Below are 52,569 nucleotides of genomic sequence, written 5' to 3'. Positions count from 1 at the left end.
GCACCAACGAGAACACCAACCGGCTCCTGAGGTTCTGGTTCGAAAAGGGCACCGACCTTTCCGTCCACACCCCGAAAGACCTCCGCCGAGTCGCCGCCACACTCAACCGCCGGCCCCGGCCCACCCTGAACCTGCAAACCCCAGCCAACCGGCTCAACGAACTGCTGCTGGCAGCCTAAACCCCAGCGTTGCCCCGACTACTTGACTCCGCCCGCTCATAACGACAACAACTGCGAGTCAGTTGGGTGGGGCGGGGCAGGCAGGTGAGCTCGGGCAGGCAGGTGAGCTCGGGCAGGCAGGTGAGCGCGGGGGCGCCGCTCGGCCAAGCGCGGGCTAAAGCCCCGAGTACGAATGCAAGCCGTTGAAGAACTGGTTCACGATGGTGAAGTTGAAGATCACGCACAGGTAGCCCACGATCGACAGCCAGGCCGCACGCGTTCCTGTCCAGCCACGGGTTGCGCGGGCGTGCAGGTAGCCCGCGTAGACCACCCAGATCACGAACGTCCAGACTTCCTTCGTGTCCCAGCCCCAGAAGCGGCCCCAGGCCTTCTCGGCCCAGATAGCGCCGAACATGAGGGTGAAAGTCCAGCCCACGAAAGCGATGGCGTTGATGCGGTAGGACAAGTTCTCCAGGCTCAGCGCATTCGGCACCAGGCGCATGAAGCCGAGCTTGTCCTCGCCCCCCGCTGCCAGGGTCTTTTGCCGGTGCGCCTGCACCAACTGCAGCGCTGACATCGCGAAGGTCAGCGTGAACAGCGCCGAGGATAGCACCGCGATGGAGACGTGGATAATGAGCCAGTAGCTCTGCAGTGCCGGCACGAGGTGGCCCACGGGCGTCCAGTAGGCAACGGAGGCCGCTACCAGCATGATGACCGCCAGCCCGATGACGAACGTGCCCAGGAAGCGCAGGTCCCGGCGGATGAGCGCCAGCAGGAAGACGACGACGGCCACGAACGCACCGGTGGTCAGGAACTCGTACATGTTGCCCCACGGCACCCGCCCTGCACCGAAGGCGCGGGTGAGCACACCTGCTGCGTGGATGCCCGCACCCAGGACCGTCAGGGCCACGGCGACGCGGGCTGGAACGCGACGTTCCGCCGCATAGCGCATCTCGCCGTCGGCGGTGCCGCCCACTGCGGCGTTCGACGACGACGGGCGGGCAGCACGGTAAGCCGGCCCACCGGCGTCGGGCGCTGCGGCCTTCGACGCACTGCCTGCCACCGCATCCGCAGCCACCGAACCCGCAGCCACTGGCTGCTTGGCTTCCACTGATGCGGCCTGCGCCGCCTTCTGGTCCACAGCCTGCAGCGTCTTGCTGCTCTTGGCGAGGTCCCAGGCGAAGGCGATGAACGCCACCGTGTAGGTGCCGGCAGCCAGCAGCATGAAGAGCTCGCTGTACTGGCCCAGGGTTTCGTTGATGGGGAACATTACTGGTCCTTCTTACTGGAGGAAGAGACGGTTTCGGCAGCCGATGCGGCAGGATCGCCGTCCTGCCATTCGTTGCTGAGCAGTTCGCGGATGGTCGCAGCTTCACCGGCGAGTCTGTGGTCCTCGCCGCGGGCCAGGAGGCCGTACTCCACCATGGTCCGCCCGTCGTCATGCCTGCCGGTCCGGACCCAGACCCTGCGGCGGTTCACGTAGAGCGACACGACGAGTCCGGCCACGGCGAGCAGCGCGAACACGAGGGCGTACACCTGCCCCGGGTTGTGGTGGATGTCGACGCCGATGTACCGCTTCACGCCGTCGAAGCTGATGGTGCCCTTACCGTCGGGCAGAGTGTAGGTGCCGCCCGGGGCCAGGGTGATGCCGCCCGCGGGCAGGTCCCGGCCGTTGAGTTGCTTGAGGTCCTTGACGTCGAGTTCGAAGACGTTCTGCGGAACGCCCTTGTCCAGGCCAAGATCGCCATAATAGGAGTTCAGGCTGAGTTGCGGGTTGAACAGCTCGGGATCGGCGCTGAACGAGATGCCCTGCTCGGTGAGGTAGGCCGTGGGCAGGAAGAAGCCCACAAAGCCCAACTGCTCCGGCTTGGCATCCGGAACCTTGATCACCACCGACGAGTAGTAGTTGTCCCCCTGCAGCTTGGCGACCACCGGACCTTGCAGCGCCACGTTGCCTTCACCGTCGCGGACGGTGACCACGGGCGCGTAGCCGTTGCCCGTGAGGTAGATGCTGGTGCCACCCAGGCTGACAGGGTCATTGACCTTCAGCTTCTGTTCCTGGGCCTGCGCGTCCGGGGACTCCTTGGTGGTGACCGAGGCCGTAAAGTCGATCGGCTGGCCGAAGTGCTTGGGAGATTCGCGGTCGAACTGGATGTCGAACTTGTCCAGCTGGATGGAATACGGCTGGAGCTGGCTGCTCTGGAAGTTGGTGCCCGGGGTGAACTGGTCGTAGCCCACCAGCGTGTTCACAAAGGTGTCGCCCTCTACCAGGATGCGCTGGCCGCTGTAGCCGAACAGCCCGCCGACGGCGACGGACACCAGCACGCCGATCAGCGAGGTGTGAAAGACGAGGTTGCCCACTTCCTTGAGGAAGCCGCGCTCGGCTCCGAGGGAAGGCATGGCGCCGTCGACGTCCCGGACGTCCACGCGGTAGCCGCGTCGCTTGAGCAGCTCTGCGGCATCAGTGATAGCGCGCGACGCCGGGATCCCGGCGTCGGCGGGCAGCACCATGGTGCCGTACTCGGGAAGCCTGGAAAGGCGCTTTGGCGTCCGTGGCGGCTGGGAGCGCATCGCCTTGTAGTGCACGATTGCGCGAGGCACCACGCAGCCGATGAGGGAAATGAACAGCAGGATGTAGATCGCCGAGAACCACACCGAGGAATAGACGTCGTAGAGCTGCAGGGCGTCCAGGATCTTGCCGTAATCCGGGTGGTCCTTGATGTACTGCGTCACCACGGAAGGGTTGACTGGGCGCTGCGGGAACAGGGAGCCGGGGACGGCCGCCACCGCAAGGAGCAGGAGGAGGAACAGCGCGGTCCGCATGCTGGTGAGCTGCGTCCAGGACCAGCGCAGCATCCCCTTGAAGCCGAGGGAAGGGACAGCGGCGTCGGCCTTCGCCTGATCGAGGGCGTCCTCGGAACGGTTGTGGTTGGCTTTCACTCGCTCGCTCATCAGATCGGCAACTTTACGTCGGTTTGGAACCAGTACTGCAGCTCGGTCACCCAGGCACCCCAGACCCCGGTGGCCATCAGCACGCCCAGGAGGATCAGGATGCCTCCGCCGATTCGCTGGATGGCGAGGCGATGCTTGCGGAAGAACGCCATGACGCCCATGCCCCTGCGGACGGCGAGGGCGATCAGGAGGAACGGGATCCCGAGGCCCAGGCTGTAGACGAAGGCCAGGAACGCGCCCTTGGCCGCCGACGATCCGCCCGAGAGACTCAGGAGCTGCACCGCCGAATAGGTGGGGCCGATGCAGGGCGCCCAGCCAAGACCGAAGGTGATACCCAGCAGGGGCGCGCCCCACAGGCCGGCCGGGGGTTTGGCATGGATTTTCGCGTCGCGCTGCAGGAAGCCGAAGCCGCCCAGGAACACGATTCCCATGATGATGACCAGGATGCCCAGCAACTGGGTGATCCACGCGTTCTGCGGCCCCGTCATCAATGTGCCGAGCTGGCCGAAGGCGCCGCCGAGGAGGACGAAGATGGCCGCGAAGCCGAGGACGAACAGGCCGATCCCGGCGAGCATCCGCCCGCGCTTCTGCCGCTGGAGATCGACGCCGGTGAGTCCCGTAACGTACCCGAGGTAGCCCGGGACAAGCGGCAGGACACAAGGCGACAGGAAGGAAACGAGTCCTGCGAGCAGAGCCACGGGGATGGCGAGCAGGAGGGACCCGTTAAGGATGGTCTCGGCGAAGGGGCTGTTCACAGGTATTCGGCCGCCTACTCGGCTACCGTGGACGCGATGAGGGCCTTCAGCGTGCCCTTCTGGATTTCGCCCAGGACCCGGGACGCGACCCGACCCTGCTTGTCCAGGATCAGGGTAGTGGGCACGGCTCCCGGAGGAACGATGCCGGAGACGGACAGCAGTACCGCGCCGTCCTTGTCATTGAAGCTGGGGTACGTGAGGTTGAACGTCTTTTCGAAGGCCTCGGCCGTTGCCTTCTCGTCACGCAGGTTGACGCCGTAGAAGCTGACGCCCTGTTCCTTGAACTCCTGGTGGAGGCCTTCGAGCACGGGAGCCTCTACCCGGCAGGGTGCGCAGGCAGCAAACCAGAAGTTCAGGACGGTGACCTTGCCGAGGAAGTCCTGGGGTTGCACGGTTGTGCCGTCAAAGAGCGTTCCCTTGATGGCGACCGGCGCTTTGCGATCCGCCACTGCAAACTCAGTGACGGAGCCATCGCCCGCCACATAGTTCTTGTTGTCGCCGGCTTTCGCCTGCTTGGCGAGGGCGTCTTCCTGGGCGCAGGCGGACAGGCCAATGGTGAGGGCGGTAAGCGCCACTCCGCCGGCAGCAAGAACACTGCGGCGTGAGGCTTGGGTACCTCCGGAAAGGCTGCGAGCCATGGGCTATGCCCCCGGGGTGCTGGCAGCACCAGGAAGGAGGGCCGCAGCGGGCTCTGTATACTCCACGCGAAGGATGCGGCCGTCGTCGTCGAATACCAGCGACGTCAAGGACGTCAGCGTGCACTCACGCTTGCGGGGGTCGTGCCACAGCGGGCGTCCTTCGACACTGAGCCGGGTTGCCCAAATAGGGAGCTGGTGGCTGACCATGATTGCCTCCGCACGGTCGCCACCGAGTTCGATGGCCCGGAGCCGTGCATCATTCGCTGCCGCCAAGACCCTGGCCGCCTGGTCCCGATAGGGCTCTCCCCAGGAAGGGCGCAGCGGATTGCGAAGGTGCGCCCAGTGCCTGGGCTTGAGGAGCTCGTACCTATTGACCTTCAGGCCCTCGAAGTGGTTGCCTGCCTCAATGATGCGTTCCTCGGTGTGGATCTCCAGGTTCAGGGCATGCGCAGTTGGCATGGCCGTTTCCTGGGCGCGGGTCAGCGGAGAGGCAACCAGATACGCGATCTTTGCGCCCGTCCGTGCGCGCGCGGTGAAGTATTCAGCAAGAACCTCCGCCATTCGCTGCCCACGTTCGGACAGATGGAATTCGGGCAGCCTGCCATACAGGACGCCTGCGGGATTGTGGACCTCGCCATGGCGGAGCAGATGGACAGTTGCTTGGGGCATGTTTACCAGTTTCTCAAAGATGGCGGGCGATCTGAAATCTTCTACCGAAAGTAGAACCCAAGAATTCAGGGAAATGTTCCCAATGAGGGAATAAAGCATGCAAACGCATGTTTATACTGGATGAAGAGTTTACTTGAAACTACAACGAAGATGGACCCGGGATCTCCGGGAACCCTCACCCAAGACCAAAGGAGCAACATCATGACCCTCCCCGCCAACGTCACCACCGGTGTCTGGACCCTCGACAACTCCCACAGCGAAATTTCCTTCACTGTCCGCCACGCCGGGATCAGCAAGGTCCGGGGCGTGTTCAAGGATGCCGAAGCAACGCTGGAAGTCGGCGAGTCGCTGGCGTCCTCCAAGGTCAACGCGAAGATTCGGACCGCCAGCTTCGACTCCGGCGACCCCAATCGTGATGCGCATGTCAAGGGGGAGGACTTCTTCGACGTCGAGAAGTACCCGGAGATCACCTTTGTTTCGCGCCACATTCGCGCCAATGGTGAGAGCTTCGACCTGGTGGGCGACCTCACCATCAAGGGCGTCACCAAGGAGGTCACCATCGAGACCGAATTCAATGGCGTCGCCGTCGATCCTTTCGGCAACACCCGTGCAGGCATTTCCGGTGAGACCACGATCAGCCGCAAGGACTTTGGCCTGACCTGGAACGCCGTTCTTGAAGCCGGCGGCGTGCTGGTCAGCGACAAGGTAGTCATCAACCTCGAACTGGCCTTCATCGCCCCCTCGGCCTAAATTCGATCGGCCTATCGGCGAAGCCTGGCCTGGACCCCAGCCTTAACGGCGCTTCCCCGACCGAGTCCTTCATAATCCGCTTGTGCACGACGGCGGCCAGTGAGGGATTCGGGAGGGTGGAGGCGCCGTTTCGTATTGAGCGATGTAACCCGGCAATTGTTCGGCACGTACCCCATAGGTCCCGTCGAATTGGCTCAAAATTTCCTATGATTCCGCCAATCGCGGGTCTACAGTGAGAGCCATGAGTAACCCAAACGAAGTACCTCCGCCTCAAGAGCCAGGTGCACAACCGCAGCCTGGCAATGTTCCTCCTGCGGGATATCAGACTCCGCAGGGTTACCAGCAGCCTCAGGGCTATCAACAGCCGGCCTATCAGCAGCCCGCGCCGTCAGCGCAGCCCGCTGGGGGTTTGCACTTCGAAATGCCCACGGATCGTCCTAAGAGTTTCAGCGACGTCATGCCCAAGGGCGGCTTCTCCGGCATGTTCAATGTGACTGGCATGCCCACCGAGCTCAAAGTCTCCTACTGGATCTGGCTGATTGGCGGTTTCCTGGGCATTCTGTTCGGGATCATCGGCTTCTTTGGTTCGATGGTCCTACTGTCTATGGCCCCCGGCTTCGGCGCGATTGTCCTGCTATTCGTACTCATCGCTATCGTGCTTGCCGCGGCGCAGGTCGTCCTGGCCATGAAGATGAAGGAAGGCCAAGAGTGGGCGCGGCTCGCGCTGACGATCCTGGCCGCCGTTTCATTGCTCCTGACCATCATCGGTGCCGCGAGTATGGGCGGACAGGGTGGCGGCAACTACTTCGGCTTCATTCTGAGCGTCGCGGCTACGGTTCTCATGTGGCTTCCGAATTCACAGAGCTGGTTCAAGTCGGTAAAGGGCGCCGTCTAGGCGACGCCAAGAGGCAAGGGCTGGTTCCATTTTTGCCAGACGAAGGCCGCGCCAGGGCTCCCCGGGGTGCCCGTCGCGGCCTTTCCCTTTGCCTCGGCCGCTGGGCAGCCCGGGCTCCCGTTGCTTCGCCCCGGCCGATCCCCCGGCTGCGCTGGCTTTGCCCCGGCTGCGCTGGCCTCCCTTTGCACGATTGCAGCTACGTTCGCCGTGAGAATACTTCCCGGGAATGATCCCTCCCGGTCGCCAGGCGTTATACCGTGGACGTAAGCCATGCTGGGGGCAGGGGTATTTGCTGGACCCGGCATCCATGCACGTCGTAACTAGCAAAGGACAGCCATGAGCAATCCTCCCGTCCCGCCGTCGAACCCGGACGACTCCAGATCGCCTGAACAGCCCGAGTACGGCAAGTCCGAAAATGGCCAGACCGGCCAGCCGCAATACGGACAGGAAACACCCCAGTACGGCCAGCCCCAGTTCGGCCAGCAGGCACCCCAGTACGGTCAGCAGGCGCCGCAGCAGGCACCCCAGTATGGGCAGCCTCAGTACGGACAGCAGGCACCCCAGTACGGTCAGCAGGCGCCGCAGTATGGGCAGCCCCAGTACGGCCAGGGAGGCTGGCCGAGCCAACAGGCAGGGTGGCCGAGTCAGCAGGCTTCAACCACATCTGATGTTCCGCCGCTGGTTAACACCGCATTCCTGATGATACTGGCGGCCGGAATACTGAATTTCATCAGCTCCATCGTGCTTGCCACATCGGGGGCGGACTCGTTCTACGCGCTGTTGGAGCAATCCGCGGCCCAGCAGGGGCAGGAACTCCCTCCTGGAACCTTTGAAGGCATGCAGGGTGGGCTCCTTATAGGGGCCATCGTGGGCGGGCTTATCACCTTGGGTCTCTATGCGCTGGTCGCTTTCCCGGTCCGGAAGGGCAAGAATTGGGCAAGAATACTTGGAACGGTATTCGCCGCAATTTCCCTTCTGGGGCTGTTGGGCGGAGCCTTCATGTTTGGCGCCTTGTACGGCACCATCCAGCTAATCACCATCCTGCTGGGTGTCGCAGCCATAGTGCTGCTCTACTTGCCGGGCGCCTCACCGTATTTCCAGAAGAACCAGCCGTTCGCCAACCCCTACAGCCAGCCGGGGAACCCGTACGGCCGCTGACCAGCGGCAAGGGGTAGCGGAGGGGAAAGCAGCACCAACTCGCGGGCGCAGTCCCGGTCAGGTCAGACGACTCAGGTCAGACGGCTTGGCCCGGGGTCTGCGTCCGTTGTGCATGGTAGGCCAGGATCTGCAGTTCGGTGGCCATGTCCACCTTCCGCAGGTTGACGTGCGGCGGCACTTGCAGCAGGACAGGAGCGAAGCTGAGGATACTGCGGATGCCGGCAGCAATGACTCGATCGCACACGGATTGGGCAACAGCGGCAGGCAATGCCAGCACCACCATGTTGGTCCCGGTCCTTTCCAGGACGGGTTCAAGGTCTGCAACATCACTGACGCGCAGCCAGCCGACCTCGTTGCCGATCACCATCTGATCGGCGTCGAAAATGGCCACCACGTCAAAGCCCCTTGATTCGAAGCCGCCATAACGGGCAAGGGCCTTGCCCAGGTTACCGGCACCGACAATCGCGACCTTCCAGTCGTGAGTCAGGCCCAATGCCGCGGCGATGTGGCGGCTCAGATACTGCACTTCGTAACCCACGCCCCGGGTGCCATACGAGCCCACGTAGGACAGGTCCTTACGAAGAGTGGAGGAGCTGACTCCTGAAGCTTCGGCAAGCGCTTCGGACGATACGCGCTCCACGCCTTCGGCAAGCAGGGAGTTCAAAGCGCGCAGATAGAGAGTCATCCGGGCCACCGCCGCGGGCGGTATCTGCTTCGCAGCAGACTCCGGCTCCCCTGAGTCCGCCTCGGCGGAAGAGTCCAGCGCAGTCACGATTTTCTCCATTGTGTCGCTTGTGCTTTCCACTCTAGAGCCCAGTTACACCAGCGAACAAAGCCGGCATTCCGCGATGGGCGCCCTAGGATCCCAACTAGGATCCCAGCGCCTTGGCCAGCACCCGGGCCAGGTGTTTCTCGTCGATCTTCCAGAAGTCGCGCTGCACGCCGTCGACCAGCACCACGGGGATCTCTTCGGCGTACCGCGCGCGTAGCTGCTCGTCGTCGTCAATCGACTGTTCCCGCCACTGCAGGCCAAGCGAGGCGGTGACACGTTCCACGGCGTCACGCGCCTCGGTGCAGAGGTGGCAGTCAGCTTTGGTGAGGAGAACGACGTCGGGCGTTGGCATGCTTCCACGGTAGCCGCCCCTCACGGGCTGCGTCGACGCGGCCGCCGTCGAAGCCCTGGGCCCTAAGGTCACATAACCCAGGCCGACGGGGCCGATTGACTAGACTCGATGCATGCCCGACGAGAAGAACGCCCCCGGGGCGCTGGCGCCGCTTGCAACGCAGCAACACGGCGAAGCCGCTTTCTTCGACGTCGACAACACCCTCATGAAGGGTGCCAGCCTCTTCCATGTCGCGCGAAAAATGTACGAGCGCAAGGCCTTCACCCTGTCGCAAGCAGCAGGATTCGCCTGGAAACAGGTCAAGTTCATCCTGCGCGGCGAAAACATGGACGACGTCCATGCTGTCCGCGATTCTGCCCTGACGCTGGCCGCCGGCATCACGGTGGAAGACATCAAAGTGCTGGGCGAAGAAGTCTACGACGAGATGATCGAATCCAGGATTTGGCCTGGAGCCAAGGCACTGGCTGACCAGCATCTTCGGGTTGGCCGCAAAGTCTGGCTGGTGACTGCCACGCCCATTGAGGTGGCCAGCGTGATCGCCTCGCGGCTAGGGCTCAACGGAGCCCTAGGAACGGTGGGCGAGATCGAGGACGGCACCTATACGGGCCGGCTCGTCGGTGACATCCTGCATGGCCCAGCGAAGGCCATCGCGGTGCAACTTGTGGCGGAGGCCGAGGGGCTGGAACTGCAGCGCTGCTGGGCGTACAGCGACTCCTACAATGACATTCCCCTGCTCACCCTCGTGGGCCATCCAGTGGCCATCAATCCGGACAACAGGCTTCGGCGCCATGCCCGCGAACACAACTGGCCCGTTTATGACTTCCGGTCAGGCAGGCGAGCCGCCACCTTCGGCCTGAAGGCAGCCACCCTGGGCGGCGCAGTCTACGGACTATGGAGAGGCTTCGCCCGCTTCCGAGGCCCCCGCCTCTAAGACAAAGGTGAGAGAGCGACCTCAAAAAGACGCCCAAAGGTGAGAGAGCGACCTCAAAAAGACGCCCAAAGGTAACGGAGCGTCAATGCCGACGGCGGTCTTTCGCAAAGGAGCGCATCGCACCCGACCGGCGAGGAAGTCGCCCAGACACGGCAGAGACGCGGGCATGCAAAAATGCCCGCCACCTGGACAGGCAGCGGGCATTGACGCTTGTGGAAGTATTCCTACTTCTTGTTGCGACGCTGGTGGCGAGTCTTGCGAAGCAGCTTACGGTGCTTCTTCTTGGCCATACGCTTGCGGCGCTTCTTAATAACTGAACCCACGAAAGTTCCTCACAACTAGATGAAGTTCCTGTCTGTTGGGGAAAGTCCGCGGACAGAGCAGCAGACAGAACAACTGACAGATTCTTACAATGACGTAAAACGATCCTTAACAGGGTAACGCCTATCCCGGGCCACGTTTGACCACCATGGTCCTTGGAACGGGCGGTCAGCTCCCTAAGCGGTGTCCGACTGGCCCTCCACCACAGCCCCCTTGAGGTACTGCTCGACGGCCTGCTCGGGTACCCGGTATGAACGGCCAAAACGCACGGCCGGCAGTTCTCCGGAGTGGACGAGACGGTACACGGTCATTTTGGAAACGCGCAGGACTTCGGCCACCTCGGCCACAGTCAAGAAGCGCGCATTCGAGAAGTTAGTCTCTGCGGACATTTCCCTTATTCCTTTGCTTACGGCTTAGTAAACGGCTTTCCCCCATGGTTACTGCGAGCGGTGTGCCGATGCTGAGCCATCAAACAACCATGTGCTAGATACTCTAGATGCAGATGTGGCTGTTGTGAAAGTCTCCCCTGCAACTGCCCGCCTAGGCCGGCTCAGCCGTGCGGCGCTTACGGGCTGAGGCGGCCAGCTGGTCCAGGACGGAGACCGTAACGTCCCATTCCATGCAGGCGTCCGTGACACTTTGGCCGTAGACCAGCTGGTCCTTCCCTGCGGCATGCTGCTCCACGTCCAGGTTCTGGGCTCCGCCCACGAGGAAGCTCTCCAGCATCACGCCGGCGATCGGCGATGCCGGGTCCGCCTCGAGCTGCGCCCCGATTTCGAGGGCCACTTCCGCCTGGCGGTGGTGGCTCTTGCCGCTGTTGGCGTGGCTGGCATCGACGATTAGCCAAGGGTTAAGGCCCTTGTCGGCAAGCTTGGCGGAGGCCTCGGCAACCTCGCCTGCGGAGTAGTTCGGTCCCTTGCGTCCGCCCCGCAGGATCACGTGCGTGTCGGGGTTGCCCGCAGTCTCCACGAGCGCCGCCTTGCCGTCGCTGTCGATGCCTAGGAAGGCCTGGCTGGCGGCAGCGGCACCGCAAGCGTCGATGGCCACCTGGAGGTCGCCGTCGGTGCCGTTCTTGAAGCCGATCGGCATGGAAAGGCCGGAGGCCAGCTGCCGGTGGATCTGGCTTTCTGTGGTCCGCGCACCAATCGCACCCCAGGAGACGACGTCTGCCATGTACTGGGGGCTGATGGGCTCGAGGAATTCCGTGGCTGTGGGCAGTCCCAGTGCTGTGACCTGCTGCAGGAACCCGCGCGCTGCCCGCAGGCCGCCCGCGATGTCGTGGCTGCCGTCGAGGTGGGGATCGTTGATGAGGCCCTTCCAGCCCACGGTAGTGCGCGGCTTCTCGAAGTACGTGCGCATGACCACCAGCAGGTCTTCCTTGTGCTTCTCGGCCTGGCTCACCAGCCTCCGGGCGTATTCCAGGCCCGCCTTGGGGTCGTGGATGGAACACGGACCGACAATAACCAGGAGGCGGTCGTCCACACCGTCCATGATGGCCCGTACCTCGTCGCGGCCACGCTCGACGACGGACGCCGCGGCATCGGTCAGGGGAAGCTCGTCGATCATTTCGCCGGGAGTGGGCAGGGGCTCAAAGCGGCTGACGCGGAGGTTGGAGGTGGAAGCGCGGGCGGCGGGCGCTGATGAGTCGATGCTCGAGTTGACGTCTGCAGTGGTGCTGGTCATGGATTGGGTCCTGTTCCGGGAATGGAGCGGGCCCGATCAGAACCCGCCTGGATACGGCGAAGGGCAGAGAATGATCTCTGCCCTGTTGGCTCTGAAGGAAAGTTGGATGCGTGTCAGTTAGACGCGGGCCCCTCCAGAGCCAACGAAAAATACGCATACCAACGGTTAGTCATAGGCCATACCTTAGCCGCAGCTTTCGCAGTGCGCCAAATCGGGGTCCAGTCTGTGGACCCCGGGCATCCCCTGCCTCCTAGCCCTCCAGCAGCTTCCGAAGGTACTCCAACTGGCGGATCCAGTGGTGTTCCTGGCCGCCTTCGTGGTTGTTGAAGCGGTACACCTCGATATCCTTCGAGGCCCCTCCGGCACTTCCGGTTCCGTAGGAGTTGAAGCTTGCGAAGACGGTGGATGGCGGGCAGATGTCATCCATCTGCGCCGCCGAGAACAGTGCCGGGGCGCTGGCCGCTTTGCCGAGGTTCACGCCGTCGAAATAGTTCAGCACGGCCAGCATGGGCTCGTACTTCTCCCGGTGGCGGCCGAGGAACGCGGCGATTTCCGGGTAGGGGCCGCGGGGCGTGATGTCGATGGCGCGGGGAAAGTCCTGCAGGAAGGGGACGTCGGGAAGTGCCGCCACGACGCCGTCGAGCCTTCCGGCCGCAAGGCCTGCGACCGCGACGGTGATGCCGCCGCCCTGGCTGATTCCGGTGATGATCACCCTGGACGCATCGACGGCGGGATGGGACTGGGCGGCTTCGACGGCGCGGAAGGCATCCACGTACACCCGGCGGTAGTAGTAGTCCTCGCGGCTGTCGGCACCGCGGGTCATGAGTCCGGCGTAGGCTACGCCCCCTGCCGAAGGGTGTGGATCCGGGGTCTCCCCCAGCACGCCGCCGTAGCCCTGGCCGCGAGTGTCCATGATGAAATGCGCGTAGCCGGCCTGCGCCCAGCGAGTATTCTGGTTGACCAGGCCGCGGCCGCCGGAATAGCCGACGTATTCGACGACGACCGGCAGCAGCGAGGCTTCATCCCAGTGCGCCGGGAGGTGCAGCCAGCCCTTGATCGGCGCTCCGCCATAGCCGGCAAACGTGACATCGAAGGTGTCGATGACGCTCAGGTAGTTGTCCGCCAGTTCGAAGCGGGCATCCAGGGCATGGCTGCGCACGTCGGCGATGGTGCGGTCCCAGAACTGAGTGAAGTCGTCCGGCGTCGTCACCGGCGAGTTGTAGGTGCGAAGCTGGGCGAGATCCAGGTCAAAGAGTGGCATAGTCCGTTCCGGTGTGAGGGTTGGATGCTGGCGGTTTGGAGGCGTGGGGGCTGGATTGGAGCGAGCTTATCTCACTCCCTGACGTTGGTAACGCCCAGCACGTCCACCAGCAGTTCGGACAGTTCACACGTTTTCTTTCCGACGGCGACCGCCCGCTCCTCGAGCGCTGTGTCACCTGCGCGCCGTGCGATCATCGGGTGCTCGTGCTGCACAGAGGCGACGCAGGATCCGGAAGGTGCGACGGCGACGTCGTACTCCTCCGCCTCGAAGGCCCGCACGTGGTTGGCCACCACGGGTACGGCGTCGTCGAAGTAGCCGCTGTTTTCAGGCAGCTGCCCGCAGCAGGCCTGGGCGCGGGGAAAGACCACCTCGTGCCCCAGCCGCTCCAGCATCGAGACGGTGGCCTGCGCGGCACGGGGCAACATGGCGTCCACAATGCACGTGGCGAAAGCGATTCTCATTGGTGTCGTTCCTGGCATCAGGAGTGTTTGCCTGCGCCGCTGGCTTGCAGGACGCCTACTCGGATATGCTGCTGGTCCGCTGCCGGCTCGTAGCTTTCCAGGCCGACACCAGCAGCAACGAGTTGGCGCAATTCGGCCAGGCCGCCGCTGACAGCACCGGCTGCCCGAGCCTGGACCAGGACGTTGCCCAGGGCGGTGGCCTCGACGGGTCCGGCAATGACAGTCTTGCCCGTGGCATTCGCCGTGAGCTGGCACAGCAGCCGGTTCTGCGAGCCGCCGCCGACAATGTGTACGACACTGACGCGGCGGTCGGTGAGGCGTTCGGCGTCGGCAATAGTGCGGGCGTAACCGGCGGCGAGGCTGTCCAGAATGCAGCGGACCACACTGGCGGCGCGCTCCGGAAGGAGGGTACCGGTGGCGCGAGCCGCGGCCCTGATCCGGGACGGCATGTTCCCCGGCGCGGTGAACGCGGGATCGTCGGCGTTGACCTGCGGGCCGCCGGGAGGAAGCTCCGCCGCGGCTTCAAGCAGATTGGCCAGCGATGGGGAGTAGCCTTCCTCGGCCCAGGTGCGCTGGCATTCACTCAGCAGCCACAGGCCGCCAACATTGCGCAGGTACCGGATGGTGCCGTCCACGCCGCGTTCATTGGTGAAGTTCGCCAGGCGGCTGGTCTCAGTCAGGACGGGATGGCTCAGCTCCAGGCCCACCAGCGACCAGGTGCCCGAGGAAATGTAGGCGAAGTCTTCCTGCTCTGCCGGAACTGCGGCGACAGCGGAGGCGGTGTCGTGCGAGCCGACGGCCACCACCGGGGTGGTGGCAGGCAGCCCGGTGGCCTTCGCTACCTCCGGAAGCACTGTGCCAATGGTTTCGCCGGGCTGGATCAAGGGCGGGAACAGCTTCCGCGGAAGCCCCAAAGGCTTGAAGAACTCGGTGGCCCACTCCCCCGCCACTGCGTCGAACAAGCCCGTCGTGGAGGCGTTGGTAGCTTCGGTCCGGCGCTGGCCAGTCAGCCTGAAGGCGATCAGGTCAGGGATCAGCAGTGCCTGCAGCCCCTCCAGCTCGGGCTCGGTGGCCAGCTGATAGATGGTGTTGAACTGCAGGAACTGCAACCCCGTGGTGGCGTAGAGGCGTTGCTCGTCCAGGAGCATGTGAACCTTCGCGACGGCGGCACGGCTGCGCTCGTCCCGGTAACTGTAGGGCTGCGCGATCAGTTCTCCGGCGGCGTTGACCAGGCCGTAGTCCACGGCCCAGGTGTCGATCCCGATGCTCGTGATCGACTCACCGTCGACGGCGGCCGTGGTTGCGGCAGCCTCGAGGCCCTTCAGCACCTCCGCGTACAGAGCCTCGAAGTCCCAGCGGAGGCCGCCGTCGAGCTCCCCCACCCCGTTCGGGAAGCGATGCACCGTTTCGAGCGACACTCCGCCGGCCCCCACGCGGCCGAGCATGACGCGGCCGGAGGATGCGCCAATATCGACGGCGGCGAAGACAGTGCTCATCGGAGGAAGGCGGCCGCGACCCCGGCGTCCACGGGGATGTGCAGGCCGGTGGTGTGGGACAGTTCGTTGCTGGTCAGTACCGCGGCGGCGCTGGCCACGTGTTCGGGCAGAACCTCGCGCTTGAGCAGTGTGCGCTGGGCGTAGTACTTGCCCAGTTCCTGCTCGTCGACGCCGTAGACCGCAGCGCGCTTGGCGCCCCAGCCGCCGGCGAAGATGCCGGAGCCGCGGACCACGCCGTCGGGGTTGATGCCGTTGACGCGGACGCCGTACTCCCCCAGTTCGGCGGCAAGCAGGCGCACCTGATGGGCCTGGTCCGCCTTGGTGGCGGAGTAGGCGATGTTGTTTGGACCGGCGAACACGGAGTTCTTGGAGGAGATGTAGATGATGTCCCCGCCAAGGCCCTGGTCGATGAGGACCTTCGCCGCGGCCTTGGACACCAGGAAGGATCCCTTGGCCATGACGTCGTGCTGCAGGTCCCAGTCTTTCTCGGTGGTTTCCAGGAGCGGCTTGGAGATGGACAGCCCGGCGTTGTTTACGATCAGGTCCAGCCCGCCAAAGGCGAGCACGGCGGCGTCGATGGCTGCCTGGACCTGGGCTTCGTCGGTCACGTCGGCCTGGACGCCGACGGCGACATCCGCGCCGCCGAGTTCCTCGGCCACGGCCTGGGCATTCTCCAGGTTCAGGTCTGCGATGGCTACGCAGGCACCTTCGGCGGCGAGGCGGGTGGCGATGGCCTTGCCAATGCCCGACGCCGCGCCGGTCACCAGGGCGATGCGGGTGGCGTGGGACTTCGGCTTGGGCATGCGGGCCAGCTTGGCTTCCTCAAGGGCCCAGTACTCGATGCGGAACTTCTCGGATTCCTCGATCGGGGCGTAGGAGGAGATCGCCTCGGCGCCGCGCATGACGTTGATGGCGTTGAGGTAGAATTCGCCAGCCACGCGGGCGGTCTGCTTGTCCTTGCCATAAGAGAACATGCCCACACCTGGCACCAGCACAATTGCAGGGTCAGCGCCGCGGATGGCTGGGCTCTCCGGCGTCGCGTGGCGGTCGTAGTAGGCCTGGTAGTCCTCGCGGTAGGCCGCGTGCAGTTCCTTCAAACGGGCCACCGAGTCCTCGATCGAGGCGTCGGCGGGCAGGTCCAGGACCAGGGGCTTGACCTTGGTGCGGAGGAAGTGGTCAGGGCAGGAGGTGCCCAATGCCCCGAGCCGGGGGTGCTCGACGCCTTCGAGGAATTCCAGGACCCTGTCGTCGTCGCTGAAATGGCCCACCTGCGGCTTGTCCGTGGAGGCAAGACCGCGAATGACGGCGGCCAGCGCGGCGGCCTTGGCCTTCCTTTCAGCCTCGGGGAGGGCGGCATAGCCGGGAATCTTGGCGCCGAAGGGCTCGGCCTTGCCGTTCTCGGCGATGAACTTCTCGGCAGTATCGATGATCCACAGGGAGTTGGCCTCGGCCTCTTCGCTCGTCGCGCCCCAGGCGGTGATGCCGTGGCCGCCGAGGATCGTGCCGGTGGCCTGCGGGTTGGCTTCCTTGATGGCCGCGATGTCCAGGCCCAGCTGGAAGCCCGGGCGGCGCCAAGGCACCCACACGACCTTCTCGCCGAACACCTTGGACGTCAGGGCTTCGCCGTCCACCGCCGTCGCGATGGCAATGCCCGAATCCGGGTGCAGGTGGTCCACATGCGCCGCATCCACCAGTCCGTGCATGGCCGTGTCGATCGACGGGGCGGCACCGCCCTTGCCATGCAGGCAGTAGTCGAAGGCGGCCACCATTTCGTCTTCACGTTCGACGCCGGGGTAGACGTTCTTCAGTGCCTGTAGCCGGTCCAGGCGGAGCACGGCGAGGTTCTCGGCCTTCAGCGTGCCCAGGTCGCCGCCGGAGCCCTTGACCCACAGGAGCTGGACGTCTTCGCCGGTGACGGGATCCTTCTCGGTGCCCTTGGCCGAGGTGTTGCCTCCGGCGAAGTTCGTGTTGCGCTTGTCTGCGCCGAGGCGGTTGGAGCGGGTGATCAGGTCCTGAACCGTCTTGTTGCCTGCGGTGTTGTTGGTTTCCGTGTTCATAGCTCTACGCGCCCCATCCGGCTTGCTGGCCGCCCACGCGGTCCTCGTTGATCTTCTTCTGGTAGCCGCTGGCCTTGTAGGCGGCGAGCGGGTCGGCCGGGAGGCCCCGGGATTCGCGCCACTCGGCCAGGACCGGGCGGACGTCGGTGTAGAAGGCATCGTTGAAGATGCCGTGCGCGGCCAGCACGTCCCCCGAGCGCTGCGCCTCCGAGAGCGCGGCCGTGTCCACAAGCAGTGCACGGGCAGTCATTTCCTGCACGTTCAGCACCGAGCGGATCTGGCCCGGGATCTTCTCCTCCAGGTTGTGGCACTGGTCAAGCATCAGCGCGACGCCGGACTCCTTGCCTGACGACTTGCCGAAGCCCCCGCCCCGGATGACCTCGTACATGATGCGGAACAGCTGGAACGGATCCGCTGCCCCGACGATCAGGTCGTCATCCGCATAGAAGCGTGAGTTGAAGTCGAAGGACCCCAGCTTGCCCAGGCGCAGGAGCTGCATCACGATGAATTCGATGTTGGTGCCGGGGGCGTGGTGGCCGGTATCCAGGCACACAAAGGCCTTCTCGCCCAGGGCAAGGGTCTGCGCGTATGAGGTCCCCCAGTCCGGAACATCGGTGTGATAAAACGCCGGCTCAAAGAACTTGTACTCCAGGACAAGGCGCTGGTCTTCGCCGAGGCGCGCGTAGATCTCCTGAAGCGACTCGGCCAGACGGTCCTGCCGGCCCCGGAGGTCATCCTGGCCGGGGTAGTTGGTGCCGTCGGCCAGCCAGATCTTCAGGTCCCGGGAACCGGTCTGGTGCATGATGTCGATGCACTCGAAGTGGTGGTCGATCGCCCGGCGGCGCACTGACTCGTCCGACGACGTCAGGGAGCCGAACTTGTACTCGTCGTCCTGGAAGGTGTTCGAGTTGATGGTGCCCAGGCCCACGCCCAGTCCGTCCGCATACTCCCGCAGTGCCGCGTAGTCATCCACCTTGTCCCATGGAATGTGCAGCGCCACCGTCGGCGCCAGTCCCGTCAGCTCGTGGACCTTGGCCGCATCCGCCAGCTTCTCCTGGACAGTCCGTGGAGTACCGGGCGTGCCGAACACCTTGAAGCGCGTCCCCGAATTGCCGTATGCCCAGGACGGAACTTCAATGGCAAGCTCCGAAAGCCGGCTGAGCGCCGTTTCTATGTTGTTCATGATGTTTCTTTCTTCGGTATAAGGCAGTGTCAGTGGTTGCGGCTGTTGGCCGCGGCCAGTTGCTCGTCGAGGTTGAAGACTTCCTCAAGGATCGTGAACCCTTCATCCGGCGGGACGTCGCTGTCCTGGAAGAGCAAAGCCATCTCCGCTTGCCAGCGGGCGTTGACGTCAGTGAGGGCCATGCGGGCCTTAGCGGCGTCGAAGTCATCGCATTCGAGGTAGCCGATCAGCAGTCCGTCGCTGCCAAGGAACAGCGAGTAGTTGTTCCAGCCTGCCTCCCTGAGCGCGGTGAGCATCTCGGGCCAGACGGCAGCGTGCCGCCGTCGATACTCCTCAAGCAGTGCCGGCTGGACCGACGATCGGAAACAAACCCTCATATGGGACCCCTGTACACGGTGATCGGTTGCGGTCGAAAGATCGCTCTGAAACTTTCTTCCGCTTTGAATCGTTTCATTGTTACGATTCAAAGTACTCTGGACATCAGACGGGTGTCAAGACGTTTTCACTCGGGAACAGCAAGACTTTCGGAGGAACGAGTCAGCATGTCGCGGGCAGCCAGCATCAAGGACGTAGCCAACCATGCGCAAGTTGCGGTGGGCACAGTCTCCAACGTCCTGAACAACCCGGACCGCGTCTCCAGTCGCACTAAGGAACGCGTCCTCAAGGCAATCGACGAGCTCGGTTTCGTCCGAAACGATGCCGCGCGGCAGCTCCGCGCCGGACACAGCCGCACCATCGGCGTCGTTGTCCTGGACGTCGGAAACCCGTTCTTCACCTCGCTGGTCCGGGCGGCGGAGGACGCCGCCGCCGTCAATGGGAGTGCGGTCCTGCTCGGCGACAGTGGCCACGACGTGGCGCGCGAATCCCACTACATCGACCTCTTCGAAGAACAGCGCGTCCAGGGCCTGCTTCTGTCTCCAGTGGGGGATATCGGGGACCGCCTTGATGCGCTGCGCCAGCGTGGCGTTCCCACGGTGCTGGTGGACCGGCTGGCTGATGAGGACCGCTACAGTTCCGTCTCAGTAGACGACGACGCCGGAGGTTACCTCGCCGCGCGCCACCTCCTGGACCTTGGGCGACGGAAGCTTGCCTTCGTCGGCGGTCCCCTTTCCATCCGCCAGGTGGCAGACCGCCTGGGCGGCGCCCGGCGCGCCGTCACGGAAGCGGACGGTGCCACGCTCGAGTTCCTGGACTCCAACGGCCAGACCGTGCTCGCTGGCCGCGGCGTGGGCAACAGCCTTGTGGAGCGCTCCCGCGGAGAGCTTCCTGATGGCATCTTCTGCGCCAACGACCTCCTGGCCCTCGGCGTGATGCAGTCGCTCACCATGATGCACGACGTTCGCATTCCAGATGACGTAGCACTAATCGGCTACGACGACATCGACTTCGCTGTCTCCGCCGTGGTCCCGCTGTCGTCCATCCGGCAGCCCACGGAAGCTATCGGCCGTACGGCCATTGAGCTTTTGAGCGAGGAGCTCGACGCCCAGCACCCACGGCATCGGGCCGTCGTCTTCACTCCCGAACTGGTGGTGCGGCAAAGCACGGCGGGTGCGGCAGCACCAGCCGTGCTTACGCCTGTTCCTTAGGAGCGGGGTCGCCGGCAAGAATCGTCAGGCACCCGGAGGTTGATACTTGATCTGGTCGGCTTTCCGTAGGGCTTCCATCGTTTCGTCGACGGTCAGGAGCACGGTCGTTTCCAGTGAGCTTAGTGCCCCGCCTCCATTGATAGCCAGCGCAACCGCAGCCATGGAAACGTTGTCGGGAGCCTCCCACAAGTTATAGCCGTCGTGAGTTCCGAAGGCGTACCAGAATCCGTGGAGTTTCCCACCAACCGATTCGATGTATTCCTGGGCGGCTTTTCGGCGGTCCTCCGGCTTGTTGATCAGCCTCGCCCAAGTCTCCGGTGTGTAGCTGAACTTTGATAGATAAAGCGGCATCTTATCGTCCTTCGTTCGCTGGCTGAGTGTGGATTCATCAAGAATGGCAGTCTGCTGTGGGGGCAGCAATGGTCGGTAACTACGCCGCCGGTATCCTTAATGGATGAGTGACTTAGCCCAGTCAACCGTGATGTTTGAGGGCCGCTTCGCCCGGGAGTTTGCGGAGATGGCCATCCCGTGGCGGGCTGAGGAGGTGACCGACCCGCAACTGCTGGTGCTCAACGAGCCACTCGCCACGGAGCTAGGTCTGGACCCCGATTTCCTCCGCAGTCCTGAAGGCTTGCTTCTGCTGATCGGCAATGCGGTTCCCACGGAGGCTACTCCGGTAGCGCAGGCCTACGCAGGCCACCAGTTTGGCTGGTACGCCCCGCGTCTCGGCGACGGGCGCGCACTCCTGCTTGGCGAGATTATGCACGTGGACGGACAGCGTCGCGATATTCACCTCAAGGGATCAGGGCGCACGCCGTTCGCTCGAAACGGCGACGGGCTGGCAGTCGTCGGTCCGATGCTGCGCGAATACGTCGTGAGTGAGTCGATGCACGCATTGGGGATCCCCACCACCCGATCCCTCGCCGTCGTGGCGACCGGCCGTTCCGTGCAGCGTGAGACCCTCTTGCCCGGAGCGGTACTTACGCGGGTCGCGAGCAGTCATCTGCGCGTTGGCAGCTTCCAGTATGCCCGGGCGACAGGCGATATCGACCTCCTGCGCCGTCTTGCCGATTACGCAATCACCCGTCACCATCCCGCCGCGGCCGAAGCGGAGAACCGCTATCTCGCCCTCTTCCAAAGCGTGATAACCGTCCAGGCGTCGCTACTTGCTCAGTGGATGCTCGTGGGGTTCGTCCACGGGGTCATGAACACCGACAACATGACCATCTCGGGCGAAACCATCGACTACGGCCCGTGCGCCTTCATGGACGCATTCGACCCCGCCGCCGTCTACAGCTCGATCGACGAGGGCGGACGCTATGCCTACCGCAACCAGCCGCTCGTAGCGGAGTGGAACCTTGCCCGGCTGGCCGAGTCTCTCCTGCCCCTCCTCCATGATGATCAGGAGCAGGCGGTGGAACTTGCGGTGAAAGCAGTCGGTGAGTTCCGCCGTCGGTACAGTGCCGCCTGGTTTGCTGGCATGAAGGCCAAGCTTGGGCTGCGGGAAGGGCTCGACGACGAGGTGACCTCGCCGCTCGTCGACGAGCTTATGGCTCTGCTTCAGGAGGGACAGGTCGACTACACATCGTTCTTCCGCAGCCTTGGCCAAGCTGCCCGTGGCCACGCTGAACCTGCGCGAGGCCTGGTTCTCGATCTGGCAGCATTTGATGCCTGGGTTGAGCGCTGGCGCGCTTTGGACCCTGATGCCGACGTGATGGACCGGTTGAATCCCATTTACATCCCTCGAAACCACCTGGTGGAGGAGGCCCTCGCCGCCGCTACCGATGGCGACCTGGATCCGCTGAAACGGCTGTTGGAAGCCCTGGCCTCGCCTTTTGAAGAGCGCCCCGGTCTCGGACGTTACACCGCTGCCGCCCCCGAAAGCTTCGGCACCTACCGGACCTTCTGTGGAACCTGACCCGTGAACTTCCTCGGGTTGGTCGTGCTGTTACTCGTCGGCTTCATGGCGTGGGCCATTGCCACAATGACAACGTTCGCGACCAATTGACGGCAGGCAGTGACACTGCCAATACAAAGATCCATACTGGCCCCAGAGTCGGCGTTGGCGTCCCGCCCGCTGCGGGGCAGCCCGAGGGTGCACGAAAGGAAGGTGGACCATGGCATCACCAACAGTGGGAGAGTATCTGCTCGACAGACTTCGCCAATGGGGAGTGGATAAAGTCTTCGCATACCCGGGCGATGGGATCAATGCCATCGTGGCAGCGTTCGGGAAGGCCGGAAATCAACCCAAGTTCATTCAGGCCCGGCACGAGGAAATGTCAGCCCTGGAGGCAGTTGGGTACGCGAAATTCACGGGAAAAGTCGGGGTCTGCATCGCGACCTCCGGTCCGGGAGCCATCCACCTGCTCAACGGCCTGTACGACGCCAAGCTCGACCATGTCCCCGTTGTGGCGATCGTCGGCCAAACGGCAAGGACCGCACTGGGCGGCTCTTTCCAGCAGGAAGTGGACCTGCTGACCCTGTTCAAGGACGTAGCCTCCGACTACGTCCACATGGTCACCGTCCCGGAGCAGCTGCCCAACGTCCTGGACCGTGCCATACGCATCGCGGTGTCCAGGCGGGCGCCCACTGCCATCATCATTCCTACCGACGTGCAGGAGCTTGAGTACTCCCCTCCCACTCACGCACTGAAGATGGTGCCCTCCAGCCTGGGCATCCGGCCGCCGGATATCCGTCCGGACGATGAAGCGATCCAGGGAGCTGCGGACCTGCTCAACGAAGGGAAGAAGGTCGCCATACTCATCGGGCACGGCGCCCGCGGCGCAGCAGCCGAAGTACGCGAGGTGGCGGACTTGTTGGGCGCGGGTGTTGCCAAGGCGCTGCTCGGCAAGGACTCCCTGCCTGATGACCTGCCCTATGTCACCGGCTCCATCGGCCTGCTGGGTACCAGGCCCAGCTACGAGATGATGCGCGACTGCGACACCCTGCTCACCATCGGCTCAAGCTTCCCGTACCCCCAGTTCATGCCCAAGGAAGGCCAGGCACGCGGCGTCCAGATCGACATCGACCCGGCGATGATCGGCCTGCGCTATCCCTACGAATTCAACATCGTCGGCGACGCGGCCGTCACGCTGCAAGCGATGATTCCGCTCCTGCGCCGGAAGGATGATCTTTCCTGGCGCGAGGACCTTGAAACGAAAATCAGTCGTTGGTGGAAGACGATGTCTTCAGAAGCTGCAGTCGAGGCCTCACCGGTGAACCCCATGCGGCTCTTCTCCGAGCTCTCCGACCGGCTGCCCGAGAACGCAATCATTACCGCTGACTCCGGCTCCTCCGCCAACTGGTATGCCCGGCAGCTGAAATTCCGCAGCGGCACAAGGGGCTCGATTTCCGGAACCCTGGCCACCATGGGATGCGCGGTACCTTATGCGATCGGCGCGAAATTCGGATACCCTGATCGGCCTGTCATCGCATTCGCTGGCGACGGGGCGATGCAAATGAATGGCCTGGCGGAGCTGATCACCGTCCAGCGATACTGGCAGGAGTGGCCGGATCCGCGGCTGATCGTGGCCGTACTGCACAACAACGACCTGAACCACGTGACCTGGGAACTGCGCGCCATGGGCGGGGCCCCGGCATTTCCGGAATCCCAGTCACTTCCCGACGTCGACTATGCGGCTTTCGCCGCGAGCCTCGGCCTGGAAGGTATCACCGTGACAACACCCGACAATGTCGGGGAGGCCTGGGAGAAAGCACTCACGGCCGACCGACCCGTCGTCCTGGACGTTCACACCAATCCCGACATCCCGCCGATCCCGCCCCACACCACCCTTGAGCAGGCACTCAACACCGCCCAGGCCCTGGCCAAAGGCGACCCCAGCACCTGGGGAGTCATCAAAGAAGGAGTCAAGACCAAAGCCCAGGAACTCCTGCCGAACAAGGAAGATTAAGGCAGCGACAAGCAGGAGCTTCCACCGGGATCAGGCCAAGTCCCTTTCCTTCACGGTGACCTGCTCAACTGCGGCCTGCGGGCCAAGTTCATGCAGTGTGTCCAGTGTCCGCAGGTACGCCTCCGTGAAGCGCTTGTTGTTGGCGGAGCCGTGAAATAGCCGAACAACCGGCATGTTTCGCCGTTTTCAGCGGCCCGGAGATGATGATCCCTCCGGGCCGCTGCATTCAGCCGCCAGATTCCGACAACGTCTGAACCGCCAGGTTGCGATAGGCCGCCTTTAACGGCGCCATCTGGCGTAAGCCGATTCTTCCGCCACCCAGGACCTTCGAGGAAGCGTCTGTCCAGTCGAAGAGCGGCAGCCCGTTGATCGAGAACGCAACGCGTGCCCCGTCCTTGATGATTTCCATGGCGTAAAAGCCATTAGCATCTTCGGCTGGCGGGAGCGGATCGGCTCCTTGGGCAACCAGCTGGAACCCGGCGCTTTTGCGCAAGTTGCAGGTCCGGAAGGCCCGCTCGGACTCGTACTTGTGCCTGAAATAGGAGACGTGGAGGGCGTCGATCTCACCGGAGTGGTACTGCGGATAGTAGCCGGTACGGGGTGCCAGGTCTGGTGAGAACAAGTCCAGACCACGTTGGCCTGCCGCAGAGAAGAACACCATGGCAAGTCCTGGCTCGGCGATCGGCAGGAATTCCCAACTGATCCTGATATGGTCCGGGAATTCCTCCGGGCACCACAGCGTCCAGTGGGCGTGGTCGCCGTATTCGGCGTCGTCCAGGGTTCCCGAGAGCTCAAGCGCTGTACCCTCCCCAGGCGCCCCACCGCCGTCGTACTTCCCTACTGCGAGCGGACCTTCAATGACCCAGCCGTCCAAGGCGCCCGGGCCGTCAAGGGGGTTTGCGTACAGCAGCTTGGTGGTTTCAAGCATCGGACTTCTCCTAGGCGAGGGCTGCCGTGAGCTCGGGCTCCGGCTTGTAGCCCAAAGCCTCCAGCTGTGCAGCGACGAACCCGGCGATGCGTCGGGCGCCCCTCTCGTGGAAGTGTGTGTCGTCCAGGAGCCCGCCGGCCCAGTGGGCGTGCTCCCCCGGCCCAAAGTGAAAAAACAGCTCCTTGGAACCTTCCTCACCGAGCTCGATATAGAGGGCCCGCGTCCAGGTGTTGAGGTCGATGACGTCCAAGCCAAGTTCCGCGGCCAGCTCGCGGACGACGGCGGGATACTCGCCGAGCGTCTGCTCCAGGACTCCGTGGCCAAAGTGTCGACGCTCCACCGAGGTGCACAGGATGGCCTTAGCCCCCTTGGCCTGCACGTCTGCAACCATCCGACGCAGGTTCTCCACATAGCCGGTGCGTGCTGCAAGGTGCTGCCGTTTCTGGTCGTTGTGGCCGAACTGGATCAGCACCACATCCCCCTTGCCCGCCTGATGCAGCAACTGGTACCACAGGCCCTCCTCGCGGAAGGACTCCGTGGTGGCGCCGCCCTTGGCGTAGTTGTGCACAGCGCCCCACGTGTAAACGTGGGGTGCCAGATGGGCACCCCAGCCGCTCATCGGGTATTCGTAAGTGGGGCAATTGGCCACGGTGGAGTCTCCGGCTAACAGGATCTTCATGGTTTTTCCTTTCAACTTGTACAAGCTTTCGCGCCTATCCCTTAACTGAGCCGATGAGCATGCCTTTGGCGAAGTGCTTCTGCAGGAAGGGGTAGAAGATGAGGATAGGCAGGGTTGCCACCACGATCACGGCGAACTTCACGCCCTGTTCCGGCGGAATGTAGCTGGGGTCCACGTTGCCTGTGCCAAGCAGGTCGCTCGCGGCGGTGACCTGGCGCAGGTACATCTGCAATGTCCACTTGGAGTTATCGCTGAGGTAGAGCAGCGGCGACATGAAGTCGTTCCAGATGCCTACTGCGTAGAACAGGGCAAAGGTGGCCAGCACCGGCTTGGACAGCGGCAGGATGATCCGCCACAGGATTCCGACTTCGGTGGCGCCGTCCATCTTGGCCGACTCCTCAAGCTCCGCAGGGAGCTCCTGGAAGAAGTTCTTGATGATGATCAGGCTGAACGGGTTTATGGCGGCGGGCAGGATCAGTGCCCAGTAAGTGTTGAGCAGTCCGAGGTCCTTGACCAGCAGGAAGGTGGGAATCATGCCGCCGGAGAAGACCATGGCGAAAACCACCAGGCTCAGGATGAGCTTGCGGCCGCGCAGGTTCCGTTTCGCCAGCGGGTAGGCCATGGTTACGGTGAGGATCAACTGCACCAGGGTACCCACCACTGTGACGAGCACTGTGGTGATTAGCGCACGCGTGAACGCTTCGGTGGAGAAGATGTATTCATAGGCGCCCAGGCTGAACTGTTCGGGCCAGACGAAGAAGGGACGCCGGGTGATTTCAGCCTCGGTGGCTAACGATCCGGCGAAGACATACACGAATGGCAGGAGAGTGATCATGCCGATCGCGGCGAGGAAGACGTAGTTGGCGGCGTCGAAGATCCGGCCACCAGTAGTGTTGTGGATTTTCATGGCTAGAACAGTCCGCTCTGGTTGAATCGCTTGGCCAGCCAGTTGGTGCCGAAGATCAGCACGATGCCCACCAGCGCCTTAAAGAGCCCGACGGCGGTGCTGTAGCTGTAGGCGCCCTGCGTGATGCCAACGAAATACACGTACGTGTCGAAGACGTCGGCCACGCTGCGGTTCAGCGCATTGGTCATGAGGTAGATCTGCTCGAAGCCAGTGTTCAGCATCTGCCCGATCGCCAGGATCAGCATGACGATGATGGTGCTGCGAATGCCCGGCAAGGTGATGTGCCAGACCCGGCGGAAGCGCCCGGCGCCGTCGATGATGGCGGCCTCGTACTGGTCCTGGTCCACGGTAGCCAGGGCCGCAAGGAAGATGATGGTTCCCCAGCCCGTGTTCTTCCAAATCTCCTGGAGCACAATTAGCGGCCGGAACCAGTTGGGATCGCTCAGGAAGTCCACCTTGGTGCCAAACAGTCCGTTCAGGAACTGGAACAGTGGCCCGATATCCAGCGCGAACAGCAGGAAGCTCAGTGAAGCAACGATCGTCCAGGACAGGAAGTGCGGGATGTATACCAGCGTCTGCACCGTGCGCTTAAGCACGCTTAGTCGGACCTCGTTCAGCAGCAGCGCGAGGACAATGGTCAGCGGGAAGGCCACCAGCAGGTTCAGGGCGGCCAGGATCAGGGTGTTGCCCAGCAGCCTTGGAAAGTCCGGGTTGGAAAAGAAATCCTCGAAGTGCTGGAGCCCCACCCACGGGCTGCCGTTCACCCCCAGGAACGGGACGTAGTCCTTGAACGCGATGGTGACGCCATACATCGGGGCGTAGCGGAAGATCGCGAAGTAGAGCACTCCGGGGAGCAGGAGCAGGTAGAGCCACTTGTAGTGCGCAAAGTGGACGGCCAAGCCACCCCGTTGGAAGTGCCTCCGCCCCGGAGCAGGTGCCGGGGACGGCACCCGCCCCGGGGCTTTGGTGTCAATCGTGGAGGCAGTCACTAGCGGTTTTCCTGCCAGAGCTTATTGATCTCTTCCTTGACCTTGTCGCCGCCGCTCGTGCTCCACAGTTGGATCGCGTCCTTCAGGCCCTGCTCGTTGATCTGGCCGGCAAGGTACTTGATCCTGGCATCGGCCACGATGTTGTCCAGCTGCGCTCCCTTGGCTACGTAGGTGGGCGAAACATATGGCGCGGCAGGATTATACACGGCGCTCTTCAAGTCCTCGGCCATGAGCTTGAGGCGATCGTCATAGACCTTTTGCTCGTACTCGCTCGGCTGCTTGACCGGGTAGAAGTTGTTGCCTGTAACGTTCGTGCCCAGCTGGGCGTAGCTCTTGATATCCGTGTTGACGACCTTGCCCTCCGGTGTTTCGGGCTTGATGGTGGCGGCCTTGCCGTCCTCGACGGCGAAGTTGACTCCCTCGATCCCGTTGTTGAACAGGGTGGCAAGCTCTTTGCCATTCATCTTGTCCAGGAAGGAGAGGATGTTCTTCAGCTCAGCCTCGGTGCGCACGCTGGCCTTTGGCACGGCAAGGAAGCCCGAGTATCCGTCAGTCGGGTGGGCGCGGAGCTCGCCGTCAGGCCCTTGGAGGTTGCCCACGAAGCCCACCTTGTTCTGGAAGTCATTCGGATTGGCCTGCTTGAACAGGTTGATCAGCACGCTTACGCGGGAGTCGACGTCGACAATCATGCCGCCCTTGCCGTTGAAGAACGGCTCGTTCCACTTGGTGCCGTCAAAGGTGGCGAAATCGGGGTTGATGAGCTTCTCATCCACCATCTTTTTGACGAAGCGGTTGGCTTCCAGGAATTCCTCGGTCTCGAAGCTCGGGATGAGCTTGCCGTCCTTCTCCGTCCAGCGGTTACCGGCGCCGTACCACGTCTCAATGAAGTCATAGGGGCTGTTCGTTCCCAACGCGCCCCACTTGGGAATGGTGATGCCCCAGGTGTCGTTCTGGCCGTTGCCGTCAGGATCCCGTTCCGTAAAGGCTTTGGCGACGTTGTACAGGTCCTCAGTGGTTTCCGGCGCCTTCAAGCCGAGCTTGTCCAGCCAGTCCTGGCGGAACATGACGGCGGTACGCATGGGTCCGCGGGCACGGAAAACGCCATAGACCTTGCCGTTGACGCTGGAGTTCTTCTGAATTTCCGGAAAGGTGGTCTTGAGGTTCGGATAGTCCTTGAGCTTGTCTGTGAGGTCCCAGAATGCTCCGGCCTCGGCGTTTTTGACGAAGCCCGGCGACTTGCTCTGCACCACCATGATCTGGGGAATCTCAGTGGACGCCAGGGTGATGTTCATCTTGTCCCCATAGGACGAATTCGGCACCCACGTGATATTCACGTCCTTGCCCGTTAGCTCCTCGAATTTCTTCTGCACGGCCCCGTCCGTCGCCGGCGGCTGCGCCTCCAGGAACGGCGCCATGATGCTGATGCTCTTGGAGTCCGCAGCCGGCGCTTCACCGCCGCCGCAGGCGGTCAGGCCCAGGGCCGCGGCGACGACGACAGCCGTCGCCAGGGTGATTTTCCTACGGTTCATGGTTCCTCTTTCCACTTCTTCGGGGTGCTGAACTTCATTGGTAAAGCCCTTGGTTGATACGTTTCACATTGAGAATTCGGTTGGCTACCAATTTCCCGGCTTTCGCCACTTAGGCAAGCGCCTTGGACTCGACGACGGATTCAGTCGCGGAGTCAACCACCGACTCAATTGCGGCGGAAGCCGCTAGGGATTCGTCATTCGCGGTGAAGAATCGATCGCAGAGCCAGCCAGTGACATACAGCCAGCCGCCGATACCGAAAAAGGGAATGATTCCGGGGACGGCCGTGCAGGCAAACACAGCCGCTGCCGTAACGAAGAGCAGGATCGCTGTGCCTGCCAGATGCCTCATGGCAAAGCGCGACGACGTCAGGAAGAAGCCGGGAACAGACAGTTCATAACGGGCAAACATGGGAAAGACGTAACAGAAAACAGCGATGGCAAAGATGCTCGCAAGAAAAACGCCCGCAGCCGCAATCTGGGAACCCAAATCCCATCCCGACGAGAAATACTGCCAGTTAAGGACCAGGGCCGCGGCGACCATGATCATCGGCAGGCCAAGGGCGTTGCCTTTGAGGAAGTTACGGAAGTATTCACGGGGAAAGCCGCGAAGCAGAGAGGCCGCATCCCCCTGTATCCGACGACGGACAAGCACCGCGGCGGCGGCACAACTCGGTCCGACCCCAAAGACCACCCCGCCGGCCAGCGTGAACACGAGCCACAGGACATTCAGGCATGCGATCCATGCAAGGGTGTCGAAAAACGTGTAAGCCCGCGAGCTGGAAAATCCAGCCATCACTCCACTTCCTTTCGTTTCTCCATCGTTGCAGAAGAGAGCACACCTATGCCCTACGTCACATCAGTAACCGCTTTCTGGAAATCTAGACCGTCAACCAAGGAAGGTCAAGAAAGTTTTTGAATCGATACATATCCGGCCACTTGGGCGTACACTGGCATAAAAGCACGGGAAAGCGCTTGCTAAAACCAACGCGAGGTCACTTACGGCCCACTGGAAGGGTTGGGATGGACCGTAAGTGACTCCGCGTTGCTTTCCGTTGACGATGGCGTCGCATAAACGGCAGCGCCGGAACAGGAGCACCATGGACACCGCGTTCACCCAGCCCGCCGGGCCTAGTCGCGATGCCCGGGGCGACACGCGCAGAGCCGAAGGCCTTAGCGGATCGCCCACAAAGCGGATGCCTGCACGCATAGCGTTAGTCGGTGTCCACGGATTCGGCGCCCATCACTTGATGAACCTGGAGCGCCTGCGGGAGCTCGGCCTGGTTGACCTGGTAGCCGTTGCCGATCCCAATCCCCCGGCACCGGGCACCCTCCCCGAGGGCACCGCCGTACATGGTGACCTTCAGGCGCTTCTCGGCGGCGGCCACAACCCCGACGTCATCATTGTGGCCACTCCGATCCAGACCCATGCCCCGCTGGCTTTGGCCGCCCTCGCCGCCGATGCCGACCTCTACCTTGAGAAGCCTCCGGTCGCCAGCATGGCGGATTTCCGGCGCTTGCAGGAGGCCTCCGCTTCCTCGGGGCGAAGCGTCCAGATCGGTTTCCAAAGCCTCGGCTCACATGCGCTGGCCGCCATTGAGGAACTCCTCCGGGACGGCACCATCGGCTCCTTGCAGGGTATCGGCGCAACCGGCCGCTGGGTCAGGGACAAGGCGTACTACAAGCGCTCACGCTGGGCCGGAAAGCGTAGCCTGGACGGGGTGGACGTAGTGGACGGAGTCGCCACCAATCCCCTGGCCCACGCCATTGCCACCGCCCTTCGAATCGCAGGCGCACGCACAGCCGAGGACCTCGCCTCGGTGGAAACCGACCTGTACCGCGCCAATGACATCGAGGCGGACGACACGTCCGTCATCAAGATCCGTACAGCGCACGGGCTGCCTGTCACTTGTGCCCTCACACTCTGTGCCACGGAGTCGGTAGAACCCTACGTTACGTTGCAGGGCACCGAAGGGATGGCCGTCTTCTATTACACGGAAGACCGCCTGGTCATCAGCAACGCTGCCGGCGAACGCACCGAAACCTTTGGCCGTGATGACCTCACAGAGAATCTGCTCGCCCACCTGAACGATGGCACTCCCCTCATCAGCCCGCTGGACGCTTCCGGAGCCTTTATGCGGGTGCTGGAAGCGATACGAACCGCTGATTCTCCGGCTTTGATCGACGCCTCGCACGTATCTTGGGAAGGCGAAGGAGAGGGGGCGCATGCTGTTGTCCGCGGAATCGAGGACGCCCTGGAGCGATCGATCCGTGCCCACGCGACATTCAGGGAATTGGACTTGCCGTGGGCGCGCCCGGCGTTCCCGGACGTCGCCAAGCCCTTGTTGTTCGACGACGGCGGACGCCCGCTCGCCGTCGAACGCACCGGAAAGGGACTCACGCCAACACTCGCTCCGCGTCCCTACCTGCATCCGGTTACGACGCTCGCCGGTACCATCGTCACCGATCACCTGCCCGTCGATCACCCCTGGCATCTGGGCGCTGGCTTCGCGCTGCAGGACGTCAACGGGAACAACTTCTGGGGCGGTCGCACCTACACCACGGACGCCGGCGCCTACGTCGCCAGGCCGGACCACGGCCGCATTGAAGTCGTTCCTTCCGCCTCTGGAGGAGCCGCAGCCAACGCGAGCGAGCTCCTGGCGTGGCTTGGCGCTGACGGGCAGGCCCTGCTCCGCGAACAGCGCACGGCGGCCAGGACGATCCTCGACGACCACACCTGGCGACTGGACTTGTCCACGGAACTGACCGCCGTCGTCGATGTCTCCTTGGGAAGTCCGGGGTCCAACGGTGCTCGAGGCAGCGGTTACGGGGGCTTCTTTTGGCGCCTTCCCGCTTGCTCAGAAACGCGAGTCTTCACGCCCGACGCCGAGGGCGAACCGGACGTGCACGGTTCAGTTGCGCCATGGATCGCCTGGAGAGCGAATTTTGGTACGGTCAACTTTGGTGCGGGCGAATCCCAGGCGGTGGCGACCCTGGTCTTTGCCGCACCCGTGGAGTCACCGGACCCGTGGTTCGTCCGCTCCGCAGAGTATCCGGCGGTGGGCTCGGCCCTCGCCTGGGATTCTCCCGTGACCTTGGCGGCCGGAGAATCGCTTCGGCGCAGCATCAGCGTCTGGCTCTGCGACGGCGAACTCTCCGCCACTGACATCGACGCCCTGGTTGCCGAGCGGTGACGGCAGGAGTCGCAGCCCAATCCTCACTCACTCCCGAAGAACTCCTGACGGAAGGCTTGCCCCATTGCCTCACGGCAACCGCCCACCCGCACTTCGGCTGGCGCCTTAGCTTTACGGACGGAGGCCGCCACGATCTTGCCTTCCAATCCGCCTATCGGCTGTTGGTGAGGGACAGCGTGGGTTCCACCGTGTGGGATTCCGGAGTGGTCGCCTCGCCCCAGCAGGATTTCGTTCCCTACGCCGGACCCGCCTTGGCCCCCGACCGGGACTATTCGTGGACGGTGTGCGTGACGGACGCTGCCGGGGTGGTCAGTCATTGGGCCGAGCCGACGGGTTTCAGCACGGGCCTGTTCCAAAGCGCGGAAATCTCCCAGGAAGGCGTCGGTCGCGAAAGCGATGAGTCAGAGCCGGATGCCGCAGGCTGGGCGGCGGAGTGGATCCAGCGGCGGCCTGGCGGCCGAGCTCCCCTGGAGAGGTTCGACGGCGTGTTGCGCGTGAGTGCCTCGCCGCACCTGCCGCTCCCCTGCGACAAAGTATCAGCATTCACTCTTGAGGCCCGGCTGCGGCTGCGCGTGGGATCGGCCGGGATATTGATCCGTTGCAACGGCCCGGCCAGCGGACTGCTGCTGGAATTCGACGCCGCGGGCAATGTGGTGTTGCGACCTGCTGCACCATGGGAAGTGGGCGCCTCGAAGGTTCCGGACACCGGCATCCTGGCCAGGGGCTCAGCGCGTGATTTGGTCGGTGGAGCTGAGGAGACGGATGCTGCTGCGCGCACAGCCCGGGAGGCCGGCGGCTGGCACGACGTTGTGGTGATCGACGACGGCGCGTCGGTCGCCGTCGACGTCGACGGCCGGCGCGTCCTCGAAGTATCCCTCCCCGGCGCCGCCCCGGTAGGCCTGGCCCTGCATCAGGGTCCGCGCAGCCACGCTGAATACGCGCGATTGAAGGTGAGTTCCGGCGCGTCCCCGGCGAACCACGGCGTCCTGCTCAACTCCGACTTCTCCCAGCCGGAGGCACTTGCCGGCTGGGACCTCACCACGCCCCACCGCCAACCGGACGAGTGGACTTTGGCCCGGACCGACGTCAAGCTCTCCGGCACGGTGGTCCGTGCGCGGCTGTTTGCGGCCGCAGGACACCAGGCCCGCCTGTATCTAAACGGCGAGCGCTGCCTCGATACCGTATCGTTTGGCTACCCGGGCGAGCATTACTACGACGCCGCCGACATCACCTCCGTTGTGAACTCGGCGCTCAGGGCCGCCGAGGGCGTTGGCGAAAACACCCTAACGCTGGCCGCGCGCGCCCACTGGTACGGTCCCGGGCAGGGTCGCGCGGCCGGCGTGCCCGGATTGCTGGTGCAACTGAATGTCGAATACGACGACGGCCGCCGGGAAGTCTTCGGCACCGGCCCGGACTGGGTGGTCGCGGAGGGTCCCTACCGGCAATCCGGTTACCGGAATGACGAAGGCGATCCCTTGGAGCACTTCGACGCCACGGCGGCCGCTGCCACATTCGACCCTTCACAAGGGCAAACTGCCCGATGGTTCCCCGCGCAGTCCCTCGGCCGCCACCCGGTGCCGGCGTTCCCAAAACTGACCGCTCGCCGCACCTTCCTCGCCGAGCACAGGGTCTCCGCTCTGCGCATCCTGTCTGCCAACGACGGAACACCCGTGGCCGACTTTGGCCGGGTGATTCCTGGCCGACCGGTAGTGGATTTCGCCGATGGCACCCACGGCAGGACGATACTTCTCCGGGCCGGATACAACCTGGGCCCGGACGGCAGGGTGGACACCGGAAAGAGCGCCAGCCAAAACACCGACATGTCGTTCCCGTACATGCAAGTTTTCGGGCCGCAGCGCTATGAAGCCGTGGTCCACCTCGGTTTCCGGTACCTGGAACTTCCGGGCGTGGAGGCCAGGGAGATCGGCGAGGTTGGCGCCGTCGTCGTCCATGCCGAGCACCCGCACGAGGGAAGCTTCCAAAGCTCGGACCCCGTGCTGGACGAGGTATTCGGCCTGCTGCGCGACTCAGCACTGCTTGGGGTGCAGGAACAGTTCGTGGACACCCCGACCCGGGAGAAGGGCCAGTTCCTGGGGGATGCCGTCAACATCTCGTATGCCACCATGACGCTGTTCGGTGAGCGCCGGTTTACCGCCCAAGCGCTGCGCGAATTCGCTTCATCTGCCGTCCGCTATTGGAATGATCCGAGCGAAAAGGGGCGCTACAACGCGGTGTATCCCAACGGGGACGGCAAGCGGGACATCCCTGACTTTTCACTGATGATGCCCGAGTGGGTGGCGGAGTATTTTCGGCTAAGCGGCGATCGCGGACTGGTCGAAGAGTTGCTGCCCCACCTGCGCGGAACAGCAGACTACGTGTTGCGGCACATCCCCGCCGAGGGACCCACCGCAGGCCTGGTGACGCACCTCGGTGGGGGGTCCGGTCCCTATCTGCATGGCATTGTGGACTGGCCCGCACCAGGACGGTTCGGGTACGACATGCAGTGCGCCGCCCGCACCACCGTTAACGCGCAAGCCTGGTCGGTCCTGGATTCGGTGGCCTGGCTGTGTTCGGTTATGGGCCGGGAACGTGTGGGCGCAAGCTACTCCCGCCATGCCGCGGACCTTGCCTCCGCCATCGATGGCCGGCTCCGCGTTGAGGGCGTGATGGTGGACGGCCTACGCGCGGACGGCCAGCCGAGTGCAGGCATCTCCCAGCACGCGACATCATTCCCCCTGTCGTTCGGCATCACTCCCCCGGAGTTTGCTCGGGCTGACGCCGCGCGACTCGAGTCCCTGGGAATGCGTCAAGGCCCAATGACCGTCCACCTCCTTTTCCGGGCACTGTTGGCCGAGGGCCGGACCGACGCTGTCCTGGACCTCCTGACCAACACGGATCAGCCCGGCTGGGCACGCCAGCTGCGGGCAGGGGCAACCTTCACATGGGAGGCCTGGGAGCTGGAGGAAGGAACGGATTACAGCCAGTCCCATGGATGGTCCGCCTCGGTGATCCGCGAGATCCTTGGATACGTGCTGGGGATTCGGCCTGCAGGTTTTGGCACTGGTGCGGGCTCAGCTCCGGGCTTCGCTGGGGGTGGAGCAGCGCTTGTCGTTGGACCTGTAGTGTTCGAACCGCCTGTATGCCGGCTCGAGTATGCAAGCGGCAGTGTTCCGCTCCAACAGGGCCTGGCGACAGCGGCGTGGGCCCGAACCAGCCTCGGAACGGAGCTCGACTGTACACTGCCCGCCGGCCTCGAGGGCGAAATCAGGCTCCCTGCGGGACGCTATTCGGTTACAGGTCCCGCCGGGGCTGCAGCGCCGCCGTCGGGCCTTGGCACTGCCGATGGCCCCGCCTTTGCCGGAGGCCCCGCCCTTGCCGACGGCCCCGCCCCTCGCAAAAGCCGAACCATCTTCCGGGTCCCTCCAGGTACCTGGAGCTTTAGGCCCGAACAGCTTTAGATGCTTTTAGCGTTCCGCCGGCCGTGGAGCCACAAGAGCCCGGCGATCACAGCGGCGGAGAGCATGCCCAGGGCGCCGGTCACCACAAGTCCGGCTCGCACTCCGAGTTCCTGTGTCAGCCAGCCGGCCAGCAGTCCGCCCAGGGCGTGGCCTCCGAGCAACAGAGGCAGGTAGAGGGCCATGACCCTGCCGCGCACCGCGGCCCCGGCTTCGAGCTGGACCGCTGTGGCAGCACTCGTGAGGAAGAGCAGGGTCATGAAGCCCACCAGTACCAGCAGGATCATGAAGAATTCCTGGGTAGGCATAAGCGCGGCAACGAGTTGCGAGAGGCCAAAGAGTCCCGCGCTTGCCACGATCGCTTTCCGGCCGAGACGCTGCAGTCGCGGCGCCACGAGCGCTCCTCCGAGGGCTCCCAGGGCACTCAGTGTGTTGAACAGGCCGAAGCCGGCGGCGCCACTGTGCCAGACTCTGTCTGCGAACGCCGCGAGGACCACGGGGCCGTTCATGCCGAAGGCGCCGAGGAGCCCGGCCAACAAAATGATGAGGAGGAGCTTGGGACGTTCGCGGACATAGCGGAAACCCGCCAGGATCTGCCCGCGCCCCCTCCGCGCGGGTTCCCCAATGTGCAGTTCCGCCGGGCGGATGGCGCTGATCATGACTATCACCAAAACGCAAAGCAGTGCATTTGCTGCGAAAGCTGCTGCCGAGCCCGCCTGCGCAATCACCAGCCCGCCTAGGGCCGGTCCCGCCATGGCTCCCAGCTGCGCCATGGCACTGTTCAATCCGATCGCTGCCGGAAGGTTGCCGTCACCTACCACTTCGTTGACGAACACCTGCCGTGCCGGGCCGTCCACCGCGCTGGTGATACCGAGCAGGATGCAGCAGCCATAAACCACGCCGACGACGATAGTTCCGCTGGCATTCCAAAGGGCGAGGCTGGTGGCGAGGATTGCTGTGATTGTCTGGCAGACGAGCAGGATCCGGCGCTTTGGGAAAAGGTCCACCAGCACGCCGCTGAGCGGGCCCACCACAAGCATCGGCAGGAACTGCAAGGCGACGGCGATTCCGACGGCGGCCGGGCTACCGGTCAGCTGCAGGACGAGCCAGTCCTGGGCGAGCCGCTGCATCCAGACGCCAGTGCTGCCGGCGAACTGTATCCCGACAAAGAGGCGATAGTTGCGCTGTCGAAGGGGCCGGTGCCAGGGAACCGAGGAGGCATTGGCAGCGGTTGACTTGGGGCGTGGGGAAGTCACGGAAAAAGCTCGGCCCCTTCGGACACGTCGGAAGTGAATTTAGCTCGCCTTAGTTGACCCAATGAGCGGGCCCAGAACGACAACTAGTGGCGAGTTACTTGGGGGAAAGCCCGCGGCTGGCGGCGCGCATCTTGATTGCCGCGGCTGCAAGCAGGAGGGTTCCGGGGACCACGAGCACCAGGGCCTGCAGCATCCACACGAACACCACGGTCATAAAGAGAGCGGCCAGAAGCAGCAGGGAACCGCTCCAGTCCCGAAGGGAATCATTCCGGGCTGCGGCCAGGGCAGCGATCCAGGCTCCCTGGGGGCTCGATGCTTCCTCGCCGGCGGTGTTGGTGCCGCCGGCTGACTTACTGCCGCCTGCGGAGGCACTTGCGAAGTCCGACCAGCGGGCAGCTGTCCTCAGCAGGAGGATCGCACCCGCGGCGGCGAGAATCAGCGTGGCGGGAAGGACGACGGCGCGTCCCGGCAGTTGACCTACCAGCGCGAGCAGGAGGTTGAGGACGACGACGACCACGGCAGCCGCCGTCGTAAGCCCGATTTTCCAGCTCCCAGGGAGCGCGCTGCGAAACGTTCCCCACAGGCTGCGGACGGAATCGTCCCGACCGGCAAGGTGCCGTTCGAGGTGGACGATGCCGGCCGCATAGGCGGCCGGCATCGTCACAAGCGGGAGGGAGAGGGCAAGCACAATGACACCGGCCAGCAGGGTCTCGGCAAAGAGCGCGAAGCGGTTGACGGGAACCGGAGTGGTTCCGTCTGCCGACGTCTTGCCTGTGCTGTCCATGATGCTCATTCCTGTTAGTCCTCGTCCCACTTCTATCGCCTCCGGGCCTGGTCTATCGCTTACGGGCCTGGCCGGGGCCTTAGCCCTTGAGGCCCTGGGTGGAAACGCCTTCCACAATGTAGCGCTGGAAGATCAGGAAGAACACCAGCACCGGCAGGAGGGCAAGCATGGACATCGCGATCATTGCACCGTAGTCCGAGCTCTGGGTCTGGTCCACGAAGAGGCGCAGGGCCAGCGGAAGCGGGTACTTCTCCGGAGTGTTCAGGTAGAGCAGCGGCCCCAGGAAGTCGTTCCAGCTCCAGATGAAGGAGAAGATCGACGTCGAAATCAGCGCCGGCTTCATCAGGGGCAGCATGATCGAACTGAAGATCCGGACGTGGCCGGCGCCGTCAATTCGGGCCGCCTCGTCCAGTTCCGCCGGGAGGTTGCGCATGAACTGGACCATCAGGAAGACGAAGAACGCATCAGCAGCCAGGAACTTGCCGAGCAGCAGGGGAACGTAGGTGTCCACGAGTCCCATCTGCTGGAAGATGATGTACTGCGGAATGATCACCACGTGGAACGGCAGGAGCAGGGTGGCGATCATCATGCCGAAGAAAATGTTGCGTCCCGGGAAGTTGATGCGGGCGAACGCATAGGCAGAGACACTTGCTGACAGGATGGTTCCGACGACGGCGCCAATCGCAAGGATCAGCGAGTTGGTGAAGAACTGCATGGTGGACACGCCGCCGATGCCGTCCATGGCCGTGACAAAGTTGTCGAAGCTGAAGTTGGCAGACCAGAGAGAAGTGTTGGACCCGCCGATCTCCGAGTTCGGTTTGAAGGATGAGGCCATCATCCACAGTGCCGGGTAGAGAACCACTGCCACGAGTGCCAGCGCCACGATGTGGAAGATGGTGCTCCTGACCCGCTTCGCCACTACGGAGTCCGACTTCGGGTTGTAGTCGGGCGCCTTGGCGTCCGGGGCTGATTGCGTGGGCGTTGCTATGGTTGTCATTTCGAATCACCGCTGTAGTGGACCCAGGACTTGGACGTGCGGAAGAAGATCAGCGTGATGATGCCGACGACGATCACCAGCAGCCAGGCCATCGCCGAGGCGTAGCCCATCCGGAAGTCGCTGAAGCCCCGCAGGTACAGGTAGAGGGTGTAGAAGAGGGTGGAGTCGGCCGGGCCGCCTTCACCGTTGGAGATGATGTAGGCCGAGGCGAAGATCTGGAATGCGTGGATTGTTTCCATCAGCAGGTTGAAGAAGATCACCGGGGAAAGCATCGGCCAGGTGATGTTGAAGAACTTACGTACGGGACCGGCCCCGTCCATGGATGCTGCTTCGTAGAGCTCGCCCGGAATTTGCTTCAGGCCGGCCAGGAAGATCACCATGGGTGCGCCGAACTGCCACACGGTTAACAGAATCATCATGGGCATGGTCATGTCCGGGTTGCCCACCCAGCCGCCCAGGTTGATGCCGAAGAAGGAGAGGCCCTGGTCCACCGGGCCGGAGTCACCGAAGATTGCCTTCCAGACAATGGCGATGGAGACGCTGGCGCCGATCAGGGACGGGGCGTAGAACGCCGAGCGGTAGAAGCCCTGGCCCCGGCGCTTGCTGTTCAGGAGCATGGCGATGGCCAATGCTGCTGCCAGCTTCAGCGGGGTACCGAAGACCACGTAGCTAAGGGTCACGCCGACCGACTGCAGGAAGCGCTCGTCCTGGAACAGCGTGGTGTAGTTGTCCAGCCCGATCCACTTGGGCGGCTCGAACAGGTTGTAGTTGGTGAAGGAAAGGTAGAGCGAGGAAATCATCGGCCCCACGGTCAGGGCAATGAATCCCAGCAGCCAAGGCAGCAGGAAGGTGTAGCCGGCACGGGTGTCCGCCCCCCGCTGCCGCGGCTTGCGCGGCAGCGGAGTAGTGGACGACGTCGAACGCCTGCTCAGGGTTGGGCTTTGAGTCACGAGTGAATTCCGTTAGTCATGAAGGCCTGGATCAGGCGTTCTGCTTGATGAGGTCTTCAGCTTCCTTGAACCAGGCGTCAACGGCGCCGTCGATGGACACCTTGCCGTAGTTCAACTCGGAGCTGATGCGCTTGAACGAAGCCTCAAGCGTGCCGAAACCAACGATGGGGGGCTCCGGTGCGTCCTTGAGGTACTTCTCGATGGACTTCTCGTAGTCGACGACAGACTTGTCGGTGCCTTCGAACGTGGTTCCGTCACGCTGGGTCTTCGATGCCGGAACGCCACGGGAGGTCTTGAAGATCTGCCCAACCTCTGGATCGTTGACCATGAAGTCGATGAAGCGTGCCGCAGCGTCCTTGTACTGGGTCTTGGCGCTGGCCACCATCAGCATGGACGGCTTCAGGAACAGGCCGAGGTTGGCCGGGTCGTCGGAGGGAACGGGAACCAGCTTAAGTTCCTTGGCGCCGCTGTCCTTGAGGTAGCCGGCCATAAAGTTGTCCCAGGTCACTTCCGTGGCTGCTGCGTTGGCGCCGAAGGGAGACTTGGGTGTCAACTGGGCTACGCGTTCTTCAGGGATGATAGCGGGCGTACCACGCAGGTCCGCCGTGAGGTTCCACCACTTCTTCAGGTCGTCCTTGGTGAAACCAAGCTTGCCATCCTCAGTGAAGGCCTCGATGTTGTTCTGACGAAGCCAAATATTGAACATCCACCAAACGGAGGTGTAGTCGCCACCGCCGTAGAGCGCGCCATTGCTCTTGGTGCCGACCTCCGTCATGAACGCGTTGAACTCCTTGTAGGTCCAGGTGCCGTCCGGCTCGACGATGCCCAGGGAAGCCAGCTTCGCGGGGTCGTAGTAGACCGCGAAGGCGTTGGTGCTGGTCGGGATACCGTAGGTCTTGCCCCGGATTTGGCCTGAAGGCAGGAGGGACTTATCAAAATTGGAGGTATCGATCTTGACCGTGCTCAGGTCCAGGAGCTGGTTCCGCTGGCCGTAGTCACGCAGGTAGGACAGGTCCCACTGCATAACGTCCGGCAGGCCGCCACCGGCAGCTTCTGTGGCACGCTTCTGCCAGTAACCTGCGAAGTCGGTGAAGTTGCCATTCACCTTGATGTCCGGATTCTTGGACTCGAAGAGGGCGATGGCCTTACGGGTACGCTCAGCACGGTCGTCGTTGCCCCACCAGGTGTAGTTGATGGTGACGGGGTTTTCTGCCGTGCCGGTCTTGGCTGCAGGCTGGCCACAGCCAGCCATTACCGCTGCGGACACCGTTCCTACCGCAATCGTGGTAAGAAAATTCCTTCTGCTGATCATGGGAGCCTCCTCGCTCAGTTTGTGCAAACCCTTGTCCTAGAACTAGTTAGTGATGTGGCTTACACGCTTTCTGAAACGATACAATATCGTCAATCAGTTCTCTGGGCAAGCGTTTTCCAATATTCTCTTCCCGAACGCTGCTTCACCTCCCGTCCTTCAAAGGAGTCCTATGTCCGTCCAACGATCTTCCTCCCCCAATTCCGTCTGGGACAGTATCCCCGGCATCGCTTTTGGTGGAGATTACAACCCGGAGCAGTGGCCGGTTGACGTGAGGCTTGAGGACATCGAGCTCATGAAGGAAGCCGGCGTGAACCTCCTGAGCGTGGGCATCTTCTCCTGGGCGCTCCTGGAGCCGAAGGAAGGCGAATACGACTTTGCCTGGCTGGACGAGGTGCTCGACAACCTCGCGGCAGCCGGGATCAAGGTGGCGCTGGCAACCCCAACCGCCGCTCCCCCGGCATGGCTGGTCCGCAAGCACCCTGAAATCCTGCCGGTGACGGCGGACGGCACCGTCCTGGAGCGGGGTTCACGGCGGCACTACTCGCCGTCGTCGGCTGTTTACCGCAAGTACGCGGCAGGAATCACGCGAAAGCTGGCCGAGCGGTACAAGGACCACCCTGCACTGGCCCTGTGGCACGTGGACAACGAACTGGGCTGCCACGCCTCCGAGTTCTACGGTGAGGAGGACGCCGAGGCCTTCCGCCGCTGGCTGGAACGCCACTATGGCTCGATCGAGGGGCTGAACGAGGCCTGGGGAACGGCGTTCTGGTCCCAGCACTATTCCTCCTTCGAGGAGATCATTCCCCCGCGTGCCGCGCCCACCACCCTCAACCCCACCCAGCGGCTGGACTTCCAGCGCTTCAGTTCGTGGGCGCTCATGGACTACTACCGAACCCTCCTTGCCGTGATCCGCGAAGTCACGCCGCACGTCCCGGCCACCACCAACCTCATGGTGTCCAGCGGTACGCGATCCATGGACTACTTCGACTGGTCCGAGAACCTGGATGTGGTCGCCAACGACCACTACTTGGTGACCGCCGACCCGGAGCGGGAAATTGAGCTCGCGTTCAGCGCAGACCTCACGCGCGGCGTCGCCGGCAACAAGCCGTGGATTCTGATGGAACATTCGACGTCGGCAGTCAACTGGCAGCCGAGGAACCAGCCCAAGAGACCCGGCGAAATGCTGCGGAACTCGCTGGCGCATGTAGCTCGCGGGGCGGACGCAGTGATGTTCTTCCAGTGGCGGCAGAGCGCTGCGGGTGCGGAAAAGTTCCACTCGGCCATGGTCCCCCATGGCGGCCGGGAGACGCGTGTATGGCGTGAGGTTGTCGGGCTGGGCGAAGCGCTTGGAAAGCTCTCCGCCGTCAAGGGCTCCATCGTGGAATCGCGCGTGGCGATCGTGTTCGACTACGAGGCCTGGTGGGCCTCAGAGCTGGACTCTCACCCCAGCGAGGACGTGAAGTACCTCAACGTGCTCCGGGAGTTCCACCGCTCGCTGTTCCTTCGCGGCGTCACCGTGGACTTCGTCCATCCCACTGCCGACCTGTCTTCTTACGGGCTGGTGCTGGTTTGCACGCTCTACTGCGTAACGGATGAGGCTGCCGCGAATATTGCCGGGGCGGCTGAGCGCGGCGCGACTGTACTGATCAGCTACTTCAGTGGCATCGTGGACGAGCGCGACCACATTCGGCTGGGCGGCTACCCCGGGGCGTTTCGTGAGCTGCTGGGAATCCGCACGGAAGAATTCCGCCCGCTGTTCGAAGGCGAGGAGACCGTCCTCAGCGACGGCACCCGGGGACGGATCTGGAGCGAGCATGTCCACCTGGACGGCGCCGAGGCCCTCGCGAGCTTCACCACCTACCCACTTGAAGGGGTGCCGGCGATAACCCGCAGGAGCGCCGGGACCGGCTCCGCGTGGTACCTGGCCACCCTTCCGGACCGGGAGGGCATCGAGCGCCTCGTGGACAAGCTCCTGACCGAGGCGGGAGTGGCGGCCTGCGCTGAAGCCGCTGCCGGCGTCGAGCTTTCCCGTCGCGTCCAGGCTGACGGTCGCAGCTTCCTCTTTGCCATCAACCACAGTCGCGAAGATGCAGCGGTGAAGGCCGACGGCGAGGACCTCCTTGGCGGCGGTCGCTTCGGTGGCGTCGTGCCCGCCGGAGCAGTGGCGGTGATCGCGGAGGACTAAGTTGACGGGCCGGGGCGCCGGCCGAGGCGCTCAAGCTGCGGGCGCCGTCGTCGGATGCTCAAGCGGCCGGCACCGTCGGGCGCCCAAGCCGGGGTGCCGCCGTCGGGTTCTTGGGCAGCATTCGAGCGAGGAGCCAAAGGGTCCGCGGCACTGGCCAGAGGACTGCCAGGGCCAGCGCCGGAACCAGGGTGAATCCAATGTCGGGAAACTGGCGGACAATAACCGCCAGATGGGTTTCAAAGTGGGCCGGGGCATAGCTGACGCTCAGCCACAGCAAAAACGCGTCGAGGGTCAGTGCCGCTGCGGCGAAAATGATAAGCGGCCACTGGTTTCGTGCGGCTGGGGAGATCGACCGTCTCCGCGTCCGTGTCCGGAGGATTATGGTCAGGGCTAGTACGAAGCTCCCCAGTTCCGCGAGCAGAAGGGCTGACGAAACAACCCAGCCGTTGCGCTGCAGCCAGTCCTCTTGCACCACCGTCGGAACGGGAGCCTGCCCATGAAGAATGCGCAGGATGTTACTGTCCAGCGCTTTAAGCCTGGAAGGGGCTGAGGTGTCGTTGGCGTTGATGACGAGGACGACGCCGAGGCCGGAGGCCGGGACCATTGCCTTGTAGGTGTGCGTATTGCCCCACTCCCCCTGATGTTCCAGGAGTTGCGGGAGTTGACTGGTGTCGGGTGGCCGGGCCGCCGGGTTTACGGATTCATCAAGGGGTCGGGAAAACCAGGCCATGGCGTACTGCTTGGAGTCATCAACCCGGACCCGTGGCGTAAGCATGGCCTCAACACTTTCCGGCCGGAGGACTCGATTTTCCAGGTAGGTTCCTCCGCCCAGCAGCGCGATGAGTTCGTGGCCGAGATCCTCAGCCGACGCGTACATTGTCGTCGACGGCATTCCCGTTGTCGGTGCCGGCACCTCCGTTTGGCGCCAGAATGAGCCGAACCACAGCGAGTATCCGCGGGCGATGTTGTCAGCTTCTGCGGAGGCGCGAGTGATGTGGCTGTGCGTCATCGCCAAGGGGGCGAAGACATGCTCCTCTATGTACTCCCCGAATGGCTGGCCGCTGACGGTCTGCACCAGGAGCCCCAGGATGTTGTAGTTCGCATTGGAATAGCCGAATGCTTCCCCGGGATTCCCCTCCAACATGGCACCGGCCAGATCACGCACTCCCTGTTCAATGGCCTCCGGTGCTTGGGTATCGGAGGCTTCAAAGGCTGTCCCATCCGCCGAGGACAGCCCGCTGGCCTGGTGGAGCAAGTGGCGGACGGTGATCGATGAGGCCCGGCTATCCCTCAGGCTGAACCAGGGCAAGTGAGTCACCACCGGCTCGTCCAGCGCCAGCCGGCCAGCCTCAACTTGTTGCAGAACAGCCATCGCAGTCAGGGATTTACTGGTCGACGCCAGGAGCAAGGGAGTCTGGACCGTCATCGCTCTCCCTGAATCGTCGGCTCTGCCGAAGGCGCCCGCATGGACCTGCTTGCCGTCCCTGACGATCACGACGGCGGCGCCCGGGATGCCCATCGAGTCGAGCTGCTCCTGGATGTAGGTGTCCACTGCTTGGAAGGCGGAGTCTGGTGGGGCGGGGTCGGGAGGGCGTGGGTCTGGAGGGGCGGGGCTCTGTTGGGGCGGGAGGACGACGTCCGAGACCGTTACTCCTGTGTCCGTGATGCCGAAGGCTAATGCGGCAGACTCGGCTGCCAGCAAGCTGAGGCCGACGAGGAGCGCTGCGGTCTGAAACCGCACGAGTGACCCATGCGACTTATGCGACCCATACGACCTATGCGACCGGGAGATGTTTCCCATGCTCATTGCCATTCTGAATACCGCTATTCCACTTACGGTGCTTTCACGGTACGGCGCAGACTGATTGAGCACAATGAACAACGAGCACGGTGAATTGTCACTGCTTGAGGCCGCACTGGGCCGCCGCCGCGGAACGTTTGGAGCCGTCCTACGGGGTCGTGGGCGACCGCTGGGTCCGTCGACGCCGGGAGCTGACCGAAGAGTTATCGCGTCTGTGAGGATGGAGTCGTTCCCATCTGGCTCCTCCGCCTGACTATGTGGTGATGGGTCGAGGAATCGGTGACGGCAGGGGATGTTGCCCGAATTTTCTGACGAAGATTGCTGCCCGCGTTGGTTCAGGGCCTAATAATGTCGTACCTCCTTGGCATTGTTGAGGTATGGAGGTCATTGGACAGCTTGCAGCCCGGCCGGCCGGTTCAGCCGGCGGCGGCCTTTTTGCTGCCCGAAGTCCTCGCGAGGAGCCCTTGGCTGCGTGGCGGCTTGCGGCTGTACCGGATCCACTCCTGCCATCTATGCCGGCTTTCGCGTCTGATCCTGATCCTTTCTCTGATCCATTTGATCCTGTGTCTGTAGAGGCGGGCCATTTTCTGACAGCCGTCGGCATGCCAGGCCCGGCCTGTCTCGGCGGTCCGCTGGAGGTGTTGCGTGAGTGTTCCGCGACCCTGCTGGATGCTGCGGGGACGGCCGTTGAGGACGTCAGGCTCCTGGACGGTGGAGAGGCCGGTGAGTACGCGCACTTGGTTGAGGAGCTTTCCCGGACGGTTGAGTTCCTGCAGATCGTTGCCGCGGGTCTCGCGCAACGGGTCCGCCAGGAAGCCCTGGCCAGCCCCGCCTCCGGAAGCACGCTAGCCATTAACGAAGGGTGGGGCCGTAACGGGATCTCGGCTGCCGCCAGCACTGGAGGCCGGGGCACCAACGAGACTGGCACCTCCGCAACCGCCATAGGTTGGCGCAGCAGCGAAACCTCCCCGGCCAGCACCGGTGGCTGGGGCGGCGAGGATACCTCCGCAACCGCGATAGGTTGGCGCAGCAGCGAAGCCAGTACTGGTGGTTGGGGCACCAGCGAGACTGGCACCTCCGAAGGCTCTTGGGGCCGCACCGCCGCGGTCAATGACAGGACTGCCGCCGACCATGGAGGCGCTGTTTCCGGCGGGGTTCCTGTCAGGGCTTATGGGGTGGGGCCTGGGGCTCCGGAGTTTCGGAACACGGCGGAGTATTTGCGGGCGTGTTTGCGGATCAGTGCCGGTGAGGCCCGGCGACGCCTGGCCCTGGCCGAGGCGGTCCTGCCCCGCACCGGGCTGACCGGTCAGCCGATGCCGCCGGTTCGCGAAGAACTCGCCGAAGCCATGACCACAGGTGCGGTGTCCTCCAAGGCGGCCACCCAGATCACCGTGACCCTGGAGAACATCCGGCCCCTGACCGATGAGGCGACGATGGCCCAGGTGGAGCACTCCCTGACCAGCACCGCGATCGACCATGACCCGGAGTTCCTGGCCAGCGTCGCCAAGCGCTGGACCAACGCCATCGACCAGGACGGCGGGGAACCCAGCGAAGAGCTGCTGCGCCAGCGCCAAGGGGCCTTCCTGCGGCGGCCCCGCAACGGCCTGCAGCACCTGGAAGTATTCGCCACCCCCGACCAGTTCGAACACCTCATCACCGTCATGAACACCGCCACCAACCCCCGCCTCCCCAACACCAGCACCACCGGCACCACAGACGCTGCGGTTACGGGCACCGGGGCAGCTACAGCGGAAGCGGCCGGTATGACTGGAGCGGCGGCTGGGTCCACCGCTTCCGGGGGCGAGCAGGCCGCAACCGGCGATAAGGCTACAGCTCCCGTCTTTTCCGAAAGTGACGGCGTAGCGTCGCTGGACCGGCGCACCCGCGCCCAACGGATGCTTGACGGCATCATCGGCGCCTGCAAGATCGCCCTCTCCAGCGGAACCCTGCCCGCCGCCGGAGGCCTCCGACCACAAATCCTGGTCACCATCGGCTACAAAGAACTCCTCGCCGACCTCAACAACACCACCACCGACGCCAACGGCATGACGGGCACAAGCAAGAGCAACACTTGGACCAGCGGCAGCAGCACAGAAATCAACGGCATCGCGAGCATCGATATCAACCGCGCAGGCAGCGGCACCGGGACCAGCGGCATCGCGGGTGCAGGCATCGCGGGCGCCGGCATCAACCGAGCCGGTAGCGGCAGCGGGGTCTTCGCCTTCACCGGTCCCGTGTCGGCCACGGTGATCCGGAAGATGGCCTGCGACGCCGAACTCCTCCCCGTCGTGATGGGGACCGAAGGCCAGATCCTGGACATCGGCCGGACCTCCAGGGTCTTCCCGCCGCACATCCGCAAAGCCATCACCGCCCGCGACCTCGGCTGCGCCTTCCCCGGCTGCACCATGCCCGCACCCTGGTGCGAAGCCCACCACATCACCTACTGGTCACACGGCGGAACCACCAGCACCAGCAACGGCACAACTTGCAAATCTGACCTCTTAGCGGCCACTGTGTGGGACGGTAGTCTGGCTGACGGTGTTATGTCTGGCTAGCGATTAGTCGCTAGTGCCGGCGTCGGATGTAGGCACGGGTTCGAAGTCTTGCTTCACCGTGAGGCGGTAGCGAGACCCCCCTCTTTCTGTTCCAGGGGCCCTCTCAATGACTTCTGCGTCGGTCAACTTTGTGAACAGGCGCCGAACCGATCGGTCCGCCTCAGGACGGCTGAGCAGCACACGTGCCTCGCGATTGTTGATTGTGCCGTGCGCTTTCAGATGTTCAACGATCCGCGACTCGGGAGCTGCAAGGCTCTCGTGTTTGATGACCACCAGCACGCTAGATCCCGTGTCGATGATGTCTGGATCTTTTAACTCCAAGCTTCGCATGGCGGCAAAGGCTGTGTTGAGGCCCTCGCCAACGTCCTTGTTAGGCGGGTCGGGGAACTTGTTCAGGAGTCGCACGATCATCGGATTCCGCGCAAAACGTTCATCAAGGATGTTCTTCGGGGTGATGTTCGCCGGCAGGCTGCCCGGGCTCTGTACCTCAATACGGTTCTCAAAAATCCGGACATGTACGTCATCATTGACGGCATAGTCACGGTGAATGACGGCATTCGTGATGATTTCGTGCAGTGTCTCCTCCGGGTAGCGGACCTTAGTGAGGCCCGTTCCCTTTTCGAGCACGGGCATTTCCTCGACTTGGCGCTTAGTCTCGCTGACAGCACGCGTGATCATTTCATACAAGGAGCCCTCAATGGTTATAGGCGTGTAGGCCAAGTGGTCTCGGCTGCCCTCTGCATCGCTGGTGGTGTAGCGGTAAAGCTTGACTGCGGCCTTTGGTATATGAATTTGCGGCTCGTCGTGGTAAAGCAAGGTGCCCGCGACGGTCGGCAGGCCATTCACGACAACGTTCTGCTTTTTCAGCCATCGTTCGGGTTCGGAGTCCGGCACGACGTGCAGCATGAACCCAATGACGGTTTCGGAGTTAGTGATCTCTTCTACGTCATAGGGGATAGTTGCCGTTTCATGTGTGGTTATTCCTTTTCTCCTGCGGAGCTCTTCCATGTCGGAAACTGGAATGCCCTGTGATCCCCGCCGTACGTAGGGACGCCCGTCTGTTGCAAGTCGGATGTCTCTAGACTTATGTATGGTGAGTGCTAGTGTCCTGCGCCTGAAATTCGGTTCCTAATTGTAGAATGAGGTATGGCGAATGTTGGGCGGCCGAAGGCCTTGCTGGAACTAACGGATGAGGAGCGGGCGGCCCTCGTGCGGTGGTCCCGCCGGGCGACGTCGTCCCAGGCGTTGGCGACGCGCTCGAAGATCGTTTTGGCCAGCGCCGAAGGGCTGACGAACGTGGCGGCCGCTGCCCGGTGCGGGGTTGAACCGCATACGGTGGCGAAATGGCGGCGGCGGTTCCTGGAACAGCGCCTGGACGGTTTGGTTGATGAGCCCAGGCCGGGCCGGCCGGCCACGGTCACCGCCGAAGAGGTCGAGGACGTGGTGGTCGCGACCCTGGAGTCGACACCGAAGAACGCCACGCACTGGTCCCGGGCGAAGATGGCCGAACGGTCCGGGCTTTCCAAGTCCACGATCGGGCGGATCTGGAAGGCGTTCGAACTCAAGCCGCACCGCGCCGACGGGTTCAAGCTCTCCACCGACCCGCAGTTCGTGGACAAGGTCTATGACGTGGTCGGGCTCTACCTGAACCCGCCGGAATCGGCCGTGGTGCTCAGCGTGGACGAGAAATCCCAGGTCCAGGCTCTGGCCCGTTCCCAGCCGGCGTTCCCGCTGATGCCCGGTATGCCGGAGAAGCGAACCCACGACTACGTCCGGCACGGAACCACGACCCTCTTCGCGGCCCTGAACACGGCCGACGGATCCGTGATCTCCTCCCTGCATCGGAAACACCGCGCCGTGGAGTTCAGAAAGTTCCTGGCCAAGATCGATGCCCAAGTCCCGGAGGATCTGGAAGTCCACCTGATCTGTGACAACTATCAGACCCACAAGACCCCGGCCATCAGGGCCTGGCTTGGGAACCACCCCCGCTTCCATATGCACTTCACCCCGACCTACTCATCCTGGATAAACCAGGTCGAGCGGTTCTTCGGCTTCGTCACCGACGACTTGCTCCGCCGCAGCGACCACCGCTCCGTCCAGGCACTCGAAGCCGACATCCGCGCCTGGGTCAAGGCATGGAACCAGAACCCACGCCCTTCACCTGGACAAAGACCGCCGAACAAATCCTCGAATCCCTTGGACGACTTCTGAACCGAATTTCAGGCGCAGGACACTAGGACGTAGGTCTGCTCACTGGGGTGTTGGAAGAACTCGTACTTGAATTCAGAGCCGTATGGAAAAAGGGGCTCCATGGCTTGAAGGTGGCCATTGAAGCCCTCAATCTCAGCGAGACCGGCCCAGGTGCCGTCGTCCTCTATGCCAACTAGGAGCTCTCCTCCGTCGGCATTAGCAAAAGCAGACATGGTCTTCGTGAGTTTGGCTGGTGCGATTCGCGCAGACTTGCGGTCCTGGAAATGATCTTCCGCCGTGCTGCTGAGTATGCGGACTTGGTCCAGAGTAAGGGTGGTGACGTCCACAGGGCTCCTTAATTGCGGAAGGCAAATTGAACTCCAGCCTACTGCGCCGGCGGCGTTCAGTGGGCGTAGGCGCCGGCGCAGCCGCCGCCTCGGAGGCGGCGCCGGCGGGGCGCCGCGTAGCGGCGCCGCTTTACTTGAAATAGCAACATAACTCGGGGACTAGATCAGGCACATATCACCGTCTACGTCGGTGACCGCGGCGATGCCTTTCTTTCGTGCTGCCGGCGCGCATCGTTTGCATCCAGTTAACGTAATGGGTGTCCCAATTACTTGGATTGACATGTACAACCCGGACCAATTTGAGATTGTGGAATTGAGCGAATATACAAAAACTCAAGGAATGTCAAAAGAATCCGTCGACGCCTACTACGCCTCTGGGCAGACGGGACAGATCAGCGCGGGCCAACACCGCCGTGCAAAGCGTCAAGGGAAACTCATTTCTGCCTACTACTCGCGGCACTGACCGAGGCACGCGGTGTGTCGACAGGGCGGACTGGTGTGGTCGTTTCTGCACGGCGGGACGGCCGCCTGATTCCTGCGGTTCGTAGCGGACGCCGTCGAAATCCCGAATAGCATCCTGGCCGACATCTGAGCAAGCCACCTCTGGAAGGTGGGCAGACCCCTGCGGAGCGGCTGGCAAACTCTATCCTGCACAGATCTTGAGCGGATACAGGGCAGAACCTTGCGCAAACCTGAGCTTCTGGTCATAGTTTCGGGCTATCTGAATGTTCGGCGATGAGGAAAGCCTTCGCCTCCTCCAAAGACCCGGACTTGGACAACGCTCATGCTTGGAGAAAGCACAATGTCAATCGATGCGGCACGACGGCAGGCAGGGACCGGAAAAGCTGGTCCCTTCTTTAGTTCAGTGGGAACGAAGCTCCCGGTTCTGATCGGTCTGTTGTGGCTTTGCTTACTTCCAGTCGTCATACCCAATTTAAGCGAGGACAGGGGAATTTTTGTTTCCGTTGCCGAGCGGCTACTCGCCGGAGACACGCTTTACCTGGACGTGTGGGACAACAAGGATCCGTTATTTTTTTACAGCATCGCGCTGGGGCGACTCGTATCGCCGTTGATGGACATAGTTCTGGAACTCTTTTGGCTCTTCTGGGCGGCTGCGGCCGCTGTATTGATTGCCCGCTGGTGCGGCTGCGAGAACAAGGCCGCTGCCTTCACAGGATTCGTCCTGACACCGGTCATTCTCACCGGGGGGATGTATATCGCGGGGATGACGCACCTGCCGGGCATTGCTGTAGCTCTGATGGCCGCGGCAGCCGCCCTCTTCCGCAAGTACAGTGCGGCTGGGACCTTGTTGGCCGCCCTGACCTTCTTGAAAATTGTCATGTTGCCGGTTGCGTTCCTTATAGTAGTAGCCGTTCTGTTGCTTCATCGTCGTTGGGCTGGCTTTGTCTGGGCCGCGGCAGGGTTCGCGCTTGCCGGAGGACTTATTGTCCTGGTGCTGCAAGTGCGAGGAGAGCTCCTCCCGTACCTGCGCTCGCTCGTCATTAATGTCTCCTATTCCCAAGGAACGCTGGGTGCCAGTGGCCTTCACCCGGCCGTGGAGCACCTTCTGCGTGTGGTTTCCTTACCCTTCCTTCTTACGTTCACAACCTTCAGCGTCACTTTCATAATGCTGCTCCGGGCCCGCCGGAAGGCGCAGCAAGCAGCTATCCAAAGTGAGGAAACAAGGACACTCCTAGTCTGCGAAGTCGTCGCATTCAGCGCCGGACTGGCAGTCTTGGGTATCACCGGAATGTGGGGCCATCACGGCCAAGTTCTGTATTTGGCGGCAGTACTCCTGGCCGTTGACGCAGTCCTGTACCTACAAACGGCTGCTTTGGGCAGGCCAGCCGCTATGGCTGCCGGTGCACTGTGTTTTGCTTTGCTCCTCTCCGGGCCTGTCGGTCCCGAGAAGTACTACGACTCCGTGCTCTCCGCGGAGCGATCAGTCACAGCGCTTGCCGAGCCCTCGTCGGAAGCACAGGCTTTGCTGGCAATTGCTCCCAGCGGAAACTATGCCAGAGTGGGTCAGAACTTTGACGGCGGCCATGCGTACGGCTTGGAAGAGTGGAAGCTGGCCTGTCCACGTTTCCACCAGTACCCCTTTGACTCCCGGCACCTCCTGCAGGAAGCAGCCAACTGCCTTCCGGAAGCCGACGTAATCCTGATAGACGCCTCGGCGGAACCGCTGCCTGGAAAAGAGGCTTGGAACGAGTACCTGGAACGTGTCCACGCCCTTTTGGTCATGAAGTACCTGTGCTCCCATGGGGAAGAGCGCATATGCATACGACAGACCGTGTAGTTGCTTTCCGGGCCTAACCGGTGACGTCGGTTCCAGGACGATAACACCACCGTGAGGTGTTGCCGCCGGGGCCAACGCGTCAATGGTGGCAAGGGACGCAGCGCCCGGAGGACGCTTAGCGTCCTGTTAGCGGCCATGAAAAACTGCCCATAGGCGGCCACGAAAATGCCCACTGACGGCCAATAAAAGTGCCCACCGGTGGCCATGAGATCTGCCCACTTCCTTA

44 protein-coding genes and 3 pseudogenes are annotated in these 52,569 nt (G+C 63.2%); 15 read left to right on the top strand and 32 right to left on the bottom strand.

The window, feature by feature from the left end:
• A pseudogene (locus tag J7E82_RS13725) lies at nucleotides 1-179 on the top strand (IS30 family transposase); the annotation flags it as partial.
• A gap of 154 nt (nucleotides 180-333) precedes the next feature.
• Here J7E82_RS13725 and ccsB read toward each other — a convergent pair.
• From ccsB to J7E82_RS13700, 5 genes are read right to left on the bottom strand one after another with little or no spacing between them, the layout of a single operon-like run.
• The gene (ccsB, locus tag J7E82_RS13720) at nucleotides 334-1,428 is read right to left on the bottom strand and encodes a c-type cytochrome biogenesis protein CcsB (RefSeq protein WP_214863573.1); all 1,095 of its coding nucleotides are present in this window, start codon (nucleotides 1,426-1,428) and stop codon (nucleotides 334-336) included.
• A complete protein-coding gene (locus J7E82_RS13715) occupies nucleotides 1,428-3,110 on the bottom strand; it encodes a cytochrome c biogenesis protein ResB (protein WP_214863572.1) in 1,683 nt (560 codons plus the stop codon). The genes ccsB and J7E82_RS13715 overlap by 1 nt, the downstream gene beginning before the upstream one ends.
• A complete protein-coding gene (locus J7E82_RS13710; protein ID WP_214863570.1) occupies nucleotides 3,110-3,865 on the bottom strand; it encodes a cytochrome c biogenesis CcdA family protein in 756 nt (251 codons plus the stop codon). Before J7E82_RS13710 ends, J7E82_RS13715 begins: the two co-directional genes overlap by 1 nt.
• Nucleotides 3,866-3,879: 14 nt before the next feature.
• Nucleotides 3,880-4,503: a TlpA disulfide reductase family protein gene (locus tag J7E82_RS13705; RefSeq protein WP_214863568.1), complete on the bottom strand. Its 624-nt coding sequence runs from the start codon at nucleotides 4,501-4,503 to the stop codon at nucleotides 3,880-3,882.
• 3 nt (nucleotides 4,504-4,506) lie between these two features.
• The gene (locus J7E82_RS13700; protein WP_214863566.1) at nucleotides 4,507-5,172 is read right to left on the bottom strand and encodes a histidine phosphatase family protein; all 666 of its coding nucleotides are present in this window, start codon (nucleotides 5,170-5,172) and stop codon (nucleotides 4,507-4,509) included.
• 201 nt (nucleotides 5,173-5,373) lie between these two features.
• Here J7E82_RS13700 and J7E82_RS13695 point away from each other — a divergent pair, with 201 nt between their 5' ends.
• The 3 genes from J7E82_RS13695 to J7E82_RS13685 all read left to right on the top strand — a co-directional run bounded on the left by J7E82_RS13695 (nucleotide 5,374) and on the right by J7E82_RS13685 (nucleotide 7,975).
• Nucleotides 5,374-5,922 (top strand): YceI family protein, encoded by a 549-nt coding sequence (locus J7E82_RS13695; protein WP_214863564.1) that lies wholly within the window; start codon nucleotides 5,374-5,376, stop codon nucleotides 5,920-5,922.
• A gap of 421 nt (nucleotides 5,923-6,343) precedes the next feature.
• Nucleotides 6,344-6,817 carry a hypothetical protein gene (locus J7E82_RS13690; RefSeq protein WP_251041873.1) on the top strand — a complete coding sequence of 158 codons (474 nt, stop codon included), beginning with the start codon at nucleotides 6,344-6,346 and terminating at the stop codon, nucleotides 6,815-6,817.
• 336 nt (nucleotides 6,818-7,153) lie between these two features.
• Nucleotides 7,154-7,975, top strand: coding sequence for a hypothetical protein (locus J7E82_RS13685; protein ID WP_214863561.1), 822 nt, complete (start codon nucleotides 7,154-7,156; stop codon nucleotides 7,973-7,975).
• A gap of 76 nt (nucleotides 7,976-8,051) precedes the next feature.
• On the opposite strand, the gene J7E82_RS13680 is transcribed toward J7E82_RS13685, so the two are convergent.
• The gene (locus J7E82_RS13680; RefSeq protein ID WP_374223618.1) at nucleotides 8,052-8,747 is read right to left on the bottom strand and encodes a redox-sensing transcriptional repressor Rex; all 696 of its coding nucleotides are present in this window, start codon (nucleotides 8,745-8,747) and stop codon (nucleotides 8,052-8,054) included.
• 97 nt (nucleotides 8,748-8,844) lie between these two features.
• Entirely contained in the window at nucleotides 8,845-9,099 is a 255-nt protein-coding gene (locus tag J7E82_RS13675; RefSeq protein WP_214863557.1) for a glutaredoxin family protein, read from the bottom strand.
• 112 nt (nucleotides 9,100-9,211) lie between these two features.
• On the opposite strand from J7E82_RS13675, the gene J7E82_RS13670 reads away from it, so the two are divergent.
• Nucleotides 9,212-10,030 (top strand): HAD family phosphatase, encoded by an 819-nt coding sequence (locus tag J7E82_RS13670; protein ID WP_214863555.1) that lies wholly within the window; start codon nucleotides 9,212-9,214, stop codon nucleotides 10,028-10,030.
• 224 nt (nucleotides 10,031-10,254) lie between these two features.
• Here J7E82_RS13670 and J7E82_RS13665 read toward each other — a convergent pair whose 3' ends face one another.
• From J7E82_RS13665 to J7E82_RS13625, 9 genes and pseudogenes are all read right to left on the bottom strand, one after another.
• Nucleotides 10,255-10,353 (bottom strand): 30S ribosomal protein bS22, encoded by a 99-nt coding sequence (locus J7E82_RS13665; protein WP_003792170.1) that lies wholly within the window; start codon nucleotides 10,351-10,353, stop codon nucleotides 10,255-10,257.
• 174 nt (nucleotides 10,354-10,527) lie between these two features.
• On the bottom strand, nucleotides 10,528-10,740 hold the full coding sequence (locus tag J7E82_RS13660) for a helix-turn-helix domain-containing protein (RefSeq protein ID WP_214863553.1): 213 nt from the start codon (nucleotides 10,738-10,740) through the stop codon (nucleotides 10,528-10,530).
• 151 nt (nucleotides 10,741-10,891) lie between these two features.
• Nucleotides 10,892-12,034, bottom strand: a complete 1,143-nt coding sequence (locus J7E82_RS13655) for a 3-deoxy-7-phosphoheptulonate synthase (RefSeq protein WP_214863551.1) — start codon at nucleotides 12,032-12,034, stop codon at nucleotides 10,892-10,894.
• A 250-nt stretch (nucleotides 12,035-12,284) separates the two neighbouring features.
• Nucleotides 12,285-13,295, bottom strand: a complete 1,011-nt coding sequence (locus J7E82_RS13650; protein WP_214863549.1) for an acetylxylan esterase — start codon at nucleotides 13,293-13,295, stop codon at nucleotides 12,285-12,287.
• Between the two features lie 74 nt (nucleotides 13,296-13,369).
• A pseudogene (locus tag J7E82_RS13645) lies at nucleotides 13,370-13,756 on the bottom strand (heterodisulfide reductase-related iron-sulfur binding cluster); the annotation flags it as partial.
• A gap of 17 nt (nucleotides 13,757-13,773) precedes the next feature.
• Nucleotides 13,774-15,252, bottom strand: coding sequence for a rhamnulokinase family protein (locus J7E82_RS13640; protein WP_214863547.1), 1,479 nt, complete (start codon nucleotides 15,250-15,252; stop codon nucleotides 13,774-13,776).
• Nucleotides 15,249-17,309, bottom strand: a complete 2,061-nt coding sequence (locus J7E82_RS13635; protein ID WP_214863546.1) for a bifunctional aldolase/short-chain dehydrogenase — start codon at nucleotides 17,307-17,309, stop codon at nucleotides 15,249-15,251. The genes J7E82_RS13640 and J7E82_RS13635 overlap by 4 nt, the downstream gene beginning before the upstream one ends.
• Before the next feature lie 4 nt (nucleotides 17,310-17,313).
• A complete protein-coding gene (rhaI, locus tag J7E82_RS13630; RefSeq protein ID WP_214863544.1) occupies nucleotides 17,314-18,492 on the bottom strand; it encodes an L-rhamnose isomerase in 1,179 nt (392 codons plus the stop codon).
• A 29-nt stretch (nucleotides 18,493-18,521) separates the two neighbouring features.
• Complete coding sequence (locus tag J7E82_RS13625; RefSeq protein ID WP_214863542.1) at nucleotides 18,522-18,869, bottom strand: L-rhamnose mutarotase; 348 nt, start codon at nucleotides 18,867-18,869, stop codon at nucleotides 18,522-18,524.
• Nucleotides 18,870-19,034: 165 nt separating this feature from the next.
• On the opposite strand from J7E82_RS13625, the gene J7E82_RS13620 reads away from it, so the two are divergent.
• A complete protein-coding gene (locus J7E82_RS13620; RefSeq protein ID WP_214863540.1) occupies nucleotides 19,035-20,078 on the top strand; it encodes a LacI family DNA-binding transcriptional regulator in 1,044 nt (347 codons plus the stop codon).
• A 24-nt stretch (nucleotides 20,079-20,102) separates the two neighbouring features.
• On the opposite strand, the gene J7E82_RS13615 is transcribed toward J7E82_RS13620, so the two are convergent.
• A complete protein-coding gene (locus tag J7E82_RS13615; RefSeq protein WP_214863538.1) occupies nucleotides 20,103-20,429 on the bottom strand; it encodes a GYD domain-containing protein in 327 nt (108 codons plus the stop codon).
• A 103-nt stretch (nucleotides 20,430-20,532) separates the two neighbouring features.
• Here J7E82_RS13615 and J7E82_RS13610 point away from each other — a divergent pair, with 103 nt between their 5' ends.
• Nucleotides 20,533-21,996, top strand: a complete 1,464-nt coding sequence (locus J7E82_RS13610) for a YdiU family protein (RefSeq protein WP_214863536.1) — start codon at nucleotides 20,533-20,535, stop codon at nucleotides 21,994-21,996.
• A 199-nt stretch (nucleotides 21,997-22,195) separates the two neighbouring features.
• Nucleotides 22,196-23,989: a thiamine pyrophosphate-requiring protein gene (locus J7E82_RS13605; RefSeq protein WP_214863534.1), complete on the top strand. Its 1,794-nt coding sequence runs from the start codon at nucleotides 22,196-22,198 to the stop codon at nucleotides 23,987-23,989.
• Nucleotides 23,990-24,019: 30 nt separating this feature from the next.
• Here the strand turns inward: J7E82_RS13605 and J7E82_RS13600 are convergent, their stop codons facing one another.
• From J7E82_RS13600 to J7E82_RS13570, 7 genes are all read right to left on the bottom strand, one after another.
• Entirely contained in the window at nucleotides 24,020-24,163 is a 144-nt protein-coding gene (locus tag J7E82_RS13600; RefSeq protein WP_214863532.1) for a hypothetical protein, read from the bottom strand.
• A gap of 52 nt (nucleotides 24,164-24,215) precedes the next feature.
• A complete protein-coding gene (locus J7E82_RS13595) occupies nucleotides 24,216-24,917 on the bottom strand; it encodes a DUF1961 family protein (RefSeq protein WP_214863530.1) in 702 nt (233 codons plus the stop codon).
• A gap of 10 nt (nucleotides 24,918-24,927) precedes the next feature.
• A complete protein-coding gene (locus tag J7E82_RS13590; protein ID WP_214863528.1) occupies nucleotides 24,928-25,596 on the bottom strand; it encodes a rhamnogalacturonan acetylesterase in 669 nt (222 codons plus the stop codon).
• 34 nt (nucleotides 25,597-25,630) lie between these two features.
• Nucleotides 25,631-26,503, bottom strand: coding sequence for a carbohydrate ABC transporter permease (locus J7E82_RS13585; protein WP_214863526.1), 873 nt, complete (start codon nucleotides 26,501-26,503; stop codon nucleotides 25,631-25,633).
• A 2-nt stretch (nucleotides 26,504-26,505) separates the two neighbouring features.
• Nucleotides 26,506-27,492 (bottom strand): sugar ABC transporter permease, encoded by a 987-nt coding sequence (locus tag J7E82_RS13580; RefSeq protein WP_214863524.1) that lies wholly within the window; start codon nucleotides 27,490-27,492, stop codon nucleotides 26,506-26,508.
• Nucleotides 27,492-29,021, bottom strand: coding sequence for an extracellular solute-binding protein (locus J7E82_RS13575; protein ID WP_214863522.1), 1,530 nt, complete (start codon nucleotides 29,019-29,021; stop codon nucleotides 27,492-27,494). The genes J7E82_RS13580 and J7E82_RS13575 overlap by 1 nt, the downstream gene beginning before the upstream one ends.
• 109 nt (nucleotides 29,022-29,130) lie before the next feature.
• A complete protein-coding gene (locus tag J7E82_RS13570) occupies nucleotides 29,131-29,814 on the bottom strand; it encodes a YesL family protein (protein WP_251041872.1) in 684 nt (227 codons plus the stop codon).
• A 304-nt stretch (nucleotides 29,815-30,118) separates the two neighbouring features.
• Between J7E82_RS13570 and J7E82_RS13565 the strand changes: the two genes are divergently transcribed.
• Together J7E82_RS13565 and J7E82_RS13560 are read left to right on the top strand one after the other, a co-directional pair.
• Nucleotides 30,119-32,212, top strand: a complete 2,094-nt coding sequence (locus tag J7E82_RS13565; RefSeq protein ID WP_214863519.1) for a DUF6807 family protein — start codon at nucleotides 30,119-30,121, stop codon at nucleotides 32,210-32,212.
• The gene (locus J7E82_RS13560) at nucleotides 32,209-35,670 is read left to right on the top strand and encodes a family 78 glycoside hydrolase catalytic domain (RefSeq protein WP_214863517.1); all 3,462 of its coding nucleotides are present in this window, start codon (nucleotides 32,209-32,211) and stop codon (nucleotides 35,668-35,670) included. The genes J7E82_RS13565 and J7E82_RS13560 overlap by 4 nt, the downstream gene beginning before the upstream one ends.
• Here the strand turns inward: J7E82_RS13560 and J7E82_RS13555 are convergent.
• The 5 genes from J7E82_RS13555 to J7E82_RS13535 form a co-directional block, all read right to left on the bottom strand.
• Nucleotides 35,667-36,923, bottom strand: a complete 1,257-nt coding sequence (locus J7E82_RS13555) for an MFS transporter (RefSeq protein WP_214863515.1) — start codon at nucleotides 36,921-36,923, stop codon at nucleotides 35,667-35,669. The genes J7E82_RS13560 and J7E82_RS13555 overlap by 4 nt on opposite strands.
• 94 nt (nucleotides 36,924-37,017) lie before the next feature.
• Nucleotides 37,018-37,716 carry a Poxvirus protein I5 gene (locus J7E82_RS13550; RefSeq protein ID WP_214863513.1) on the bottom strand — a complete coding sequence of 233 codons (699 nt, stop codon included), beginning with the start codon at nucleotides 37,714-37,716 and terminating at the stop codon, nucleotides 37,018-37,020.
• Between the two features lie 70 nt (nucleotides 37,717-37,786).
• Nucleotides 37,787-38,704: a carbohydrate ABC transporter permease gene (locus tag J7E82_RS13545; protein ID WP_214863511.1), complete on the bottom strand. Its 918-nt coding sequence runs from the start codon at nucleotides 38,702-38,704 to the stop codon at nucleotides 37,787-37,789.
• Complete coding sequence (locus tag J7E82_RS13540) at nucleotides 38,701-39,654, bottom strand: carbohydrate ABC transporter permease (RefSeq protein WP_214863509.1); 954 nt, start codon at nucleotides 39,652-39,654, stop codon at nucleotides 38,701-38,703. Before J7E82_RS13540 ends, J7E82_RS13545 begins: the two co-directional genes overlap by 4 nt.
• A gap of 31 nt (nucleotides 39,655-39,685) precedes the next feature.
• On the bottom strand, nucleotides 39,686-40,966 hold the full coding sequence (locus J7E82_RS13535) for an ABC transporter substrate-binding protein (RefSeq protein WP_214863507.1): 1,281 nt from the start codon (nucleotides 40,964-40,966) through the stop codon (nucleotides 39,686-39,688).
• A 169-nt stretch (nucleotides 40,967-41,135) separates the two neighbouring features.
• Between J7E82_RS13535 and J7E82_RS13530 the strand changes: the two genes are divergently transcribed.
• Nucleotides 41,136-43,151 carry a beta-galactosidase gene (locus J7E82_RS13530; protein WP_214863505.1) on the top strand — a complete coding sequence of 672 codons (2,016 nt, stop codon included), beginning with the start codon at nucleotides 41,136-41,138 and terminating at the stop codon, nucleotides 43,149-43,151.
• Between the two features lie 58 nt (nucleotides 43,152-43,209).
• Here J7E82_RS13530 and J7E82_RS13525 read toward each other — a convergent pair whose 3' ends face one another.
• On the bottom strand, nucleotides 43,210-44,892 hold the full coding sequence (locus tag J7E82_RS13525) for a serine hydrolase domain-containing protein (RefSeq protein ID WP_308113821.1): 1,683 nt from the start codon (nucleotides 44,890-44,892) through the stop codon (nucleotides 43,210-43,212).
• 623 nt (nucleotides 44,893-45,515) lie between these two features.
• On the opposite strand from J7E82_RS13525, the gene J7E82_RS20715 reads away from it, so the two are divergent.
• Nucleotides 45,516-47,507 (top strand): DUF222 domain-containing protein, encoded by a 1,992-nt coding sequence (locus J7E82_RS20715; RefSeq protein ID WP_308113819.1) that lies wholly within the window; start codon nucleotides 45,516-45,518, stop codon nucleotides 47,505-47,507.
• Between the two features lie 3 nt (nucleotides 47,508-47,510).
• On the opposite strand, the gene J7E82_RS13510 is transcribed toward J7E82_RS20715, so the two are convergent.
• Nucleotides 47,511-48,515 (bottom strand): ATP-binding protein, encoded by a 1,005-nt coding sequence (locus tag J7E82_RS13510; RefSeq protein ID WP_214863502.1) that lies wholly within the window; start codon nucleotides 48,513-48,515, stop codon nucleotides 47,511-47,513.
• A gap of 138 nt (nucleotides 48,516-48,653) precedes the next feature.
• On the opposite strand from J7E82_RS13510, the pseudogene J7E82_RS13505 reads away from it, so the two are divergent.
• Nucleotides 48,654-49,744: pseudogene (locus J7E82_RS13505) on the top strand (IS630 family transposase).
• Here J7E82_RS13505 and J7E82_RS20710 read toward each other — a convergent pair.
• A complete protein-coding gene (locus J7E82_RS20710) occupies nucleotides 49,727-50,044 on the bottom strand; it encodes a helix-turn-helix domain-containing protein (protein ID WP_214863500.1) in 318 nt (105 codons plus the stop codon). The pseudogene J7E82_RS13505 and the gene J7E82_RS20710 overlap by 18 nt on opposite strands.
• Before the next feature lie 202 nt (nucleotides 50,045-50,246).
• On the opposite strand from J7E82_RS20710, the gene J7E82_RS21050 reads away from it, so the two are divergent.
• Complete coding sequence (locus tag J7E82_RS21050) at nucleotides 50,247-50,507, top strand: adenine-specific methyltransferase EcoRI family protein (protein WP_308113824.1); 261 nt, start codon at nucleotides 50,247-50,249, stop codon at nucleotides 50,505-50,507.
• A gap of 609 nt (nucleotides 50,508-51,116) precedes the next feature.
• Nucleotides 51,117-52,343, top strand: a complete 1,227-nt coding sequence (locus J7E82_RS13490) for a hypothetical protein (RefSeq protein ID WP_214863496.1) — start codon at nucleotides 51,117-51,119, stop codon at nucleotides 52,341-52,343.
• Nucleotides 52,344-52,569 lie beyond the last annotated feature (226 nt).

The sequence above is a fragment of the Arthrobacter sp. ISL-30 genome, assembly GCF_018613855.1.
In the GTDB taxonomy this organism is placed as follows: Bacteria; Actinomycetota; Actinomycetes; order Actinomycetales; family Micrococcaceae; genus Arthrobacter.
Note: the sequence above shows the minus strand (reverse complement) of the source record. Positions and strands in the feature narration are given on the sequence as shown.

Bases quoted from the DNA above. Each gene is read 5' to 3' on its own strand.
- ccsB (WP_214863573.1), bottom strand. From the start codon at position 1,428: ATGTTCCCCATCAACGAAACCCTGGGCCAGTACAGCGAGCTCTTCATG.
- J7E82_RS13715 (WP_214863572.1), bottom strand. From the start codon at position 3,110: ATGAGCGAGCGAGTGAAAGCCAACCACAACCGTTCCGAGGACGCCCTC.
- J7E82_RS13705 (WP_214863568.1), bottom strand. From the start codon at position 4,503: ATGGCTCGCAGCCTTTCCGGAGGTACCCAAGCCTCACGCCGCAGTGTT.
- J7E82_RS13700 (WP_214863566.1), bottom strand. From the start codon at position 5,172: ATGCCCCAAGCAACTGTCCATCTGCTCCGCCATGGCGAGGTCCACAAT.
- J7E82_RS13695 (WP_214863564.1), top strand. From the start codon at position 5,374: ATGACCCTCCCCGCCAACGTCACCACCGGTGTCTGGACCCTCGACAAC.
- J7E82_RS13690 (WP_251041873.1), top strand. From the start codon at position 6,344: ATGCCCACGGATCGTCCTAAGAGTTTCAGCGACGTCATGCCCAAGGGC.
- J7E82_RS13685 (WP_214863561.1), top strand. From the start codon at position 7,154: ATGAGCAATCCTCCCGTCCCGCCGTCGAACCCGGACGACTCCAGATCG.
- J7E82_RS13675 (WP_214863557.1), bottom strand. From the start codon at position 9,099: ATGCCAACGCCCGACGTCGTTCTCCTCACCAAAGCTGACTGCCACCTC.
- J7E82_RS13670 (WP_214863555.1), top strand. From the start codon at position 9,212: ATGCCCGACGAGAAGAACGCCCCCGGGGCGCTGGCGCCGCTTGCAACG.
- J7E82_RS13660 (WP_214863553.1), bottom strand. From the start codon at position 10,740: ATGTCCGCAGAGACTAACTTCTCGAATGCGCGCTTCTTGACTGTGGCC.
- J7E82_RS13655 (WP_214863551.1), bottom strand. From the start codon at position 12,034: ATGACCAGCACCACTGCAGACGTCAACTCGAGCATCGACTCATCAGCG.
- J7E82_RS13650 (WP_214863549.1), bottom strand. From the start codon at position 13,295: ATGCCACTCTTTGACCTGGATCTCGCCCAGCTTCGCACCTACAACTCG.
- J7E82_RS13640 (WP_214863547.1), bottom strand. From the start codon at position 15,252: ATGAGCACTGTCTTCGCCGCCGTCGATATTGGCGCATCCTCCGGCCGC.
- J7E82_RS13635 (WP_214863546.1), bottom strand. From the start codon at position 17,309: ATGAACACGGAAACCAACAACACCGCAGGCAACAAGACGGTTCAGGAC.
- rhaI (WP_214863544.1), bottom strand. From the start codon at position 18,492: ATGAACAACATAGAAACGGCGCTCAGCCGGCTTTCGGAGCTTGCCATT.
- J7E82_RS13625 (WP_214863542.1), bottom strand. From the start codon at position 18,869: ATGAGGGTTTGTTTCCGATCGTCGGTCCAGCCGGCACTGCTTGAGGAG.
- J7E82_RS13620 (WP_214863540.1), top strand. From the start codon at position 19,035: ATGTCGCGGGCAGCCAGCATCAAGGACGTAGCCAACCATGCGCAAGTT.
- J7E82_RS13615 (WP_214863538.1), bottom strand. From the start codon at position 20,429: ATGCCGCTTTATCTATCAAAGTTCAGCTACACACCGGAGACTTGGGCG.
- J7E82_RS13610 (WP_214863536.1), top strand. From the start codon at position 20,533: ATGAGTGACTTAGCCCAGTCAACCGTGATGTTTGAGGGCCGCTTCGCC.
- J7E82_RS13605 (WP_214863534.1), top strand. From the start codon at position 22,196: ATGGCATCACCAACAGTGGGAGAGTATCTGCTCGACAGACTTCGCCAA.
- J7E82_RS13600 (WP_214863532.1), bottom strand. From the start codon at position 24,163: ATGCCGGTTGTTCGGCTATTTCACGGCTCCGCCAACAACAAGCGCTTC.
- J7E82_RS13595 (WP_214863530.1), bottom strand. From the start codon at position 24,917: ATGCTTGAAACCACCAAGCTGCTGTACGCAAACCCCCTTGACGGCCCG.
- J7E82_RS13590 (WP_214863528.1), bottom strand. From the start codon at position 25,596: ATGAAGATCCTGTTAGCCGGAGACTCCACCGTGGCCAATTGCCCCACT.
- J7E82_RS13585 (WP_214863526.1), bottom strand. From the start codon at position 26,503: ATGAAAATCCACAACACTACTGGTGGCCGGATCTTCGACGCCGCCAAC.
- J7E82_RS13575 (WP_214863522.1), bottom strand. From the start codon at position 29,021: ATGAACCGTAGGAAAATCACCCTGGCGACGGCTGTCGTCGTCGCCGCG.
- J7E82_RS13570 (WP_251041872.1), bottom strand. From the start codon at position 29,814: ATGGCTGGATTTTCCAGCTCGCGGGCTTACACGTTTTTCGACACCCTT.
- J7E82_RS13565 (WP_214863519.1), top strand. From the start codon at position 30,119: ATGGACACCGCGTTCACCCAGCCCGCCGGGCCTAGTCGCGATGCCCGG.
- J7E82_RS13550 (WP_214863513.1), bottom strand. From the start codon at position 37,716: ATGAGCATCATGGACAGCACAGGCAAGACGTCGGCAGACGGAACCACT.
- J7E82_RS13545 (WP_214863511.1), bottom strand. From the start codon at position 38,704: ATGACAACCATAGCAACGCCCACGCAATCAGCCCCGGACGCCAAGGCG.
- J7E82_RS13535 (WP_214863507.1), bottom strand. From the start codon at position 40,966: ATGATCAGCAGAAGGAATTTTCTTACCACGATTGCGGTAGGAACGGTG.
- J7E82_RS13530 (WP_214863505.1), top strand. From the start codon at position 41,136: ATGTCCGTCCAACGATCTTCCTCCCCCAATTCCGTCTGGGACAGTATC.
- J7E82_RS13510 (WP_214863502.1), bottom strand. From the start codon at position 48,515: ATGGAAGAGCTCCGCAGGAGAAAAGGAATAACCACACATGAAACGGCA.
- J7E82_RS21050 (WP_308113824.1), top strand. From the start codon at position 50,247: ATGCCTTTCTTTCGTGCTGCCGGCGCGCATCGTTTGCATCCAGTTAAC.
- J7E82_RS13490 (WP_214863496.1), top strand. From the start codon at position 51,117: ATGGACATAGTTCTGGAACTCTTTTGGCTCTTCTGGGCGGCTGCGGCC.